52 protein-coding genes and 3 tRNA genes (1 of these 55 cut by a window edge) are annotated in these 56848 nt (G+C 60.8%); 20 read left to right on the top strand and 35 right to left on the bottom strand.

What is annotated here, in order from left to right; all coding sequences use genetic code 11:
- The 4 genes in view from ACUY3D_RS03235 to ACUY3D_RS03220 are tightly spaced (at most 35 nt apart) and all read right to left on the bottom strand, a layout consistent with a single transcriptional unit that may run on beyond the window.
- Positions 1 to 515, bottom strand: partial view of an ATP-dependent DNA helicase RecG gene (locus ACUY3D_RS03235; protein WP_269948217.1) — the start only. It extends 1582 nt beyond the left edge of the window; 515 of the gene's 2097 nt are visible here — the first part of the coding sequence; the start codon lies at positions 513 to 515; its stop codon lies beyond the left edge, outside the window.
- A 3-nt stretch (positions 516 to 518) separates the two neighbouring features.
- Positions 519 to 1904: a DAK2 domain-containing protein gene (locus ACUY3D_RS03230; protein ID WP_448240341.1), complete on the bottom strand. Its 1386-nt coding sequence runs from the start codon at positions 1902 to 1904 to the stop codon at positions 519 to 521.
- 10 nt (positions 1905 to 1914) lie between these two features.
- Positions 1915 to 2523 carry a uracil-DNA glycosylase gene (locus tag ACUY3D_RS03225; RefSeq protein WP_185964728.1) on the bottom strand — a complete coding sequence of 203 codons (609 nt, stop codon included), beginning with the start codon at positions 2521 to 2523 and terminating at the stop codon, positions 1915 to 1917.
- A gap of 35 nt (positions 2524 to 2558) precedes the next feature.
- The gene (locus ACUY3D_RS03220; protein ID WP_448240340.1) at positions 2559 to 3557 is read right to left on the bottom strand and encodes a thiamine-phosphate kinase; all 999 of its coding nucleotides are present in this window, start codon (positions 3555 to 3557) and stop codon (positions 2559 to 2561) included.
- Positions 3558 to 3614: 57 nt separating this feature from the next.
- Here ACUY3D_RS03220 and ACUY3D_RS03215 point away from each other — a divergent pair, with 57 nt between their 5' ends.
- Entirely contained in the window at positions 3615 to 4529 is a 915-nt protein-coding gene (locus tag ACUY3D_RS03215) for a DUF3515 domain-containing protein (protein WP_448240339.1), read from the top strand.
- A gap of 50 nt (positions 4530 to 4579) precedes the next feature.
- Here the strand turns inward: ACUY3D_RS03215 and ACUY3D_RS03210 are convergent, their stop codons facing one another.
- On the bottom strand, positions 4580 to 5650 hold the full coding sequence (locus tag ACUY3D_RS03210; protein WP_448240338.1) for a D-alanine--D-alanine ligase family protein: 1071 nt from the start codon (positions 5648 to 5650) through the stop codon (positions 4580 to 4582).
- A gap of 21 nt (positions 5651 to 5671) precedes the next feature.
- Entirely contained in the window at positions 5672 to 6670 is a 999-nt protein-coding gene (locus ACUY3D_RS03205) for an NAD(P)H-dependent glycerol-3-phosphate dehydrogenase (RefSeq protein ID WP_101736403.1), read from the bottom strand.
- Positions 6671 to 6817: 147 nt separating this feature from the next.
- Here ACUY3D_RS03205 and ACUY3D_RS03200 point away from each other — a divergent pair, with 147 nt between their 5' ends.
- The gene (locus tag ACUY3D_RS03200; protein WP_101736404.1) at positions 6818 to 7816 is read left to right on the top strand and encodes an NUDIX hydrolase; all 999 of its coding nucleotides are present in this window, start codon (positions 6818 to 6820) and stop codon (positions 7814 to 7816) included.
- A gap of 46 nt (positions 7817 to 7862) precedes the next feature.
- Here the strand turns inward: ACUY3D_RS03200 and ACUY3D_RS03195 are convergent, their stop codons facing one another.
- The 3 genes from ACUY3D_RS03195 to leuC form a co-directional block, all read right to left on the bottom strand.
- Positions 7863 to 8795 carry a hypothetical protein gene (locus ACUY3D_RS03195; RefSeq protein ID WP_448240337.1) on the bottom strand — a complete coding sequence of 311 codons (933 nt, stop codon included), beginning with the start codon at positions 8793 to 8795 and terminating at the stop codon, positions 7863 to 7865.
- Positions 8796 to 8870: 75 nt separating this feature from the next.
- The gene (leuD, locus tag ACUY3D_RS03190; protein ID WP_070565355.1) at positions 8871 to 9461 is read right to left on the bottom strand and encodes a 3-isopropylmalate dehydratase small subunit; all 591 of its coding nucleotides are present in this window, start codon (positions 9459 to 9461) and stop codon (positions 8871 to 8873) included.
- A 16-nt stretch (positions 9462 to 9477) separates the two neighbouring features.
- Positions 9478 to 10920, bottom strand: a complete 1443-nt coding sequence (leuC, locus tag ACUY3D_RS03185; RefSeq protein ID WP_448240336.1) for a 3-isopropylmalate dehydratase large subunit — start codon at positions 10918 to 10920, stop codon at positions 9478 to 9480.
- Positions 10921 to 10968: 48 nt separating this feature from the next.
- Between leuC and ACUY3D_RS03180 the strand changes: the two genes are divergently transcribed.
- Complete coding sequence (locus ACUY3D_RS03180; protein ID WP_175972896.1) at positions 10969 to 11682, top strand: IclR family transcriptional regulator; 714 nt, start codon at positions 10969 to 10971, stop codon at positions 11680 to 11682.
- Positions 11683 to 11740: 58 nt separating this feature from the next.
- Here the strand turns inward: ACUY3D_RS03180 and ACUY3D_RS03175 are convergent, their stop codons facing one another.
- Entirely contained in the window at positions 11741 to 12487 is a 747-nt protein-coding gene (locus ACUY3D_RS03175; RefSeq protein WP_254868075.1) for a chymotrypsin family serine protease, read from the bottom strand.
- Between the two features lie 223 nt (positions 12488 to 12710).
- Here ACUY3D_RS03175 and ACUY3D_RS03170 point away from each other — a divergent pair, with 223 nt between their 5' ends.
- A complete protein-coding gene (locus ACUY3D_RS03170) occupies positions 12711 to 12854 on the top strand; it encodes a hypothetical protein (RefSeq protein WP_186312174.1) in 144 nt (47 codons plus the stop codon).
- Between the two features lie 115 nt (positions 12855 to 12969).
- On the top strand, positions 12970 to 13686 hold the full coding sequence (locus ACUY3D_RS03165; protein ID WP_246819462.1) for a hypothetical protein: 717 nt from the start codon (positions 12970 to 12972) through the stop codon (positions 13684 to 13686).
- Positions 13687 to 13743: 57 nt separating this feature from the next.
- Here the strand turns inward: ACUY3D_RS03165 and ACUY3D_RS03160 are convergent.
- Positions 13744 to 13816: transfer RNA gene (locus ACUY3D_RS03160), tRNA-Glu, on the bottom strand.
- Positions 13817 to 14451: 635 nt separating this feature from the next.
- On the opposite strand from ACUY3D_RS03160, the gene ACUY3D_RS03155 reads away from it, so the two are divergent.
- The gene (locus ACUY3D_RS03155) at positions 14452 to 14856 is read left to right on the top strand and encodes a hypothetical protein (protein ID WP_101736406.1); all 405 of its coding nucleotides are present in this window, start codon (positions 14452 to 14454) and stop codon (positions 14854 to 14856) included.
- Complete coding sequence (locus tag ACUY3D_RS03150) at positions 14849 to 15178, top strand: transcriptional regulator (RefSeq protein ID WP_101736407.1); 330 nt, start codon at positions 14849 to 14851, stop codon at positions 15176 to 15178. The genes ACUY3D_RS03155 and ACUY3D_RS03150 overlap by 8 nt, the downstream gene beginning before the upstream one ends.
- Here the strand turns inward: ACUY3D_RS03150 and ACUY3D_RS03145 are convergent.
- The 4 genes from ACUY3D_RS03145 to gltX form a co-directional block, all read right to left on the bottom strand.
- On the bottom strand, positions 15173 to 15736 hold the full coding sequence (locus tag ACUY3D_RS03145; protein ID WP_101736408.1) for an RBBP9/YdeN family alpha/beta hydrolase: 564 nt from the start codon (positions 15734 to 15736) through the stop codon (positions 15173 to 15175). The two genes, ACUY3D_RS03150 and ACUY3D_RS03145, sit on opposite strands and share 6 nt — an antisense overlap.
- Before the next feature lie 55 nt (positions 15737 to 15791).
- Positions 15792 to 15867, bottom strand: a tRNA-Glu gene (locus ACUY3D_RS03140).
- 55 nt (positions 15868 to 15922) lie between these two features.
- Positions 15923 to 15994, bottom strand: a tRNA-Gln gene (locus ACUY3D_RS03135).
- 172 nt (positions 15995 to 16166) lie between these two features.
- Positions 16167 to 17666, bottom strand: coding sequence for a glutamate--tRNA ligase (gene gltX / locus ACUY3D_RS03130; RefSeq protein ID WP_083299251.1), 1500 nt, complete (start codon positions 17664 to 17666; stop codon positions 16167 to 16169).
- A 162-nt stretch (positions 17667 to 17828) separates the two neighbouring features.
- Between gltX and ACUY3D_RS03125 the strand changes: the two genes are divergently transcribed.
- The 8 genes from ACUY3D_RS03125 (at position 17829) to ACUY3D_RS03090 (ending at position 27819) form a co-directional block, all read left to right on the top strand.
- A complete protein-coding gene (locus tag ACUY3D_RS03125; protein WP_448240335.1) occupies positions 17829 to 20171 on the top strand; it encodes a choice-of-anchor M domain-containing protein in 2343 nt (780 codons plus the stop codon).
- Between the two features lie 16 nt (positions 20172 to 20187).
- A complete protein-coding gene (locus tag ACUY3D_RS03120) occupies positions 20188 to 21285 on the top strand; it encodes a choice-of-anchor M domain-containing protein (protein ID WP_232748520.1) in 1098 nt (365 codons plus the stop codon).
- Positions 21285 to 22784: an anchored repeat ABC transporter, substrate-binding protein gene (locus tag ACUY3D_RS03115; protein ID WP_269948211.1), complete on the top strand. Its 1500-nt coding sequence runs from the start codon at positions 21285 to 21287 to the stop codon at positions 22782 to 22784. Before ACUY3D_RS03120 ends, ACUY3D_RS03115 begins: the two co-directional genes overlap by 1 nt.
- Complete coding sequence (locus ACUY3D_RS03110; RefSeq protein ID WP_269948210.1) at positions 22777 to 23676, top strand: choice-of-anchor M domain-containing protein; 900 nt, start codon at positions 22777 to 22779, stop codon at positions 23674 to 23676. The genes ACUY3D_RS03115 and ACUY3D_RS03110 overlap by 8 nt, the downstream gene beginning before the upstream one ends.
- On the top strand, positions 23669 to 24397 hold the full coding sequence (locus ACUY3D_RS03105; protein ID WP_070683074.1) for an anchored repeat-type ABC transporter ATP-binding subunit: 729 nt from the start codon (positions 23669 to 23671) through the stop codon (positions 24395 to 24397). Before ACUY3D_RS03110 ends, ACUY3D_RS03105 begins: the two co-directional genes overlap by 8 nt.
- Positions 24394 to 25290, top strand: a complete 897-nt coding sequence (locus ACUY3D_RS03100; protein WP_167595670.1) for an anchored repeat-type ABC transporter permease subunit — start codon at positions 24394 to 24396, stop codon at positions 25288 to 25290. Before ACUY3D_RS03105 ends, ACUY3D_RS03100 begins: the two co-directional genes overlap by 4 nt.
- Positions 25287 to 26636: a choice-of-anchor M domain-containing protein gene (locus ACUY3D_RS03095; RefSeq protein ID WP_269948209.1), complete on the top strand. Its 1350-nt coding sequence runs from the start codon at positions 25287 to 25289 to the stop codon at positions 26634 to 26636. Before ACUY3D_RS03100 ends, ACUY3D_RS03095 begins: the two co-directional genes overlap by 4 nt.
- Positions 26637 to 26715: 79 nt before the next feature.
- Positions 26716 to 27819, top strand: a complete 1104-nt coding sequence (locus ACUY3D_RS03090; RefSeq protein WP_070524411.1) for an isochorismate synthase — start codon at positions 26716 to 26718, stop codon at positions 27817 to 27819.
- Between the two features lie 8 nt (positions 27820 to 27827).
- Here ACUY3D_RS03090 and ACUY3D_RS03085 read toward each other — a convergent pair whose 3' ends face one another.
- From ACUY3D_RS03085 to ACUY3D_RS03040, 10 genes are all read right to left on the bottom strand, one after another.
- Positions 27828 to 28637: a fumarylacetoacetate hydrolase family protein gene (locus ACUY3D_RS03085; RefSeq protein WP_185963178.1), complete on the bottom strand. Its 810-nt coding sequence runs from the start codon at positions 28635 to 28637 to the stop codon at positions 27828 to 27830.
- Positions 28638 to 28755: 118 nt separating this feature from the next.
- Entirely contained in the window at positions 28756 to 29373 is a 618-nt protein-coding gene (locus ACUY3D_RS03080; protein WP_269948208.1) for a 3'-5' exonuclease, read from the bottom strand.
- Positions 29374 to 31242, bottom strand: coding sequence for a DUF294 nucleotidyltransferase-like domain-containing protein (locus tag ACUY3D_RS03075; RefSeq protein ID WP_101736417.1), 1869 nt, complete (start codon positions 31240 to 31242; stop codon positions 29374 to 29376).
- Positions 31243 to 31259: 17 nt separating this feature from the next.
- Complete coding sequence (locus ACUY3D_RS03070; protein ID WP_269948207.1) at positions 31260 to 32279, bottom strand: 3-isopropylmalate dehydrogenase; 1020 nt, start codon at positions 32277 to 32279, stop codon at positions 31260 to 31262.
- 135 nt (positions 32280 to 32414) lie between these two features.
- Entirely contained in the window at positions 32415 to 34001 is a 1587-nt protein-coding gene (serA, locus tag ACUY3D_RS03065; protein ID WP_269948206.1) for a phosphoglycerate dehydrogenase, read from the bottom strand.
- A 44-nt stretch (positions 34002 to 34045) separates the two neighbouring features.
- A complete protein-coding gene (locus tag ACUY3D_RS03060; RefSeq protein ID WP_118790712.1) occupies positions 34046 to 34930 on the bottom strand; it encodes a hypothetical protein in 885 nt (294 codons plus the stop codon).
- Between the two features lie 28 nt (positions 34931 to 34958).
- A complete protein-coding gene (locus ACUY3D_RS03055) occupies positions 34959 to 36752 on the bottom strand; it encodes a GmrSD restriction endonuclease domain-containing protein (RefSeq protein WP_269948205.1) in 1794 nt (597 codons plus the stop codon).
- Positions 36753 to 36864: 112 nt separating this feature from the next.
- A complete protein-coding gene (gene ilvC / locus ACUY3D_RS03050) occupies positions 36865 to 37878 on the bottom strand; it encodes a ketol-acid reductoisomerase (RefSeq protein ID WP_269948204.1) in 1014 nt (337 codons plus the stop codon).
- A gap of 109 nt (positions 37879 to 37987) precedes the next feature.
- Positions 37988 to 38503 (bottom strand): acetolactate synthase small subunit, encoded by a 516-nt coding sequence (gene ilvN / locus ACUY3D_RS03045; protein ID WP_070528612.1) that lies wholly within the window; start codon positions 38501 to 38503, stop codon positions 37988 to 37990.
- A complete protein-coding gene (locus ACUY3D_RS03040) occupies positions 38496 to 40328 on the bottom strand; it encodes an acetolactate synthase large subunit (protein WP_269948203.1) in 1833 nt (610 codons plus the stop codon). Before ACUY3D_RS03040 ends, ilvN begins: the two co-directional genes overlap by 8 nt.
- A 315-nt stretch (positions 40329 to 40643) precedes the next feature.
- Between ACUY3D_RS03040 and ACUY3D_RS03035 the strand changes: the two genes are divergently transcribed.
- The 3 genes from ACUY3D_RS03035 to ACUY3D_RS03025 are packed head-to-tail and all read left to right on the top strand — an operon-like array spanning position 40644 to position 44313.
- A complete protein-coding gene (locus ACUY3D_RS03035) occupies positions 40644 to 41177 on the top strand; it encodes a PH domain-containing protein (RefSeq protein WP_269948202.1) in 534 nt (177 codons plus the stop codon).
- Positions 41178 to 41179: 2 nt separating this feature from the next.
- On the top strand, positions 41180 to 43033 hold the full coding sequence (gene ilvD, locus ACUY3D_RS03030; protein WP_070708438.1) for a dihydroxy-acid dehydratase: 1854 nt from the start codon (positions 41180 to 41182) through the stop codon (positions 43031 to 43033).
- An 11-nt stretch (positions 43034 to 43044) separates the two neighbouring features.
- Positions 43045 to 44313: a glycosyltransferase 87 family protein gene (locus tag ACUY3D_RS03025; RefSeq protein WP_269948201.1), complete on the top strand. Its 1269-nt coding sequence runs from the start codon at positions 43045 to 43047 to the stop codon at positions 44311 to 44313.
- A gap of 111 nt (positions 44314 to 44424) precedes the next feature.
- On the opposite strand, the gene ACUY3D_RS03020 is transcribed toward ACUY3D_RS03025, so the two are convergent.
- The 4 genes from ACUY3D_RS03020 to ACUY3D_RS03005 all read right to left on the bottom strand — a co-directional run bounded on the left by ACUY3D_RS03020 (position 44425) and on the right by ACUY3D_RS03005 (position 47193).
- Positions 44425 to 44739 carry a transcriptional regulator gene (locus tag ACUY3D_RS03020; RefSeq protein ID WP_143335064.1) on the bottom strand — a complete coding sequence of 105 codons (315 nt, stop codon included), beginning with the start codon at positions 44737 to 44739 and terminating at the stop codon, positions 44425 to 44427.
- On the bottom strand, positions 44736 to 45173 hold the full coding sequence (locus tag ACUY3D_RS03015) for a hypothetical protein (protein WP_143335577.1): 438 nt from the start codon (positions 45171 to 45173) through the stop codon (positions 44736 to 44738). The genes ACUY3D_RS03020 and ACUY3D_RS03015 overlap by 4 nt, the downstream gene beginning before the upstream one ends.
- A 132-nt stretch (positions 45174 to 45305) precedes the next feature.
- Complete coding sequence (locus ACUY3D_RS03010; protein WP_144269108.1) at positions 45306 to 46280, bottom strand: DoxX family protein; 975 nt, start codon at positions 46278 to 46280, stop codon at positions 45306 to 45308.
- A gap of 28 nt (positions 46281 to 46308) precedes the next feature.
- The gene (locus tag ACUY3D_RS03005) at positions 46309 to 47193 is read right to left on the bottom strand and encodes a LysR family transcriptional regulator ArgP (RefSeq protein ID WP_448240334.1); all 885 of its coding nucleotides are present in this window, start codon (positions 47191 to 47193) and stop codon (positions 46309 to 46311) included.
- Between the two features lie 70 nt (positions 47194 to 47263).
- On the opposite strand from ACUY3D_RS03005, the gene ACUY3D_RS03000 reads away from it, so the two are divergent.
- Positions 47264 to 47953, top strand: a complete 690-nt coding sequence (locus ACUY3D_RS03000) for a LysE/ArgO family amino acid transporter (RefSeq protein ID WP_269948200.1) — start codon at positions 47264 to 47266, stop codon at positions 47951 to 47953.
- On the opposite strand, the gene ACUY3D_RS02995 is transcribed toward ACUY3D_RS03000, so the two are convergent.
- The 6 genes from ACUY3D_RS02995 to ACUY3D_RS02970 all read right to left on the bottom strand — a co-directional run bounded on the left by ACUY3D_RS02995 (position 47950) and on the right by ACUY3D_RS02970 (position 56288).
- Positions 47950 to 49374, bottom strand: a complete 1425-nt coding sequence (locus ACUY3D_RS02995; RefSeq protein ID WP_269948199.1) for a YkvI family membrane protein — start codon at positions 49372 to 49374, stop codon at positions 47950 to 47952. The two genes, ACUY3D_RS03000 and ACUY3D_RS02995, sit on opposite strands and share 4 nt — an antisense overlap.
- A 185-nt stretch (positions 49375 to 49559) precedes the next feature.
- Positions 49560 to 50615, bottom strand: coding sequence for an NAD(P)-dependent alcohol dehydrogenase (locus tag ACUY3D_RS02990; RefSeq protein ID WP_448240333.1), 1056 nt, complete (start codon positions 50613 to 50615; stop codon positions 49560 to 49562).
- Between the two features lie 55 nt (positions 50616 to 50670).
- Positions 50671 to 52185: an Asp-tRNA(Asn)/Glu-tRNA(Gln) amidotransferase subunit GatB gene (gatB, locus tag ACUY3D_RS02985; protein WP_196189557.1), complete on the bottom strand. Its 1515-nt coding sequence runs from the start codon at positions 52183 to 52185 to the stop codon at positions 50671 to 50673.
- A gap of 34 nt (positions 52186 to 52219) precedes the next feature.
- Complete coding sequence (locus ACUY3D_RS02980) at positions 52220 to 53818, bottom strand: aspartate:alanine exchanger family transporter (protein ID WP_070564279.1); 1599 nt, start codon at positions 53816 to 53818, stop codon at positions 52220 to 52222.
- Between the two features lie 39 nt (positions 53819 to 53857).
- Entirely contained in the window at positions 53858 to 54889 is a 1032-nt protein-coding gene (locus ACUY3D_RS02975; protein WP_070524457.1) for an ATP-dependent 6-phosphofructokinase, read from the bottom strand.
- 22 nt (positions 54890 to 54911) lie between these two features.
- Complete coding sequence (locus tag ACUY3D_RS02970; RefSeq protein ID WP_269948196.1) at positions 54912 to 56288, bottom strand: MFS transporter; 1377 nt, start codon at positions 56286 to 56288, stop codon at positions 54912 to 54914.
- A gap of 48 nt (positions 56289 to 56336) precedes the next feature.
- Here ACUY3D_RS02970 and ACUY3D_RS02965 point away from each other — a divergent pair, with 48 nt between their 5' ends.
- Positions 56337 to 56660: a hypothetical protein gene (locus tag ACUY3D_RS02965; protein WP_070533064.1), complete on the top strand. Its 324-nt coding sequence runs from the start codon at positions 56337 to 56339 to the stop codon at positions 56658 to 56660.
- Positions 56661 to 56848: the final 188 nt, after the last annotated feature.

Here is a 56848-nt window from a genome sequence, read left to right as displayed (position 1 = left end):
ACGGGGATCCATTCACGTTGCAAGAAGGTGTCTAGTGAACCAAACTGGGAGAGCTTCTTGAGTGAGCCTGTCCCCTGCCCGGTTGCGCTATCCAGTAGGGACTCCTGATAGCGGCCGGGATCAAGGATGAGAAAGTCGGGGTGCTGCAGGCTGGGATATCCGCGAAAGTACTTCAGCTTGCCGGAGAGCATGACGCGCATACCTCGGCCCAGCACGCGCTGGACGTAGTGCGCGTTAAAGAAGGAGGCTTGGACTCCGTTATCCATGTAGAGGATAAACACCATGGCTTTAGAGGTGTGCTTGACGCGGGCCTCCTCAATGACGCCGGTGATGGTGACGTGATCTCCGTCCTCGGCACCGCCGAGGCCCACGTCCTTGTTGTGACGGATATAGTCACGCGGATAATGGCTAAGCAGCTCCCCGCACGTGGTGTAGCCGAAGGCGCGCTTGAACGCCGCGGCATCCTTCTTCTCCAGTACTTCCGTCAGCGCCCGATCGTCTTGCCATCCCAGCATGGTCTACTCCACCCCGATCTCCGTGCGCAATCCGGGAACTCGAAGCACAACGACGTCGACACCAAGAATCTGCGTCAACTCTTCGGCATTGATGTCACAGCCGGTCAACACCGTGACTTGTTCGCCCCCATAGGCCAACTGGGTGCGGCATGCCGCGATGATGCCGTCGAGGCTTTCTGTTTCCGGATGAGCCACCCGCATGGAACGCGCGGCATCGGACATAGCGGCCACTACTTCGGCCGAACGAGAGGGGTTGGGCGAATACACCGATAGCGCAGCGAGCCCGGCCACGATGGAGCCAGTTGGTATGACTGTCGCCCTGCCTGGATCCCCTCCGCACCCGTTGGGCAGGAAAAGATCGCCTACCACAGCGTTCTCTAGATCCTCGCCGGGCCCAATTGCTCGCGCCCCAGCCTTCTCAAATAGCTCCCGCGCGGCCCCTTCGGGCACCGCGGCAAAAATACGCCGCTGCGGGCTCTCGCCCTCGCTGTGCTCCGTGGCGCACGCCCCCGCCTCTGCGGGCGGCAGCGCCTCGAGCCGCAGGTTGCTGACCTTTCCCAGGCCGTAGGCCTTTTCGATCACCGTGCCGGCCTCCGGACTATGGATGTGAACGCTGCCAGAGGTGTCCGTCGCCCGCGCGATGACGAGGCTATTGCCCAGCGAGGCCAATGTTTGTTCAACCTCAGCGAGGTTTCCCTCGAAGAAGAAGACGACTTCGATCTCTGCAAGCTCCTCAGGTTTCTCTGGCACCGAAACGCTCAACGGCTGGTTGGCGGGTTCTTCACCGGTGACCTGTGCAAGGAGGCACTCCAGCAGAATCACGAAGCCGGTACCGCCGGCATCCACGACACCTGCCTCGCGCAGCGCGGGCAGTTGCGACGGAGTCTGCGCCAGGGCCTGCCGTGCGGCGTCTAACGCTGCAACCAGGATGCCGTGTAGCTGGGCACCGGGCTGCCCGGCGGCCTCACTGGCAGCGGCCGCTGCAGCGCGCAAAACGGTGATGATGGTGCCTTCTACTGGGGCGGCAAGCGCGCGATCGACCAACGTGACAGCCAGCGTCAAAGCATCAGCGAGGACCGCACCATCCACGCGCGAGTCCGTTGTGGCATCGGCAACGCCACGCAGCACCTGCGAGAGCACCATCCCCGAGTTGCCGCGGGCACCGCGCACCGAACCGATGGCCAATGCTTCAGCGACGTCCGCCTCACCCTTATCGGCCTCCGCCAAGGCGGACTCCATGGTGTGCGCCATGTTGGATCCCGTGTCCGAATCGGGCACCGGGAAAACGTTGAGGGCATTGATTTCAGCGCGGCGGCGCTGCAGCTCCTCCACGGTTCGTGCGGCCCACTCATGCAGACCACGAGCGTCCAACTCGGCGGGATATGACATGGTGGCTAGTTTACAAGCGCCAGTCCACCGCGGGGACGCCACGGGCCTCTAAGGCCGCGTTTGCGCGGGAGAAAGGGCGCGAGCCGAAGAAGCCACGCCGCGCTGACAGCGGCGAGGGATGCGGGGAAGTAATGCAGTCCGTACCCGGTAGGTAGGCCTGGCAGGACTGGGCGTCGCGGCCCCACAGGATGGCCACGATATCGCGCCCCGCCAGCGCCCTAATGGCTGCCTCGGTAATCGCCTCCCACCCGAGCCGGCGGTGCGAACCCGCCTGGCCCGGGGCCACGGTGAGTACCCGGTTGAGCAGTAGCACGCCCTGGTCAAACCAGGCCCGCAGGTCACCATCGGCGCGGCCGGGGATGCCGAGGTCGTCGCCAAGCTCGGCGTAGATATTCTTCAGCGAACGCGGGGCCGGAACACCCGGCCGCGTGGAAAAGGACAAGCCCATGGCATGCCCCGGTGTGGGATAGGGATCCTGGCCCACGATGAGTACCCGCACGTCCTCGAGGGGCATCGACAGGGCGGCGAAGACGTCCTCGGCCGGCGGCAAGAACTCTGCCCCAATCTCGCGCTCGATGCGTGGGAGGTTGTCCTCCAAGGCCTGCCTGATGTGCGGCATCCACGAATAGTGGATGTGAGAAGTATCGATGCGGCTCACGCAAATCCCTCCCAGCCCTCGCTATAGCGAGGTTCCTCTCCATTGATGGTTACTCCGGTGCCGCGCATCACCCGGCCAATTTCCCGGAACCCGGAGGGGGCAGCCTTAAATGTGGTGGCCAACAGCGTATGGTCCTCGCCGCCAGCCAAGACCCATTCCCAAGGATCAATATCGAGCACCGCGCCGGCAGCCGCCAGCAGCGGATCGGGAGCAATCGCGTCGCGGTCGAGGTCGATGCGCACCCCGGAACGCCCAGCCAGATGTCCTACATCGCGCACGAGGCCATCGGAATTATCCGTCATCGCCGTCGAGCCGGTTGCCCGAGCGATGACGCCGCGTCCGGGTGCGAGGGTGGGCGCGCAGTGGGCGTCGATCAGCGGCCAGAGCTCGTCCAGCTCCGGGGGCAGTGCGCGGCCGTAACGTTGTAAGAGGGCCAAGCCCGCCCCGGAATACCCAATCTTGCCGTGCGCCACTAGCTTCTGTCCCGCTCGTGCGCCATCCAGAGTTAACGGCGCACCGCTTCCGCCCAAAGAGCCCATCGCTGTGACGTTGATGACTAGGCTGTCACTGCGAGTCAGATCACCCCCGACCAGCTCGGCGTTGTACACCGCGCAGCGCTCAGCAATGCCTTGCGCTATTCCACGCACGAAATCCACCGGGGTATCGCCCGGGGCGGCGATCGCCAAAAGCGCTGCAGTGGGCCGAGCCCCCATTGCCTCAATATCGGCAAAGTTGCGCACGATGGCCTTGTGGCCGACTTCCGCGGCGGTGGACCAGTCCCGCCGGAAGTGCCGGCCTTCCACCATCATGTCCGTCGAGGCCACAGTGCGTGAATTAGGCGCCGCCGGATAAAGCACCGCGGCATCATCGCCGTTGAGCGCACTCGGCGCTGCGGTGACGATTTCATGGATAACGTGCCGTTCGCCGGCTTGGTCGAGGGTATGGGATAAACCCACCGTCACGGACTCCTTTTCCTTGCGCAGATGGCGCACCATTCTGGCACGCCTTCAACGTTCGTTCTTCTTGGGTTATCAGCGATAGGATAAGCCCCTATGGATACCCAATTTAACCGCACCGCTATATACATCTCACTCGGGATTGCCATCGCGATGGTCTTCGCGGTGATTTTTGGGGCAAAGTACGTCATCACCAGCGCCGCGCAACAGCCGGTGGCGCTGCCTCCCACTCCGTCTGAAGCAGCGGACTCCCCCGAATGCGCCGCTGTCGTCGACGCTCTGCCGGAAAAGCTCATGGGATACTCACGGGTCGAACTCGTCGACCCAGCCCCGGCGGGTGCCGCAGCCTGGACGAAGAGTGCGGAGGACAAAATAACCCTGCGCTGTGGCGTTGACCTGCCGCATCAGTTTACGGATTATTCCCAGACCATCGAGGCCGACGGCGAATCCTGGCTGCAGGTCATTGACGCCACCCCCGGCTCGAACCTCACGACGTGGTACAGCACCCAGCGCACTCCTGCGGTTGCCGTGACTACGTCTACAGGCGACGCACAGTCCGACGCCCCGCAAGGGCTAACAGAAGCCCTCAACAAACTAGATAAAAAGCCTCAAGACCCCAATCCGGCACCGCTGTCCACACTCAAGGCAGGTCCGGATTCCATGTGCCCGAAGCTGGACAAGGCTCTGCCAGACTCACTCGCGGAGGGCTATACGCGCCGCACGGATGCTGGCGATAAGAACACCTGGATCTACAGCGCGCCGGGCCATGAGGAAATAGTCGTGCGCTGCGGTGTCGCCGCTCCGGAGAACTACCGCGCGGGCGTTCAGCTCCAGCAGGTTAATGACGTCCCTTGGTTCGAGGACACCACGCTGGCGGAAGGCACCACGGCCGGCACGTGGTTCGCGCTCGGCCGCGCGGAGGACCTCGCGCTGTCTGCCCCGCAAGAGTCGGCGAACTCAGCGTTGGTGCGGCTTAGCGACGCCCTCGTTGAAGCCACCCCCGCTCAGTAGGTGTCGCGGCCTCTTTCTTCACCACCTTCCCTTCGCGCACGGCTCAGGGACTAGGAACGCGCGAGAGCGGTCTGGATGAGAGTATCGAGCAGCTCGGCGTAACCCACTCCCACGGCGGCGAAGACCTGCGGGTACATCGAAATCGGCGTGAATCCAGGGAAGGTATTGATCTCGTTGATGCAATAAGAGTCTTCGCTAACGAAGAAATCCACGCGCGACAGCCCCGTTGCGCCCAGCGCCCGGAAAGCCTCGATGGCGCGCTGACGCAGCTCGTCGATGAGCTCCGCGCTCAGCGGCGCAGGAATCGCCGCCGACACTCCCTCATCGATGTACTTGGCATCGAAGTCATAAAAGCCTTCCTCCGACTCGGTGGTCCCCAAAAGCTTGGCCGGAACAGAGGCTTGCAGGCTTCCATCCGGGTGCTCGAGAACGCCCACCTCAACCTCGTCTCCGCGGATCTCAGGCTCGACTAGGACCTTGTCATCGGACTCGTAGGCCAGGGCCAGCGCCGCGTCAAACTCTTCCCACGCGGAAACCTTGGAGACACCGATGGAGGAACCGCCCCGCGCCGGCTTCACGAAGACAGGCAAACCAAGGCGCTCTTTCTGAGCATCATTCAGCGTATCTCCACCACTAAGCACTTCTTGGGGTGCGACGGGAAGACCTTCGGCCACCAGGAGCTTCTTGGTGAACTCCTTGTCCATGCCCACCGCAGAGGCCAGTACGCCCGCGCCGACGTAGGGGATCCCGGAAAGCTCAAAAAGGCCCTGTACCGTGCCATCTTCCCCATAGGGTCCATGGAGAACCGGAACGATGACATCCACCTCTGTGTAGTGCTCGTGGCGGGTGACATTGTGGATGCGCCCGCGTGTTGCGGGGTTGAGGGATAGCGCCAACTCATCGTGGAGTTCCACCTCAGGCAGGCGCCCATCGACGATGGCGAGGCCCGCGCGGTTGCCCTGGGTCCAGGTGCCTTCCCGCGTGATACCGATCGGCACGACCTCATACTTTTCTGGATCTAGGTGCTCCATGATCGCGCCGGCGGAAATGCATGACACCGAGTGCTCGGAGCTGCGGCCGCCGTACACAACGGCTACGCGCACAGGTTTCGCTTCAGTCATACCGAGCAACTTTACTCGGCTTTACTCAGCTTTCTTGGTACGACCCATCAGAGCGACGATCATGTCGTCGACAGTCACGCCACGGTGACACACTCCATAGACCGCCTGGGTAATGGGCATCTCCACGCCCGCGCGCTGCGCCAACCTAAAAATGGAATCGGAAGAGATAACGCCTTCCGCGACCTGCCCGTTAGTGGCCGCGGTAGCTTCCTCCAGAGTCCCGCCCTGGCCAAGGCGGTAGCCAAAGGTACGGTTGCGCGAGAGCGTCGAGCTGCACGTCGCCACAAGGTCACCCATTCCAGCTAGACCAGAGAAGGTAAATGGATCCGCGCCCAGTTTCACACCAAGGCGGGTAATCTCAGCAAGCCCGCGCGTGATAATGGTCGCCATCGTGTTATTGCCCAACCCCTTGCCAGCGGCCATACCACACGCAAGAGCAATAACGTTCTTGCAGGCACCACCAATTTCTGCGCCGATAACATCGGTGTTGGTATAGGGGCGGAAATATGGAGCGGCAGCTGCGTGCTGGACGGCCTCCGCGCGGGCAGCATCGCTGCAGGCAATAACCGTAGCGGCCGGCTGCTCCTGAGCCACCTCCTTGGCCAAGTTGGGCCCTGAGAGCACGGCAATGCGGTCAGCGGATACGCCGGCGGCGTCCGCGATGACCTCGCTCATCAAGTTAAGCGTAGCTTTCTCCACGCCCTTCGAGATTGAGACCAAGGTAGCGTCCTCCGGCAAGAGCGGCGCCCATTTCTCCAGGTTTCCGCGAAGGGTTTGGGAAGGAACGCCGAAGATGACGATGTCTGCAGTTTTCAGAGCAGCGGCGGGTTCGGTGGTTGCCCGGATCGACTCAGGCAGTAAGAGCTCCGGGAGATAGTCCGGGTTTTCGTGGCGCGTGTTGATGGTGTTTGCCAGTTCCTCGCGGCGCGCCCACAAGCGGACGTCATTGCCGGCGTCAGCAAAGACTTTCGCTAGCGTGGTTCCCCACGAACCCGCGCCCATTACTGCCACGTTTGCCATGTGTCACCTCACGATCAATTCCACTGCATCGACTTTTCCCATTAAAGCACGCCCGGCATTGAAATACGTTCGGCGCGTAAAGCTGCATCGTGGCGGCGAGTGGAGGAAGATGGAGAAGGTCACAAGCTACAGGCACAAAGGAGCAGCATGCCCAAGGCAAAGAACATGCATGAGACGGACAAAGATATCCGATCGGAGGTCTTCATCTCTGGTCGCCACCAGGAGATCCCTGTCGATCCGGCGGATGAGTTCAAGCGCACGACGCTTGCCGCTGGTGCGGTTCTCTGGCGTGGGGATCCACACGATCCGGAGGTTGCAATCATCCACCGCCCGCACTACGACGATTGGTCGCTACCTAAGGGCAAGGTCGATCCAGGCGAATCCCTTCCTTTCACCGCCGCGCGCGAGATCTTCGAGGAAACCGGCTACACCGTGCGCCTGGGCAAGCTCATTGGCAAGGTGGCTTATCCCGTTCAAGGACGCACGAAGGTTGTCTACTACTGGCTGGCACGTGTACTCGACGGCGAATACACCACGAATTCGGAGACCGATGAGCTGCGTTGGATGACAATCGACGAGGCCTGCACGCTGCTCTCCTACGACGTTGATACGCAGGTGCTGGCGAAGGCCAAGAAGCGCCTCCGCCTGGCTCCGACGACGCGTGTGCTGTATGTGCGCCATGCACGCGCTCACCAGCGCCGCTCCTGGGAGGGCGATGATGACCTGCGCCCGCTGGATAAGAAAGGCCGCCGCCAAGCAGAGATGCTCGTGCCGATGCTCACGCCTTTTCACCCGACCGCCATTTACAGCGCCCCACCGCAGCGCTGCCAGCACACCGCCGCACCGTTGGCGGATGAGCTCGGCATGGACATCGCTGTGAACAAAGCATTCGGCGATGATGTTTTCACCGAATCGCCTGAAGCCGCCCGCGCGGCCTTCCAGCGCGTTGTTGACGGCGGCGGAGTCCCCGTCATCGTGAGCCAGGGACTAACCATTCCGGGAATTATCGAATCCTACGCGCCGAAGTTCATCACGACTCCCATCGACGAGCTCAAGTTCAAGAAAGCTTCGGTGTGGGTGCTCTCCTTCAACGACGGTGAGCTTACCGGCGCAGACTACCTCGCTAGCCCGCTGCCCGTGCGATAAGCACTACATCGCCACTTCACTAGGTACCTTTCGCCGCCCTGCTGCTCTATTCCCACCGCACAGCAGGGCGGCGCTGCATAGCACGGGTGAACAGGACCATCCCCAAAGCCCAGATCGGGTAGGCGGCAAGGAAGCCAACGATGGGGATAAAAATGACAAAGCTCGTGATGAGGGAACAGACCAGAATAAAGAGCAGGGATTGACCCAGGTTCTCAATGACCAAGTTCAAAGCCTCCCGGAAGCACTCCATGAGAGGCTTATCCGGGGCATCAGCCTTGATTACAGGCGCTGGCCACAGAAGCGCAAAGAGAATCAGTCCGGGGAAGCCGCCCGCAATTGTTCCGAGCATTGCCAAAATAAAGAAGCAAGCATAGACGCCGGCGCAACCATTCAGCTGGGCAAACCTAAAGTAGTCGCGGAAGGTGACCTTCTCCCCATCAGCGATCTTCCGGGAGCCATTAAAGAGGTTCGCCATCAGCCAGAAAAGATAAGCGAAGGCGGCTAGCCCCATGACAACCATGAGAGGGATCCCCACGGTAGTCGCTAAAGGCTCGATGTCCGTGCCATTTCCTTCCATTACTGCGAATACACCGCCTACAACGGTTCCCGGCACAAGAAGAAGAGCAAACGTGATAATGAGATGCACCAGCATGGCTAGCATCCCTGGCACCGGTTGCTTTAAGTAACCCTTGAATGACTGGCCCAGAATATCCATGGCGTCAATGGGCGGCGCTCCTGCCCCGCCGGGTGGGTTGCCAGGCGCGGCGCCGGGCTGGTGGTCCCCGTAGCTTCCCGTCTGCTGGTACCCGTAGCTTCCCGTCTGCTGGTAGCCGTAGCCGTTGGGTTGCTGGTAGCCGTAACTCCCGGATTGTTGATAGTCGTAGCCACCGGGCTGGTGATAGTCGTAGCCACCGTACCCGGTGGTGCCGCCGAATTGATTGCCGTTCTCTCCGCTAAAGCCGTCAAAAGGATTAGTCATGCTGAGGATGTTAACGACGCTATGTGCACTGCGCCACAGGAGGCGGGGAATACTACCCCACCGGTGCCGCCTCCGCTAAGACGCAACGACGCGCGGTTTGAATCCCGGGCGCTTGGATTCAAAGGCATCGATATCGTCCTCGTTACGCAAGGTCAGGCCGATGTCGTCGAGCCCCTCCATAAGGCGCCAACGGGTGTAGTCATCGATATCGAAGGTATAGCTATTGCCGCCCACGGTAACCGTGCGCGCCTCCAAGTCGACGGTGGTTTCGGTCTCCCCGGCTTCTAGCTGCTTCCAGATGAGCTCAATGTCTTCTTGTTCCATGAGTCCCGTCAGCAAGCCTGCTTTACCGGAGTTGCCGCGGAAGATATCTGCGAAGCGCGAGGAGAACACCGCCTTGAAGCCGAATTCCGCAAGCGCCCACACCGCATGCTCACGGGAAGAACCGGTACCAAAGTCCGGGCCCGCGAAGAGCACGGAGCCCTCTTTAAACGGTTCCTGGTTGAGCACGAAGTTCTTATCGCTGCGCCAATTGGAGAACAGGCCGTCGGCAAAGCCGGTGCGCTTCACGGATTTCAGGTAACGCGCGGGAATAATCTGGTCGGTGTCCACATTGGAGACACGCAGCGGAACGCCGACGCCCGTGTGAGTAATAAACTTCTCCATTGTCTTTTTCCTTTCCTTAAGCGCCGGCGACGGCGGAATCGTCGATGTCTGCTGGTGCGGCCAGGCGGCCCAGAACGGCAGTTGCCGCGGCGACGGCCGGGGACACCAGGTGGGTGCGGCCGCCAGGACCCTGACGGCCCTCAAAGTTGCGGTTGCTTGTCGACGCCGACCTCTCCCCCGGCTTCAACTGGTCCGGGTTCATGCCCAGGCACATTGAGCAGCCAGCGGTGCGCCATTCAGCGCCGAAATCGGTGAAGATCTTGTCCAGCCCTTCCTCCTCAGCTTGGGCCTTGACCACGGCCGAAGACGGAACCACCATCATGCGGGTATCAGCCGCGATGCTGCGCCCCTTGACCACTTCGGCGGCCGCGCGCAGATCCTCGATGCGCGCGTTCGTGCACGATCCAAGGAAGACCGTGTCGATCTGGATATCGCGCAGCGGCGTGCCGGGTTTCAGGTCCATGTAGGCCAAGGCCTTCTCGACGGCGGCTTTTTCGCCGTCGTCGCCGCACTCCTCCGGGTCGGGCACCGCAGCGCTCAATGGCAAGCCCTGTCCCGGGTTAGTACCCCAAGTCACGAAAGGCGTCAGCGCGGAGCCGTCGATCTCCACGACGGTGTCGAATTCGGCGCCGTCGTCAGTCGGCAGCGTCTTCCAGTACTCGACGGCCGCGTCCCAATCTTCTCCTTGGGGTGCGAACTCACGGCCCTTGACGTACTCAAAAGTGGTCTCATCCGGAGCCACCATGCCGGCGCGGGCACCGGCCTCGATGGACATATTGCAGATGGTCATGCGGGCTTCCATCGACATCTTGCGAATGGCCTCACCGCGGTACTCGATGATGTGGCCTTGGCCGCCGCCGGTGCCAATCTTGGCAATGATCGCCAAAATCAAATCCTTGGCGGAAACGCCCTCCGCCAGCTCACCGCTGACCTCGATGGCCATTGTCTTAAAAGGCTTAAGCGAAAGTGTCTGGGTGGCCATGACGTGCTCCACCTCAGAGGTACCGATGCCCATGGCAATAGAACCGAAGGCGCCGTGCGTCGACGTGTGCGAGTCACCGCACACGATGGTCATGCCGGGCTGGGTAATGCCCAGCTGAGGACCCACTGTGTGAACGATGCCCTGTTGCGCATCACCCATCGAATGCAGGCGCACGCCGAACTCTTCACAGTTCTTGCGCAGCGTGGACACCTGCGTGCGGGAGACCTCATCCTTGATTTCTAAAAGGTTGCCGGACTTAATACCCACGGTCGGAACGTTATGGTCCTCAGTGGCCAGGTGCAGCTCTGGGTGGCGCATCCTACGACCGGCCAGGCGAAGACCATCGAAAGCCTGCGGGCTGGTAACTTCATGCAAGAGTTGGAAGTCAATATAGAGAAGATCGGGCTCGCCGTTCTCCCCTTTACGCACGACATGGTCGCGCCATACCTTCTCTGCGAGTGTCAGTTTCTCAGTCATGTGCCTCTCCACTTGAAATCTCAATTAATGGGACGTAGATTTCATTATATGGGAGAGTATAGCGCAGTATCAGGAATTAAGGTATTGGATCGCGCAGTAGCCATCATGATGGCCGCGACCAACCAACCTTCTACGCTCAATGAGCTTTGTGAGACCACCGGACTGCCTCGGGCAACGGCACACCGCCTCGCCACAGCGCTCGAGGCGCACCGAATCCTCACCCGCACCCCCGATGGAAAGTGGGGCGCTGGGCCGGCCCTACCCGGCAACCGTGATCGCATAATCGAAACCGCAGGCCCCATTATGGAGGAGCTTCTCGACGCCACCGGTGAGTCCGTCCAGCTTTACGAACTCTCCGGCACCACGCGCACGTGCATCGCCACGCGTGAGCCGGAAATCGGGCTCCACAACGTGGTGCCCGTAGGCCGCCAGCTTCCGCTCACCTCCGGTTCCGCCGCCCGCGTCTTCGCCGCCTTTGCTGATGTCCATGTTCCTGATGCCATCTTTAGCGAGCACGACGTCGAGCTCGCGCGCATCAACGGCTACTCCGAATCCATCGAAGAGCGCGAGTCAGACCTCGCCTCCGTTTCCGCCCCAGTCTTCGACGGCGCCGGAAACTTCATCGCCGTCCTTTCCGTCTCCGGTTCCGCCGAACGCTTCCGTCCTTCCCCGGCGGACAAGTTTGCAGATGTCCTGGTTAGCGCATCCAACCGCCTAAGTGCCGCTCTCTCCAATGGCACGCCACGCGACGGCCACCGCTAAGAACTGGGCACTTAGCGCACTGCAATGCATTGGAGCCTAAAGCCTCGGGGCTGCGTTCCTAAATACTGAGACCGAAATACATCGCAAGGCCGCGCAGCCCTTCAGGTCCCGCGCTACTCGTCGAGGACAATGCCTCACCTTTTTCTTGGGCCACCCGAACTGGATTACCTGGCTCCCGGTTGGGGCGGCGCGGTACCCAACCCTGGTGCGGCAGGCGCGCTAGTTCATCCGCATGAGGCATGCGCGCATAGTTTGAGAAAGTAACTGTCCGGCCACCCCGATTAGCCTGGGTGATCCCCTGATAAATGCCCACAACGCCCGGCTGCCCTGGGACGGACACTGCTCCACCGCTGTCCCCAGGCGCCAGCGACACATCGGCCGCATAGTTCATGCCCGGAAAGACACCCGGCCCCTTCACCGCGGTGCCACACTGACGCGACGCGGCCTGTCCGTAGAAGCACACCGTTGAGCCTTCACCAGGCACCGGTGCCATGCCATCCCCGGTGAGCGGGTTGCCTGCCGAATAGGTTCCGCCGGCGAATTGAATATAGGCCAAGTCATGCCCCGCAGCCCCCGAGGGCGTGAACCAACGCAACGTTCCTAGGTGCTGGCCTGCTTCGTTATACACTTGTTCGCCATTTAAGCCACAGTGCGCCGAGGTCCACGCCCGATTAGCCTCGACGTAACCGACAGTGCACAACGCGCCATCAGAAGCCGCGATCTTTTGCCCTTGCCGAACCGGCACCCCCTCAGCAGCGGTCGCGGGGGCGGCGAGAGCAAAGGCCAGCGAGCATGCGCCAGCCATGAATGCAAAGCCTGGTAAGACACGGGAAAAGCGAAGTTGCGGAGACCTTTTCATCATCACCTCACTCTAGCCTGGGCTACGCCAATTCTCCCTTCACGCCCCGCGTTCAGCTCCGGCGATACCCCCACCCACCCCCACTATTGAAAGTGGATTGAAAACACGCTTTACTAACATTGATAGCTACTGAAAATGTAGTGAAAATCCCCGACCTCCAGGAGGAGCCATGACCCACACCATCCACGACGAGCACACCCACGTCCACGGCGAGGGCTGCGGGCACGTCGCTATTCCCCATGGCGACCACGTGGACTACCTGCATGATGGTCACCGCCACGCGGCACATGACGGCCACTGGGATTGCCACTAAGAGCTACCCCGATTCTGTTTATTGAGCTGCCCAATCTGAGTGCACGTCACTGTGATTGGGCAGCTTTCCCCGTTTTCCCCAGCGCATCGCCACACATCTCGTTAGGGTGGGCTTTATGACTTCCACGCGCGCCCACCGTCCCATCGCAGCTTTTGCAGCCATAATCACCGCCGGTGTTCTAACAGTCGGATGCTCCACGTCATCCGAAATGGCAGCGCCGTCGAGGACGGAAACGGCATCGGGTGAGCCAACGTTTGAAAACACTTACCCGGCATTTCAGCCGCTTAACGATGACGCTGAGCTTCACGTTCCGAACGCTGCCGACGAGGCAGCCCCCGACGGCCCTGAACCAACCTTGCCGGACAACGCTAGCGATCAGCCTGCGGACCAGGCTCAACAACCTGACACACAGGCCCAGAGTGCACAAGGAGCCCAAGCCGCCCAACCAGCCGCAGGCCAACGCCAAACCTCTCAAACGGCACAAACGGCCACGTATAACAGCCTTTCTGAACAACTCCCCGAGGGCGACGCCAACGGCGCATCAGTCAGCGTTTACGGCACGCCCGCCACTGTGTGCCAGATGGGCGACGGCTATAACATCGCTTTCGTCATGGCCGGTGCGAACACCAGTTGCGATTTCGCCCGTTCCACAGCAGGCCGCTTGATGACCTTGGCGCCAGGCTCTAAAGACGACCTCCGGTCCTTCATCCCCGGACAGGTCACCGTCAACAGCCCCATTACCCAACAGAACTATTCACTGGCATGCCAAACCGATGAGCACGAGGTCATTCGCTGCACCGGCGGCAATAACGCTGAGGTCCTCATTGTCTAGTCTTAAGCCCCAAACCCAAAAGGCGGCGAGCATGATGCTCGCCGCCTTTTATTTTTGTACCCCGTACGGGATTTGAACCCGTGTTACCGGCGTGAGAGGCCGGCGTCCTAGGCCGCTAGACGAACGGGGCTCGTTTAGCTGTCCGTTGCGGACTTGCTAAACACTATAGGATCGGCGAAAGAATGCACAAATCGGCAGCTAGCATGGCCTTTTACACAAAGAAAATCCCGAACCTCGTTGCCACTTTCGACTGCGATGAAATCATTGACTCTCAGGGCCCGGGCGCGGATCGAATCAGTGGTTATTCCGCTGGCGTGCCGTTGGCAGCTGGGGCCGGAGCACTCGTTAGTCATCGCTAGAGGTTCGGGAGGACACGTGCGCTAACAGCATGTGGTGCAAGGCTCCTACTTCGCTCGAATGTTGGCTTTAAGAAGTTGTGGATTATGGCGATGCCGCCTCGTATTATCTGCTAGAGTCGCGTCGGCGATAGTGATGATTATCAGCTTCCGCCATCCGCTCTCCTTTCTGTCGGGAATGCCTTATACCTGCAGTGTATGACCGCCAAAGGCATAGCGGAAGAGATTAGACCAATTGGCCACTGGTATACCCCCTGGTAACTTTCCCAAGTCCGCTTGCACTTGGACTTTTAACCCTCCGGTAAGGGGCACAACCACACCACTCCTTGATTACAACAGCCCTCACCCCCTTACTTGCACTTAATGCAAGTGATACACTTGCATCAGATGCAAACAAAGGAGTCAGGCCATGAACGATGAACTCAAGATCATTCAAGACGCCCAACAGCGGACCGCCTGGACACAAAGCTGGTGGGCGGTGGCACTTGTAGCGCTCGGTATCGGTAGCAGTCTTGCGCTATCCAAGGTGTCCTGGTGGTACACACTCGCAATCCTGATACCGACGTTCATTCTCGGTTTCCTCCTCAAGGACAAAATCGCGAACCCTTTTGTTCGCCCCAACCCCAACAAGGGGCCGAGGAACGATCGCGCGACATGGTCACGAGTAGTCCTCCCCGTCGCCATGATCATGTCAACTACACCGACCCCCGACACGTGGCCGTGGATGATCGCTTGCGGAGTCATAGTTACTGGCGCGACAGCCTGGATGCTTTACGAGAACAGCAACGCCGCCATAAAGGGCACCAATGTCTAGGAAAGCATCTCACCAGCCCCCTGAGCTAGACCCAGTCATCCACCCCATCAATCGGCTCAAGATCTGCGCCACGCTCTTCTCCGCCGGCGCCACCGAAGGACGGCAGATGAAGTACGGTCAACTCGCCGAGCTTACGGAACTCCCCGCCGATACGCTCTCCAAGCAACTAAAGCACCTCGGAGACCACGGCTACGTAAGCCGCACGCGGGAGTACGGCTCTACGCGCGCCAAGGACGCCGTGTGGGTCACGCTCACCGAGGCGGGTGCACAGGCTTACGCGCAGCACGTGGAGGCGCTCAAAGCGATGACTGAGGGCCTATAGGCTGCGCAGCCACTGCGTGATGCGATCCCCCAGCTGTGGAAGCTCGGTATAGCCGTCGTCTTCAAGAAAGTGTCCCGCGTCGTGGATGGTGATGGGCGTGGCCGAGAGGGCGTCGGCAAGCTGCTGCGTGAGGGAAGGGTCCACCAGGACATCGTCAGTAGACACGAAGACCTCTGTGTGAGCGATGTGGTGCTTGACAGCCGGCACGTCGACGCGAGCCTGGCCAATAAACTCGTCAAGCTCTGGGATCACACGAAGCTTCTCCACAAACCCAGAGACAATGAAGAGCCCAGGAAGCTCCCACTCACCCTCCAATGCAGTGAGATAGTGCAGCAACGCGGTGCCGCCCAGGCTATGCGTGATGATGCAGGTATTAGCGTTTGGACGCTCAATATCGTTGCGTATCGACTCTACCCACTCATCGAGCTTCGGAGCGTTCGGTTCCGGCAGCGCGATGGTGTGAACGGTGTGGCCATCGGCGGTCAACAGGCGCTCTAGCCACGGGAACCAGTGACTGTCAGGGCTGGCTTGGTATCCATGAATAATGTAGAAGTGCATGGTCGCCAATTATAAAAAAAGAGTGGCAAGCTCATCGCGCTTGCCACTCTTTAAGTGGTACCCCGTACGGGATTTGAACCCGTGTTACCGGCGTGAGAGGCCGGCGTCCTAGGCCGCTAGACGAACGGGGCATAGAACTGTGACCACTGACGCAAAGTGCCGCAGCACTTTACGCAGTTATCACTGCTGGCCTACCAGGACTCGAACCTAGAATGACGGTACCAGAAACCGTTGTGTTGCCAATTACACCATAGGCCACTATCGCGTTGAGCCTGCTTGGGGTTAACCCCTCGCCGCTCGCTGCAACGGTTTATTACTATATCCAGCACCACCGATACACACAAATCGCCAGGCCAGATAGCATTTTCGGGACATTAAGAACGATTCTTAATGCCCCGAAATTACAGGCCTGTGAGACTAGCGCTTGAGACTACTCAGCGCTCCACGGAGTCACGGCCAGAGCTGCCTTAAGGCGAGCCAGCGTGGACTCCTTGCCCAGCAGCTCCATGGACTCGAACAGCGGCGGGGAAACCTGCTGTCCCGAGACCGCGACACGCAGGGCGCCGTAGGCCTTGCGGGGCTTGAGACCGAGGTCGTCGATAAGTGCGCCAGAGAGAACCTTTTCAATCTCTTCGGTCTTCCACTCCCCAAGCTCCTCCAACTTGGCAATGGCGACCTCGAGAGGCTGAACAGCCTCCTCCTTGAGGTTCTTCTTCGCCGCCTTGGCATCGAGCTCCAGCTCAGCGTCCGGCGTGGTCAGGAAGGACATAAGCCCGTAAGCGTCAGACAGCGTCTTAATGCGGGTCTGCACCAGGTCGGCGGCGAAGGCGAACTTGTCTTCCGGGTAATCCGCAGGGAAGTCGGTGTACTCGGTGAGGTAATCCCGCAGGCGCTGGGCAAAGTCAGCCGGCTCAAGCAAACGAATGTGGTCGGCGTTGATGGCTTCCAACTTCTTCTGGTCGAAACGGGCGGGGTTGCCCAGGACGTCGTGCACATCGAAGTTGGCAATGAGCTCATCGACGGAGAAGATGTCCTTGTCCGCGGAAAGGGACCAGCCCAGCAGGGACAGGTAGTTGAGCATTCCCTCCGGGATGATACCCGCATCGCGGTGGTTGAACAGGTTGGACTGCGGATCGCGCTTGGACAGCTTCTTGTTGCCCTCACCCATCACGAACGGCAGGTGGCCGAACTCCGGGGTCTGCTTGGCAATGCCCAACTCAATGAGCGCCTCGTAGAGGGCGAGCTGGCGCGGAGTGGAAGACAGCAGATCTTCGCCGCGCAACACGTGGGTAACCCCCATGAGTGCGTCATCGACGGGGTTAACCAACGTGTAGAGCGGTGCGCCATTGGAGCGGGCCACCACATAATCCGGCTGGGTCTCCGACTTAAAAGTCAGCTCTCCACGCACCAGGTCATTCCACGTCCAGTCCTTGTCCGGCATGCGAAGGCGCCACACCGGCTTGCGGCCTTCCGCCTCGAAGGCATCGATCTGCTCCTGGGTGAGGTCGCGGTCAAAGTTGTCGTAGCCAAGCTGCGGGTCGCGTCCGGCCGCCTTGTGGCGCGCCTGCACTTCTTCATTGGTGGAATAAGCCGGGTAGACATAGCCGCCATCCTTGAGCTTCTGCAGGACATCGGCATAAATATCCATGCGCTGCGACTGACGGTACGGCTCGTCCGGACCACCCACATTGACGCCTTCATCCCAGCCCAAGCCGAGCCAGTTCAGCGAATCAATGATGGCCTGGAAGGACTCCTCGGAGTCACGAGCGGCATCGGTGTCCTCGATGCGGAAGATGAGCTTGCCGCCGGTGTGGCGGGCATAGGCCCAGTTGAACAGCGCCGTGCGGACCATGCCCACGTGGGGCGTTCCTGTGGGCGACGGGCAAAAACGTACGCGGACGTCGGAAGTTGTTTCAGTCATGTCAACCATCGTAGTTCAGCGCTGAGTTACGGCACCGCCCGCCCCACTTGGGGGTAATTGAACCCGGTTTCCACTAAGCGTGAACTGGGTTTTCGATCCAGACTAAACGGAATTGATTTCCATTCCCTATAGTGAAATTCTCTCGACAGAACTGAAGAAAGGTTCCACACTGTGGCTCGAACTCGCTCCGTGGCGCTGCTTACCTGCGCCACACTTCTCTTCTCCCCCGCTACCGCCGTAGCCGGCCCTGACGACGGCAAACACGTCGCCACCCAAACGCACATCGATTCCCCCAAAGCATTCTGGGAAGACGATTCTCTTAACCTCAAGAGCCATTCAGCCGAGTCTGACCACGACCTCGCCGACACCGTCACGTGGGTAGGCAAAGGCTGGGACCAAAACGGCACGAACCAATACCAGTTCACCGTGCCTGAAGACCCTGCGCTCTCCTTCCTGGGGAAGCCGGGCGAAACCTATTACATGGCCCCTGCCAGCGTGCAGGGCAGCCTGGACCCGGTATGGATGGGCTTTGGCGCGGACACTGAGCTGCCTGTCGACAGCTTCCGCGATAACATCGCCTCCCTCGACCTGTTAAGCGTCGATGGGCCGGGCGAAGTAGAGATGTTTGGCTACTACCCCGGCCCTGGCGGGCTTCAACGATTCTTTGGCACGTCGGAGGGCGCACCTCACTCCGCGTGGCTGACTAGTGGCACGCATACCCACAACTTCACTGTCTTTTCCAAACCCGGGCGCTACCAGCTCACCTACCAAACCACCGCGCGAAACAAAGACGGTGAGTTCATTTCCTCCAAGCCGACAACCACGTCCATTCAGGTCGGAGGGCAGCGCCCGTCAGACCACAAGACTCCCTCCCTCAAGGAGCGCTTCGAACAGGCATCCGCAGGGGATGCTAGCCAGAAGGACTATCGCTTGCGCATCGCCCCTGCCAAGTCCCGTGACAAAGATGGAGATGAGCGGCTTTCCTCCATCGACTTCACTGGGGGCAGTAACGGCACGCTCACGCTGCTTATCGACGGCTACTTCCTCACCGATCTAGCCGTGAAAGATGGCAAGGCACACTTCGATGAATTCTTAGGGCCCGAGGCCTCAACAATCCAAGCTGTGTACACCCCGGAGGACGGCAGCCCGCGCTGGGTGAGCGAGGAGCTCGCCTATTCTGAAAACGCTGAGCTTTCTACCTCCTCGAAGACGTCCGCGGAGTCCTGGGAGGAGACGACCAACCCCCGTCAACTCTTCTCCGGAGAAGAGGTTTCGCTATCTGACACGGGACTGTCCGCGCGCGCCGTTCCGGAGGGCGAAGACGCCACCCGCATCATCCTGGAGGCAGCCGATAAAAACCTAGAAGGCTACGTGCACGGTGGCTTCTTTAGTAAGGGAAGCTCGCTTCCGGACATCGATTTCGACGGCACTATCACCCGCGGCCGCGCGGAATTTGTCGTCGGTGCCGATGCAAACTTCAACGGCAATACCGTGCGCCTCGATATTCTTCCGCACCCAAGCATCACGCAAGACTCCGGCAGCATCACGCTGACCGACAATTTCGCTTTCGGAGAAACGTACGAGCGCGTGGGCAAACTCGGCGCTGGGGCTCAGGCTCCTGCGCCAGCCCCAGATAACACTCCTCAGCCCGAACCCGGCGACAACACCGGTGTCTGCGCCGACAAGGCAGTGCTCGACCACGGACACGTCGATATTGCGGTATCCCGTGACGGCGATAAGTTTCTCACCCGCCTCAAGGATGAAACGGCCATCGTGGATAAGAAGACCGTTGAGCGCCCGCTTGACGACGTCGCCCTCGCAGTACACGACAACGCACTGCGCTCCCGCCCCGCCGCGCTCAACGGCAAGGAATTCGACTACCTGGGCAAGGAGAAATTCTTCCTCCTCCCCCAGACTCAAGAGCAGAGCATCATCTGGCCGGGATATAACACCCAAGCTCTCAACTACAAGGACTACAAAGACGGCAAGGTCATGCTCAATATCAAGCCCGTCGAGAAGCCTGAAGGCGCAGAAATTGGGCTCTTCACCACTGAAGGATTAGGCAAAGGTTTTACCCCGCTGATCAACTCAGCCGCAGGAGACTTGTCCATCGAGACCACTTTTGCCTCGCATACCCACAGCAATTGGGTGTTTACCAAGCCGGGAATCTACAAGCTCGAAGTCAGCTATACGGCCACCACCGCCGATGGCAAAGAGATTTCTTCCGAACCCCAGGTGCTCACCGTCGCGGCTGGCGACGCCGCAATCAAGGACTGCGCAAGCTCCAAGGAAGGAAGCGAAGGCGAAGGCACCAACACACCCGGCGGTAAGAAGCCAGGAAACACGAAACCCAGTGGAGATAAGGGGATGACGTCCTCTAAGCCCAAGCTCGACAGCCTGTGGGGATTAGTGCTTCCGGCCGTCGTGGCCCTCATTTTCCAACGCCTCTTCAATTTCTACAACGACCACAGAGCCCAGATTGAGGCCCGCTTCAACGGTCTGCTTCACCGCTAGAAAGGACACACTTCGATTGCATTCCGCACCGCTGAAAACATTCAATGCCGCCGTGTGCGCCATCGCCGTGGCACTTCTCGTGTCCGTCCTTGGCCTTCCAGCGACTGCCCGCGCCGAAGACGAGCTTATAGATTCTGGGCACGTGGATGCCTTCTATGTCTCCGCGCCGGGTGGTCAGCTGACGTTGTCGATGAAGGAAGACGTCACTGGTAGTGGCGTCATCAGGCCCGGTAACGATGTCACCCTCAAGGTGGCTGAGGAGGCATGGAGCGAGGCGACCGAGCGCATCGATGGCATCGGCACACCGACGTACTACCTCCCCCAGACCCAGGACAGCTCACTCCTGTGGCCGGGTTGGGATACGCAAGCGGCCCAATCTGCTGGATATAAGGACGTGAACTTCGAATTTGTTGAGGTCACCGGGCCCGGTGACATCTTCATCTTCGAAACCGCAGGCTTTGGCGATATTCAACCGGTCACGAACGCCGGCGAGCTCGACTTGGTATCCGGTGACGTCATCAATCAGGCTTACCCGGCGCACCGACACGTCAATTGGGCGTTTAGCGAACCGGGTACGTACACCATGACTGTTCAGGCTGAATCCAACGGCGACACGAGTAATCAGGTCACCTATACCTGGGACGTCGGCGACGGCGAAGCCGCTCCCCAGGATTCCGGGGACGAGGAATCCAGCGTCGATGATGGCACTGACGGTGCCGACGATGACCACGAGGCAGCGCAAGGTGCCGCCTCCCCTGAGCAACCTGCTTCCTCCAACTCCGGCTCACGCTCTCACGCTGGAAGCACCGGAGCCGGAAGCCATGGAGGCGCTGCCCGCGGTTCGGCCCCCGCTGCCGGTGCCAAAAACACCAAACAACAGGCCCACAACAAGGAGCGTAAAGACCGCACAGCTCGCGGGGAAAGGAAGGAGCGCAAGCCTTCTCACCGATCCGCCGAAACTGCGGACGGGGAGAATGTGGACACGGTGGCTGCGGCCGGCTACTACGACAGTGGGCAAAACCTGTTGCCGTGGGGCATCGGCATCCTCGGCCTGGGAATGCTTGTGCTGGGCCTGGCGCTAGCGCGCCTCGCGCTGCTGAAGGGCCGCGACTGATGCCTCGGAAAGTACGCACTCGGATGGCGTGCACCGCGATTCTTTCCGCCATCTCTCTCGGCGCCTCAGCGCTGAGTGGCTGCGCGAGCACTGCCAGCGGAGACGATGCAAAGGTGAAGGTGGTGGCGACGACACCGATACTGGGGGACGTCGCCAAGCATGTGGCCGGACATGACGCCACGGTGACGACCCTGATCCCCGCGGGAAAGGATCCCCATACCTTTGAACCGAGCCTGCGCTCGGTGCGGGACATCGCAAACGCAGACGTACTGCTGTCCAACGGGTTTCTTCTCGAGCCACAGAATCTGCTGAAGTCCATGAAGGAGTCGTCGGATGTGCCCGTCACCGAAGTGGCGGATCAGGCCTCCACGCGTGGAGCGAAGCTGGTCCCGCTGGTGGAGAACATCGCGCTCGACGCCGTGTGGCTGGGGTTGCGCGTGCGCAACGCGCCCCCGGGGACCTCAAGCGTCGACCTGCGCCTGATCGACGCAGAAGGCCCGGGCGATGCCGCCGCCTACGTGGTCTCTACATTCGGTACGCCAGAGGTCCTTTTTAACACCGCCGATGGGATAGATCCGCGCGAGGATTCCACGACGCTGCCAGCCAACGCCCACACGCACGTGTCCTGGGCTTTTAGCAGGCCCGGTATCTACAGGATGAGTTTTGGCGCTCACGATGGCTCCCCGCAAGAATTCACAGTGGCCGTCGGCGTTAGCGCACCTGAGGGGATGCACGAGCTCGATGCGGGCCACGTGGATATCACCGCTGACATGGCTACAGGAAAACTCGACTTGGAGGACCAAGGCGAGCGTTTTGATCCGAAGACCACGGTGTTGCGCGTCCCTAACTCCGCGCTGCAGGAGATCCCGCCGGATCCCTCCTACCGTTTCTTAGGCCGTCCAGGCGATGAAACCTATCTCCTGCCGCAGGCGGTGTTAGGAAAGCACATTCACGGTGAGGTGGACCCGCACCTGTGGCATAACGCCGCTAACGTTGTCAGTTTTACCGAGGTCATCGCTGAACAGCTTGCCCAGGCGGACCCCTCGCACGGCGCGGATTACCGCGCCCGCGCACAGGACTACATCACGCAGTTGCGGGAAACCGATGCCGAAGTAAGACGGCTCATCTCCTCCATCCCGGAGCGCAACCGCCACCTGGTTACGCCGCATCACGGTTATGCCTACTTGGAGCAAGGCTACGGCATTGATATTGCGGGCTTCGTTACTCCGAACCCGGCCATCGAGCCCTCGCCGCGCGATGTCATCGCTCTGCGCCGCACCTTGGAGAACCTCCAGCTTCCCGCCGTATTCGTAGAACCAACGCAACAAGCCAGCGCGGATGTCATCCGGGAAGCCGCCGATTCCCTCGGGGTGGCTGTATGCCCGATTTACGGCGACACGCTTGATGACGCCGTTCCGACGTATCTCGACCTCGTGCGCTTCAACGCGCACTCACTCAACCGCTGTCTCAGCAACACAACAAAGGAATCTCATGTCTAAACTCACCATCCGAACCGTCACTATGCCGCTTGCGACAGCACTTACCGCCGCGGCCTTGGCTTTCGCACCGGCAGCTGCCTTCGCCGGCGATCTCGCCCAGGTGGTCAGCTCTAACGAAGAGGTAGCCGCGCCTGGAACGGCTGCCACCATCGATCACGGGCACGTCGACCTAGGGCTCCTGCTCTCCGAAGGAAAAGCAGAGTTCCTCGCTCGCGATGATTCGGCTGAAACACCCGTGTGGCGCCAGCCCGAGGATGTGGTCTTTCAGGTGGGTGACAACGCCCTGTTGACTCTGCCGGAGGACAAGGCATTCTCCTTCGTTGGCGCAGAACCTGGCTCGCAGGTGTGGGTCGTACCGCAAACGGAGCAGGCTGACGTTCCGTGGTTGGGCTGGAATACCCAAGCTCCCTCATTGGCAGACAATGTTGAGCGAGGAGTGACCATGGAGTTCCTCGGGCACCAAGGCCCGGGTGAGTTCTCCCTCTTCCTGCAAAACGGCGGCTTCGAAGAACCTCAGCTGCTGTGGTCTACAGCAACCGGGGACTCAGAAGGCTTCTGGGTGGACTTGGGCACTCATACCCACGCCAATTGGGTGTTCACCGAGCCCGGCATTCACCAGATCCGGGTCCGCATGAGCGGCGAGGGCGCAGGAGAAAGCGCCGGAAAAGAGGTTGCTGCCGAAGCCACCTTGACCTTCGCTGTGGGCGATGACGCCGACGTTGCGCAAGCACAGGCCGTGGAATGGGACCCGAATGCCGAGTCCTCCGCCACGTCCGGCTCTATGTCGGCATCGGTGCCGACGTGGATCTTGGTGCTCGCGGGCGTAGGCGTCCTTGTGCTCATCGGTGCCATCATCGCGGTCGTGCGCGCGAAGGGTGGGCGGCGTGGCTAATCCCTTCATTACGGTAAATGATCTGTCCGTATCGCTGTCCGGCCGCCGCGTCATCGACGGGGCAAGCTTTTCTGTTAACCCTGGCGAGTTTATCGGCCTCCTCGGCCCGAACGGCGCTGGCAAAACCACGCTCATGCGCGCTGTCTTAGGCCTCGTGCCCTTTACCGGGACCATCGACGTGACCACCTCGCTTGGCTATGTCCCGCAGCGCCACGACGTGGAATGGGACTTCCCCATCAGCGTGGCCAAGGCGGTGCTGAGTGGGCGCACTGGACTAGTGGGGTGGTTCCGGCGCCCAGGGCGCCTCGATAAGGAGGCCGCACGGCGCGCCATCGAGCTGACCAACCTGGAAGAATTCGCACGGCGTCCTATAGCCCAACTTTCCGGCGGGCAACGCCAGCGCGTCCTCATCGCCCGCGCCTTAGCCTGCGAACCAGAGGTGCTGCTTCTCGACGAACCTTTCACCGGACTCGACGCCCCCAATACCGAAGAGCTCTTGCTTCTCTTTGACAAGCTCACTACGGATGGCACCAGCGTTGTCATGTCCACGCACAACCTCTCAGAGGCCGTGCATTCCTGCTCACGGCTTGTGCTCTTCAACCGGGGCATCATCGCTGACGGCCCGGCGGAAACCTTGCGCTTAACCCCGCAGCCCTGGAGCACCACCTTCGGGGTCTCAGCCTCCTCGCCCCTGCTCTCCGCGATTGGGGTGGCGGCATGATCGACATCTCGCTAGTTGAGTTCTTCCAAGACCTCACCAACCCGCACTTGGACTTCCTCGCCCGCGCAGTAGGGATCTCCCTTCTCGCCGCAATCGTGTGCGGCGTGGTGGGGTGCTACGTCGTGCTGCGTGGAATGGCCTTCATCGGCGATGCAGTGTCCCACGCAGTGTTCCCGGGACTGGCCATCGCCTTCGCACTTCACGGGTCAGTACTGCTGGGCGGCGCCGTGGCGGGTTGCGCGGTGGCCGTGCTCATCGCGTGCTTCTCCCAGCGGCGAACTGTGCGCGAAGATTCCGTCATCGGCATCTTCTTTGCCGCTTCCTTTGCGCTCGGCATGGTGATCATCTCGCGCGTGGAGGGTTACACGGCCTCGCTCACCAGCTTTCTTTTCGGCTCGCTGACGGGTGTCTCCCACGCTGATCTCTACACCGCGTTCACCGTCTCGGTGCTTATCGTGGCCACAGTATTGCTCCTCGGCCCCCAGCTCACAGCCACCTGCCTAGACAAAGAGACTGCCCGTGCCATGGGGCTTCCCGTCTTTGTTCTAGACATCGTGCTTTACCTTTGCGTCACGGGCGCGGTGGTTATCTCCGTGGGAACCATCGGCAACGTCCTCGTCCTGGCCCTCCTCATCACCCCAGCCGCGACCGCCAGGCTGCTCTGTGACTCGCTGGGGTCAATGATGGTCGCCTCCGCGGTGATCGGTTCGCTGGGCAGCTTCTTCGGAATCTACCTTGCATGGGCCATCGATCTTCCCGCCGGCGCAACCATCGTTCTGCTGCTCACCGCCTTCTTCCTTGTGGCGTGGGCACTCTCCCCTCTACTGCATTCCCGCCGCGACGCGGCATCCACCTCGCAATCACACACCTCGAAGGAGACCTTGTCCGCATGAACTCTTTTCATATGACACGTATGAGCTTCCGCCCGCTTACCCTGACCGCTGTCGCTGCACTAGCTCTCAGCACACCGCCGTTGGTGGCCGCTGCACCGCCAGCCCTCGCCGAAGAGCACGCGAGCGAGGCCTCCTGCGATGCCGACTCCCTGCACGCCTTTACCCGTGGACACCAAGACCTAGCATTGGTCGGAGATTCCGGAAACCTCTCCTTCTTGGCCCGCGATGACGAGTCAGGCAAGGACTACACCTCCGGCGAGTTTTACGTGGAGGTGGGCAGCAACGCCGCCTTTGAAGAATCCGCAGGCAACGACATCCCATCGAAAGGCTGGCAGATTCCCCAAACCCAGAACCCGGATATCCCGTGGGTTGGATTCAACACCAGCTACCTCGACGAGGCTGCGGCAGCCGACGCCACCCTTTCCTTAACGCTGCACGCCGCGCCGGACGGCGGGCGCATGGTGGGTTTCCAGAACTCTGTGGGTGCTGAACCCACCGTGCTCTTTGATTCAGATAACCCGGATATCACTTGGGACTACCCCGATCACTTCCACAGCCACACCGGGATAATCTTCACCGAACCGGGAGCATACGCCGCTACCTTCACGTTCACGCTCAACGATGGCTCCGAGCACTCCATCGACGTACCGTTCTTGGTCGGCGACGCCGATGCCTCCGACATCTGCGAATTGGAGTGGGACTCCAGCGAAGGCGACAATGCTGGCTCGGGCAGCCCGAAGAACCGGCCGCAGCAACTGGCCAAGGACATCAATGACACCTCCAAGTCCATCGCACAGTTGGATAAGACTATGGACAAAACACTCAAGGAGGCAGATACCCTCCTCAACGGTGGAAAGCCCTCCGAAACAAGTCGGGCTCAGGATTCGCGGCACTCCACGCGTCCGAGTGCACGCAGTAAAGCACAACCGGGAACATCACCAACGTCTAAAGAGCCCAGTACTGAACGCCCAGCTGATGGCCAGCGCTCAGTGTCGCAGTCCCAGAACTCGGCACAGAACGGTGTAGCCCACACAGCGCAAGGACAGAGAGATTCGGCACACCGTGGGGCGTCGCAAAGCACTGCTTCCCCGGGAGAAAAAGGCTCCACGCGCAACACCGCTGCCAACCGGGAACGCGGCGCAAAGCAGGAAGCACAGCAACAGCACTCTGCGTCCGACTCCAACGAAGACTATGCTGACGCCGAAAACATCCAGGCCATGAGCTATGGAGCCCCGATGGTCGGCTTCTGGGCAGGCTTCCTCGCAGGCATGGGCTCCCTGGCCCTGCTACTTGGTATCGGGCTGTTTGTTGCCGTGCAGTTCTTCCGCCCGCGCAATCGCGACTAGCACCTCGATACCGGTCATATCACAAAAGCAAGGGATCTGGTTTCGGCGCTAGCAGCGGAAGGAACTAGAGTTATTCCTTATGTGTGAAAACAGACCCTCTACCGCCCCCGACTTCCTCCTGTCCCGCGCGACGGGGTCTGTGCGTACCCAAGGTTCAACCACCACCTTTAGCGCTGTCGATGATGCAGTGTCCGCACTACGTGCCGGCAGCGCGCCCATGGTCGTCGGCGCACTTCCCTTTCACAAGGGTGATCCAGCTGCGCTCACCGTGCCGCGCAGCATCATTCGTGAGGACGGGCCTCTTGAGCCCCATGCCTACTACCGCAGCGGCAAGCTCAATGCGCGCGTGACCGGTTTTGATCCGGAGCCGGAAGAGCACCTGCGCCGCATTGAGGCCGCCATCGCTACGATCGAAGCCTCCAAACTGGACAAGGTGGTTCTTGCTCGCGCCGTTGACATTGAGTTCAATGCTCCGGTGGATCCGCTTCTCGTGGCCGCGCGGTTGATCGATCTATCCTCGCACCGCGATGGCTTCATCGCCGACCTGTCACCGGCGGGACGCCCAGGATCTATGCTCGTGGGCTCCTCCCCGGAAGTGTTGATTAAGAAGCAAGGCTCAACGGTTACGGCCTTCCCCCTAGCTGGCTCGGCGCCCCGCCAGACCGATAAAGCACGCGATATCAAGGCCGGTCAAGACCTCCAAAACTCAGGCAAGGATCTGCGCGAGCATGCCTTCGTCGTGGACCACATCCGCCGGATCTTGCAGCCGCTGTGCAGTACTCTCGACGCCCCCACCACCCCGCAGCTGACCTCCACGAACGAGATGTGGCATCTGGGGACCCCGATTGCGGGAACACTGAAGGATTCGAATTTCACGGCACTCGAACTGGCCGAGCTGGTCTACCCCACCCCCGCTATCTGCGGTACCCCCACGGAAGCCGCGCAAGCGCTGATCGAAACCGCCGAAGCCGACCGCGGCTTCTACGCCGGTGCAGTGGGCTGGTGCGATGACTCCGGCGATGGCGAGTACATGGTGGCCATCCGCTGCGCCGAAGTAGCCGGCGATGGACTCTCCGCCCGCGCGTGGGCGGGCGGCGGAATCGTCGTGGATTCCGACCCGACGGCCGAGCTTCAGGAAACCACGGCGAAGTTGCGTACCATTCTCAAAGCACTCGGCCTCTAAAGCGGCCTTTAGGCGCGCTCAATCGGGTTGGTCAGGCTGCCCACGCCGGGGATCTCAATTTCGATGGTATCGCCCGGCACCATCGGCGCCGTACCAGCCGGGGAACCTGTGGTGATGACATCGCCGGGCAGAAGCGTGTACGACTGCGAGATCTCCGCGATGATGCCGCCCATCTTCACGATCATCTGGTCGGTGTTGGAATCCTGCTTTTGCTCGCGCTTGCCATCGTGGGTCAGGTAAGCGTTGATCTTCTGGTCATCAAGGTCGATGCAGTCCAGGTCCGTCTCAATCCACGGGCCCAGCGGGCAGAAGGTGTCAATGCCCTTCGCACGTGCCCACTGGCCATCCTGGAACTGCAGGTCGCGCGAAGAAACGTCGTTGCAGATGGTGTAGCCAACGACGTGATCCCGCCACTTCTCCGGATCAATATTCTTCGAGACCTTTGAGATCACCACCGCGAGCTCTCCCTCGAACTCCACGTTGGTGGCGAACTCCGGGATCTTGATGGGGGCACCAGGGCCAATGACCGCGGTGGAGGGCTTAATAAAGATCGTCGGCGGCAGGTGCTCCGCGGATTCCTTGAAGACCTCAGCCACGTGGTCGGCGTAGTTTCGGCCAAGCGCCACGACCTTGGTGGGCAGGGTCGGCGCCAGCAAGCGCACCTCGCTCAGCGGCCACTCGCGGCCAGTTGGCTCCGGCGGGGTAAACGGGGTGCCGGAGATTTCCTTGGCCACCAGCTGGTCAAGCGGGGCGTCGGCGGGGCCATCAATGATGGCGAAACAAATACCTTCGGTGTGAGCAATTCGTCCTAAACGCATGACGGCCATACTACTCGCAAGGGTTTTTCACTCGCGTTCAGGGGCTAGGTGTAAAGCTTGCAAAGAACGCGATGATACTGCAGGCGTCCAACTTGTGGTACAACGCCCGCTCGGCCGCCTAGCGCTTGGCGACGTCCCCCAAGGTCACCGCCCGCGTGCTCCCCCGCAGTGCTAGATATAGCTCAGCGCAGGCCAAAGCATCACTCAGCGCATTGTGATTGCCATAGCGTGGCAAACCGTATCTCGCGCGAACTCGGGGAAGCCGCAGGTCCTCGCCGCGCGGATAAGTGCCCATGCGTTCCATGTGGCGCCGCTCGATAGCAAAGGTATCAACCACGCTCAGCCGAGGGACCTGACCAAATATCTCTTTGGAAGCCGCTTCTATGAAGCCCACCTCCACAGGCGCGAAGTGAGCGAGTAGCGCTCGGCCGTTCAGGGCCTTTCGCAACTGCTTCATCGCCACTTCGCGTTCCTCGCCGGCATCGACTTTGTCTTGGGTGAGCAAATGGACATGTGCATCTTCGGCCACCTTCGCGCCGCGCACCACGGTATAGCCGGCGCCAGATAAGTCGATAACACCGCCGTTCACCGGTACCCACCCGATAGAAACAATCTTTCCTGTGCGCGGATCAAGACTCGTGGTCTCCATATCTACGGCGAGTAGCCCTAGCTCTTCGAGCGGGGTACTTCGTGCGGGCGCGCCCCAATCCGCGCGGCGGCTCCACCGGCTCCACATCTAGATACTCCTCACCGGGTACTTGGTGGCAAGCGCGTTCTGCATGGATTTGATCGCACGGAAAGCATCGCGCAGGTGCTCGCGATCCATCCGCCCCAAGCTCTTGGGGTCAATGTGGTAATCCGGCTTGTGCCCTTCCCGCAACTGTCGGGCCTGGTGCTCGAAGGAAAGGGATCGGAGGTAGTCGAAGGCGTCGAGAAGCTCCTGTGCACCGCGGCGGCTCACCGCGTTCCCGGCGGCTTCGCTTAGGCGCTGGCGGGTGTCCACAACCGTGGAGCCGGATGCTAAGGCAAAGAGCCGGGCCATCTGGACAATACCCGCGGTACCTCCCTTTTTGATGTCGAGGGTATGTGCATAGTCGCCATCGCGCTCCACCACGAGTCCGCGGAAGAGCGTCAGTGGCGGCTCGCGGCGCGCGGCCAGGCTAGCCAGGTGGGCGTGCAGGCGCGTCGCACCCTTGCCCATCTCCACGGCGGCAGTGTGGACCTCGAGGGCCAGCTCCTCGCTTCCGTAGAGTACGCGGAAGTCGAAGAAAATCTGGGCGTTGAGCAGCGCCTCCGGTTGGGGGTCCCGGATCCATTTGCGGAAGGTGTCGATCCATTGGGAGCGCGTCATCCGCCACTCGGCGTTCATGGCCATCATGTCACCTGGGCACAGAGCCTGACCGGCGGCGGCAAGGCCCTGGCACACGAAGGTACTAAACCGTGCGAAATACTCGCCGTGCGCGTTGGCATCATAATCATCCGCGAGGACGAGCGCATTATCTTGATCTGAGGCCAGCGCCATCTCGCGCCGCCCCTGCGAACCCACGGCCACGAAGGCATACTCCACTGGCGGAGGACCCAGTTCTTCCTCGGCGAGGGTGCACAGACGGCGCGCTACCGCATCGGCGGCCAGCGTGACCAGGCTGGACGCTTCCGCCGGCGTAGAGCCGCGTTCCACGAAACGCCCGGCAAGAAGCGTGGCTTCGCTGAAGGCTTCACTAAGCTCAGCGGCATTGGCGCGCCGCGAGAGATCTGCTGCGAGGTAGACCGGATCATTGTAGAGCAGCCGCGTGATGTCCGATTGCGTGACTATTCCCTGTAGGCTGCCTTCTTTAACCACCGGCAGGTGGTGGATTCCGCGCTCGGCCATGTGCAAGAGTGCTTCCATGGCCGGGGCATCCGCCGACACCGTGAGGGGCTGAGGCGTCATGATCTCCCCCACCGATTCAGCAGGGTCGCGCTCCGCGGCGAGCACGCGGGTGCGCAGATCACGGTCGGTCACAATGCCGGCAAGATGCTTGGCTGAATCTGAACCCGGTGTAACAACGAGCAGTGAGGACACACCGCGGTCCGTCATCAGCATCGCGGCTTCACGGATGGTAGTGGCAGCCGGCGCAGTCAGTATGTCGGCGCGAATGAGCTCTCGCAGCGGCGTGCGTAAAACGTCGGTCGAAGTGGATTCAGAAAGCTCGCGCGCTGCGGCGCGGATCTGGCGCGATTGCGCTGAAAAGAATCGCCCAATGTCGGGGTTCCGGCGGGACAACTCGCTGAAGTCCTCCTGCGCCAGGGTGAAGACGAGGCTGTCCTCCACCGCGACCATCTCATAAGCGGAGTGAGGCTCCCCCTGCAGCGTGGAATAGCCAAAGGTGAGGCCGGATTCGCGGCGGTCTAGCAGCATGCCGTCCTCCCCCAGCACATCAATCGCGCCGGTGCGGATGATGTGCAGGTTGGCATTTTCTTGCCCCAGCTTGATGGGGATATCCCCTCGGCGCAGGTAGATCATGCTCAACTGTGAGGACAGCGCGTTAAGCTCTTCCTCCGGCAAGTGGGAGAAAGGCTCATTCTTGGCCAGGAAGCTGGTGACCTCGTCTATTTCGACGCTCATGCGCCAACCATACAGGGCTAGGCGCTGAGCGCGGAGGCGATTCGATCACCAATTTCGGTGGTGCGCGCTTGTGCGTCGCCGCGAGAGGAGACGTCGGCAGCCACGGCCTCTTCGATGCGCACGGCGTTCTCCTCATCCCCGAGGTGGCGCAACAGCATGGCCGCCGACAGGATAGCCGCGGTGGGATCCGCGATGCCCTTGCCTGCGATATCCGGCGCGGAGCCGTGGACCGGCTCGAACATGGAGGGGTTAGCGCCGGAGGCATCGATGTTGCCGGAGGCAGCCAGACCAATACCGCCGGTGACTGCTCCCGCCAAGTCGGTCAGGATGTCGCCGAAGAGGTTGTCGGTCACGATGACGTCATAGCGCGCTGGGTCGGTGACCATGTAGATCGTTGCGGCATCGATGTGGTTGTAATCTACGGTGACCTCGGGGAATTCCTTCGCAACCTCGTCCACCGTGCGCTGCCAGAGGCCACCGGCGTTAACAAGGACATTGGTCTTGTGCACCAAAGTCACGTGCTTGCGGCGGCCCAGCGCACGCTGAAAGGCATTACGCACCACGCGTTCAACGCCGAAGCGCGTGTTCTGGGAGACCTCCGAGGCCACCTCGTGTTCAGTACCTTCGCGCAGCGTGCCGCCGTTTCCACAGTACAGACCTTCGGTGCCCTCACGGACAACGACGAAGTCGATATCGCCTGGGTTTGCCAGCGGAGAGGTGGACGTCGGGTACAGCTTGGAGGGGCGCAGGTTGACGTGATGGTCCAGGGCGAAACGCATCTTCAGCAGCAAGCCGCGCTCGAGCACTCCGGGCGGAACCTCACCGGGCGCACCAATGGCGCCGAGCAGGATGGCGTCGTGTTCGCGCAGGGAGGCCAGGTCGGCGTCGGTAAGCAGCTCCCCGTTGCGCAGGTAGCGTCGTGCACCAAGGTCATAGTCCGTAACCTCAACGTCCTGGCGTACCGCGCGCAGGACCTTGAGTGCTTCCGCGGTTACCTCGGGACCGATTCCATCGCCGCCAATCACTGCCAGTTTCATTTTGTGGGATTCCTTTCTCACATATTGGATACTTGCGAGAGTACCACTCTCTCTGCCTTGAGGGCGGCGAAACCCCCGCAAAGAACCGTTCTCGGTCCTTCACGGGGGCTGGGATGAAAGGTTTAGCTGTCCAGACTAGGCATCCAAATCAAGCTGGCGGCAGGTAGCACCCAGCGCCGCGTTGATTTCCTCGACAAGCTCTTCCGGTACCTCGCGCTCAACTCGCAAGATAAGGACTGCATCGGAGACATCCTTGCCCTGGGTCAATGCAGCCGCCACGATATTGATGCCGGCAGCGCCAAGCTTCGTACCCACAGTGCCCAAGGCACCCGGGGCATCCTTGTAGGAGAAGAAGAGGTTGCGGCCCGTAGCGCGCATATCGACGCCACGGCCATTGATGCGGATGATCTTTTCGACGCCGTCGATGCCAGTCAGGGCACCAGTGAGCTGCGATACCAAGCCGTCGGGGCCGATGACCTTAACCCTCACGGAGGAGCGGTGCCCCTTCGATTCCACATTGGTCTTGACGTCCACGCTCACGCCGCGGCTTTCGGCAATCTGCATTGCGTTCACAAAAGTAACGGTCTCCGAGACCACGCCAGAAAACAGCCCGCGAACAGCGGACAAACCAAGAGCCGAAACATCCTCGTTGGCCAGCTCGCCGCAAGCCTCAACCTCGACGGCAACCGGCGCAGCGTCCAACAGGTTGCCTGCGACGAGGCCCAGCTTGCGCGTCAGATCCAACCAGCCGGCAACCTCTTCGCCGACCCGGCCGCCTTCGACGTTGACGGCATCGGCGACGAATTCGCCGGCCAGTGCCTTGAGCACGGAGGCGGCCACATCGGTACCCGCGCGGTCCTGAGCCTCGACCGTAGACGCGCCAAGGTGCGGGGATACGGTAACTTGCGGAAGCTCGAAGAGCGGGGAATCCGTGCACGGCTCGGAGGCATAAACATCGAAGCCGGCGCCGCGGTGGTGACCGGATTTGATCGAAACAGCCAAGGCTGCCTCATCGACCAAGCCGCCGCGGGCGGCGTTAATGATGATCTGCCCCTTCTTGGCCTTCGCTAGGAGCTCGGCGTCAAACATGCCGGCGGTCTCCGGGGTCTTGGGCAGGTGAATGGTCACGAAGTCAGCGCGAGACATGAGTTCCTCAAGGGGCACCAATTCCACGCCCAGTGCTGCCGCACGGGCCGGGTTGGCATAAGGGTCGTGCGCGATGACAGTGGTCTCAAATGCCAGCAGGCGCTGGGCAAAGAGCTGGCCGATGTGACCGAAACCCACGATGCCGATGGTCTTGCCGTATACCTCAACACCCTTGAAGGAGGAGCGCTTCCACTCACCTTGGCGCAGGGACTGATCCGCCGCCGGAACCTGGCGTGCGGTGGCGAGAAGCAGCGCGATCGCCTGCTCGCAGGCGGAGTGGATGTTGGAGGTCGGCGCGTTGACAACCATGACGCCACGCTCGGTGGCAGCGGGGATATCAACGTTGTCCAAGCCGACGCCGGCACGCCCCACAATCTTCAGGTTCTTCGCTGCGGTCAACACCTCCGCGTCCACGGTCGTAGCGGAGCGGACGAGGAGGGCGTCTGCCTCCGGCACCGCGGCAAGCAGCTCCGCGCGGTTGGGGCCGTCAACCCAGCGGACCTCAACTGTGTCCCCGAGAGCATCGACGGTGGATTCTGCAAGCTTATCGGCGATAAGTACGACCGGCTTCGACATAACTTCCTTCACTAGTCTGAAATGTGGATGCCGAGAAGTGTAGTTTATTCTTTCCAGCCCTGAGCGATTTTATGCGTGAATTCTGTCACTGAACCGAATTCCGGTCCGAGGGCCACGATCGGGCCATCCGCCAACCCCGCAGTAATCGCCGCGCCGGCTTTCGTCGCCGTCGGATCCGGTTGCGCCATCACGAACACCGTACCGCCATACGCGGTGGCGTTCACCACGTTTGCTAAAGGGCTGTCCTTCGTCGCCACGATCACAGGCGCCATCTGCGCATCACGGCGCGCCTGGGCAGGAATCGCTGGCATCTTTTCCTTAGTAAGGTGCTGCGGCAGGGGTTCCCACGCGGCCTTCAACTCCGTCTTGGTCGAAGAATCTAGGCGCGTGATGCTGTCCACCATGCGTTCGCGATTCACCACCACCTTGGATTCAAAGCGGAATGCGGTGTACTCCCCCAGCGCCTTGGTGTTTCCCGGATCGTGCACCACTTCGCGTTCGCCATTGTGGCTAGCCCATGGGACATCCCCGATGACGAGGATCTGGTCAACGTCAAGGTCGGTAAGCAGCTGCGAGATTTGCGGGCGAATCGATGAATCGTAGGTCACCATTGGCACGCGCTGCGATACGCTCAGCGTCGCGGCCCGCAGGGCAGCGGCATCTGAGTCTTCGGCCAAGATCAGCGTATTGCTTTCCTTGAAGAACAAGCGCGCGGAGTCAATTCCCCAGCGGTCCTCAACCACCGTAACCTCGTTGGCGAATTGCGGGTCAATAAGCCGCAGACGGTTTTCTTCGCTCGCGCGGGCTAGGTCAATCTCCGCCTCAGGGCGGGCGGTAATGTCCTGCGTCAGGATTGGCTCACCGCGCCCAAGCGAGGAACAGCCCACGGCCGCAAGCGCGCTCATGCCCAGCAGCAGCGCTACAGGCACGGCCCGCAGCGCGCCCGACGACGACACCTTAACGTGCAAAGGCCTGCGGGCCCTCTTCGCCGCCGGAAAGGTTCGCCTCATCCACGTCGCGCACAACCTTCTTGTTGAGCGCGTATTCAACGATGCCCACGAAACGCTCGCGGCGATCGGCGAAGAACTGATGCGCAGTCTTCGCGGTCAGCAGCTCCGGCTCCAGGTCGTGGGAGGCCAGCACGCTGTCGAACTCGGCGTCTTCCATGATTGACTTCGACTGCACGCGCGGCAGGTAGCGTTCCGGCGAGTGCCCGTCGAGGACAACTTCTGTGCGCTTGCCCATCGGCGTGCGGTTGAGCACGGAGTTGGCCAGCACACCGCTGACGCCGTGGCGCTCACACCAACGAAGCGGGAAGACCGGGAAGAAGCCTGGTTGCAGCTCCTCGAAGCTGTGGCGGTTGAACGGGCGGCCGGTCCGCCAGTCCTTCGCGCCGCGTGCCATAAGCAAAGCATAGAGGCCGTGCCACACCCCGTCGTGCTCCCCCACAGACAACAAGCGGGACTCGCGGAAGGAGGCATCGCGCACAGTCTTCGGAACATCCTCGGTCTCACCCGCGACCCACGCGGTGACCTCATCGACATCACGCGCAGCGCGCAGCCTCACTGCAGAAGAGCCATAAAGCTCACCAAAGACGCCGCTCCAGAACCACTGGTTGAGGCGGTCCCATGCGTCCTGGCTGGACAGCACGCCCTTCTTTTCTGCCAGGCGCGCAAGGATGACAGCCAGCGGAATGATCTGCTCGGAATAAGGCACCTGCTCAAGGGAGAGAATGCAGCGCTCGGCCAAGAACTCAGCGACCTCACGGAAAGTAATCACCAGGGTTTGCGAGGCCTTGCGGTACTCATTCAGTGACAGCTGCAAGATATCTTCGCGCTGGCCGCCAGCGTTCCCCTTCTCCCCGGACACCAGCAGCGATACTGCCGAAAGGAACTCATTGCGGCCGATGCCGTCGAGCGCGGGGAAGGCACGCAGCTGCTTCTCGACGCCTGCCCAGTCCTCCGCAAGGTGAAAGTCCGGATCTTCAGAAGCAAAGACAGCCGTCAGGAGATCGAAGACGTCCATCTGCAAACCGGCCGAGTTAGCCTGAGCGAAAATGGAGCCAATTCCCGAGCTCGCCGTCTCGCGCGAGAGGCGAATCATCGGTACCGTGTAGCCGGACAGGGGCCGTAGAATCCGGTTATTGAAGGCAGCGACGACGTCACGGGTGGCGCCATCGTTAGCACCAGCAAGCTCGAAGAGCATGCTGGTGCCTTCCTCACTCAGCAACGCCGAAACCGGGATGCAGCACGCCTGTACTGCGGCCTCGCGACTATCCAAGGTGCCCTCGATGTCCGGCGCGAAGTGGGAGCGCAGTTCGCCGTGCTGGTTGATGGCGAAGACAGCTTCATCCGGCATGATGTCCTCGGAGGTAGCTTTGCGCAGGTCCACGAAGTACTTGCGGGAGACTTTCTTGGAGCGGAAATCGGTGGTATCCACAAAGCCTTCACCGCGGAAGCAGTGATACAGGGTGGTGAGCCTCTGTTGCCCATCGAGCAGGAGCAGGCCGGGGTTCACCCCCGTGTTAGGCGCGCCCGCGAGAGGCCGTGGCCGAAAGCGCATGGCTTCATTGCGGGTATCCAAGGCCATGAATGCACCGAGCGGGTAGCCGCGAAGGACGGTGACGATCAGCGATCGAATTCGGTCTTCATCCCAGGCATAGGAGCGCTGGAAATCGGGCAGCTGAATATCACCACGATCGATGCGAGCGAAAAGGTCATTAAGGTCATAGCTTGGCGTAGAGAAACCCATGGCCCCGAGCCTACAACTAAATGTGGGAATATGCCCGTTTATGTGCGCACATCACATCAAAAGGAAATCCCGCTGACCAGTGGTCAACGGGATTCTGTAGTCGAAGCGCAGTTTAGGCAGTTGCATCCAGCGGATTCTTGACCCAGCTCATGAGGTCACGCAGCTGGGAGCCGGTCTGCTCAATCGGGTGGGAGTTCACCTTGGCACGCAGCTCCTCCAGCTCCTTATTGCCGCCCTCTACGTTGGCGACGAGGCGCTTGACGAAGGTGCCGTCCTGAATATCAGTGAGGACATCCTTCATGCGTTCCTTCACGGAAGCGTCGATGACGCGCGGGCCGGAGAGGTAGCCACCGAACTCAGCGGTGTCGGAACAGGAGTAGTTCATGTTCTTGATGCCGCCCTCAACGATAAGGTCAACGATGAGCTTCAGCTCGTGGCAGACCTCGAAATAAGCCATCTCAGGCTCATAGCCAGCTTCAGTCAGGACCTCGAAGCCGTTCATGATCAGGTACTCCACGCCACCGCACAGGACCGCCTGCTCACCGAAGAGGTCGGTCTCAGTCTCATCCTTGAAGGTGGTTGGGATAACGCCGGCGCGGGCACCGCCGATGGCCGCAGCGTAGGACAGGGTCAGCTCGCGCCCCTCGCCCTTCGGATCCTGCTCGGTGGCGATCAGGCAGGGAACGCCCTTGCCGTCGACGAACTGGCGGCGAACCAGGTGGCCCGGGCCCTTCGGGGCAACCATGCCGATAGTGATGTTCTCCGCCGGCTTGATCAGGCCAAAGTGGATGTTGAGGCCGTGACCGAAGAGCAGCGCGTTGCCGTCCTCCAGGTTCGGTTCGATATCCTCTGTAAAGATCGCCGCCTGGGAGGTATCCGGTGCCAGCAGCATGATGACATCAGCCCACTTGGCGGCCTCAGCGTTGCTGAAAACCTTGAAGCCAGCCTCTTCAGCCTTCTCGCGGGACTTCGAGCCCTCGCGCAGGCCGATGGCGACCTCAACGCCGGAATCACGCAGGTTCATAGCGTGGGCGTGGCCCTGGGAGCCATAGCCGATGATGGCGACCTTGCGGCCCTGGATGATGGTCAGGTCTGCATCAGATTCGTACAGAGTCTCAATAGCCATGTTTGATGTTCCTTTTCTTTTTGGGTTCGTTCGCACTACGCATCCAGTAGTGTCTCGGTCTATTGAATTTGTATCACACTTTGAGACAGTTTGCCCACAATGTGAGATTTTATTTCGTCGGTGCCATTGCCTTCGGGCCGCGCCCCAGTGCGACGTTGCCAGATTGCACCAGTTCGCGGATACCGAAGGGCTCGAGGACGTCGAGAAGCGCCTGCAGCTTGCCCGGGGTACCGGTGGCCTCAACCACCACGGACTCCGGCGATACATCCACGATGCGTGCACGGAAGATGTTCACTGCATCGACCACCTGAGGACGGTTAGAGTTATCCGCGGCTACCTTCACCAGCATGATGGAGCGGGCAATCGTGTTTTCCTCCTCCAGCTCCACCACCTTGAGCACCGGGACGATTTTGTTGAGCTGCTTCGTCACCTGCTCGATGATGACCTCGGAGGCATCCACGACGATGGTCAGGCGGTTAATGCCCTCCGTCTCGGTCCGAGCGGACACCAGCGAGATGAGGTTATAGCCACGGCGGGTGAACATGCCGGTCACACGGGAGATGATGCCCTCAATATCCTGAACTCGAACGGAGAGGATGTGTCGGGTGATGTCGTCTTTAGCCATTGTTTTCGGCCTCCTCGAGAGATTCGTGGATGTCGGCCGGTTCCTCGGCCGCGGACTCATTGTCATCAAACAGCGGGCGCAGGCCCAGGGCGTACTGGATTTCCTCGTTAGAAGCCCCGCCGCCAATCATCGGCCACACCTGGGCATCCTGGCCCACGATGAAGTCAATGACCACTGGACGGTCATTAATTGAGCGCGCACGTTCAATCGCCGGGCCAATCTCTTCCGCCGTGGTGACGCGAATTGACTCGCAGCCCAAGGCTTCGCTGAGCTTGACAAAGTCCGGCACATACTCGTCGTGCTCGCGCAGCTTGGTATGGGAGTACTTGTTGTCATAGAAGAGCGTCTGCCACTGGCGCACCATGCCCAGGTTGCCGTTATTGATCACGGCAACCTTGATGGGAAAGCCTTCCACGGCCGCGGTGGTCAGCTCCTGGTTCGTCATCTGGAAGCAGCCATCGCCATCGATAGCCCAGACCTCTCGCTCCGGGCAGGCAGCCTTAGCCCCCAGCGCCGCGGGCACGGCGTAGCCCATCGTGCCGGCGCCACCGGAGTTGATCCAGCTGCGGGGGTGCTCGAAGTCGAGGAACTGCGCCGACCACATCTGGTGCTGGCCCACGCCCGCACAGTAGATAGCCTCCGGGCCAACGATGGAGCTGAGTTTTTGGATAACCTCTTGCGGGTTGAGCAGGCCATCTGACGTCGGCTCAAAGCCGCGCGGGAAGCGGCGCTGCATGTTCCCCAAATACTCCATCCACGGACCAATTCGCGGGGCATCCAACTCCGCATCATTGGCATAAGCCTTGGTCAGTCGCAAAAGCACCTCGCGGGCATCGCCCACGATGGGAACAGCCACCTCGCGGATTTTGCCGATCTCCGCCGGGTCAATGTCGGCATGGATCACCTCGGCGTGGGGAGCAAAGGTGTCCGTATCACCGGTCACGCGGTCGTCGAAGCGTGCGCCCACGGCGATGATAAGGTCCGCCCGCTGCAGGGCCGCGACCGCCGGCACCGTGCCGTGCATGCCGGGCATACCCATGTGCTGCGGGTGATTATCCGGGAAGGCACCGAGAGCCATAAGCGTGGTCACCACAGGGATTCCGGTCAGCTCCGCGAACTCGCGCAGCTCGCGGGAGGCCTCGGCCTTGATGACGCCGCCGCCAACGTAGAGCACCGGACGCTCGGCGCGCGCAATGCGCTGAACAGCCTGGGCAATCTGGCGCGGGTGCGGAGTAGTCGTGGGCTTGTACCCCGGTAGTTCCGGCATCTTTGGGCCCGAATATTCCATAAAAGCGTTCTGCACGTCCTTCGGAATATCCACGAGCACAGGCCCTGGGCGCCCAGTGGCGGCGAGGTGGAAGGCGGCCGCGATCGCCCCGGGGATATCTTCTGCCTTGGTGACGATGAAGTTGTGTTTCGTAATCGGCATCGTCACGCCGCGGATATCGGCTTCCTGGAAGGCATCGGTGCCCAGCAGGGAGCTGCCCACCTGGCCCGTGATTGCCACGACGGGAATCGAGTCCAGGTTGGCGTCTGCCAGCGGGGTCACCAGGTTGGTCGCCCCCGGGCCGGAGGTAGCAATCATGACGCCGACCTTTCCGGATGCTTGGGCGTAGCCTTCGGCTGCATGGCCGGCCCCCTGCTCGTGGCGGGTGAGCACGTGGCGCAGCTTCGTGGATTCAAAGAGGGCGTCGTACAGCGGAAGCACGGCGCCACCCGGAATGCCGAAGACAAGCTCGGTGCCGAGATCTTCGAGGGTGCGGACAATGGCGTGTGCGCCCGTGATGCGCTCGGGCGCCCGCTGTGGCGGTGTGGAAGCTGTCACGGTTGATGTGCTCCTTCAGTGGGGGTGGGTGGTGAAGAGATCATCCAACGACTAACGCCCCCGTCTTTCCTTCCTGGGTGTGAAGGTAACGGGGGCGCTTGCTGGTCGACGTCACTTGTGGACTCGCTACGGCTCGCGCCGCCCGGGTACTACTACGAGGTGAAGTCGAATAATGATCATGGGCTAAACTGTACACTGATAGAAACACCACCGCTGGCATTTACCCCCATTTTTGGGATCTTTTTCTCATTTTGCGAGATTGCACAGGTGGGGCGGTTCGCCACCGCGCCGCACAGTCAATTACGATGGCCCACTATGACGTCCTCACACCCGCAGAACGCATCAACTCGTGTCGAACACCCCACGGCCGAAACGTTCAAACCCACCCGCGAACATCTCCTCGGCATTGGCATCCTCGCCGCCATTGCTTTTCTCAGCATTGGCTGGGCCCCGAAGTACCTCTTCTGGGTCCTCATCTTCCCGGTGCTGGCCATCTGGTGGGTTCTACGCGCACGCACCACCGTTGACGGCAAGGGCATCCACATCACCTATGGCTTCCGCAGCCCCAAGAACATCGCGTGGGGCGACTTCAAGGGAATCGGCTTCCAGCGCTCGCGGGCCTACGCCCGCACCACAAGCGGCAACAACTTCAACCTGCCGGGAGTAACTTTCAACTCCCTCCCCCGCCTTGCCGCCGCTTCCAATGGACGCATCCCCGACGCACTGACTGCAGGCCGCGACGCCGCCGACGACAAGGTCATCATCGTCCACCGCGATGGCCAGCAAGTCCTCCTCACCAAGGAGGAATACGCCGAGTACCTCAAGAAACACCCCGAACTTAAGGACTAACCATGTACCCGCTCCGCTCCAAAGTCACGACTGTTGGCCGCCAGGCATCCGGTGCGCGCGCACTATGGCGCGCTACCGGCTCCAAGGAGAGTGACTTTGGCAAGCCAATCGTCGCTATTGCCAACTCCTTTACCCAGTTCGTCCCCGGCCACGTCCACCTCAAGAACGTCGGTGACATCGTGGCCGATGCCGTGCGCGAAGCCGGCGGTGTGCCCAAGGAATTCAATACCATTGCCGTCGACGATGGCATCGCCATGGGCCACAGCGGCATGCTGTACTCCCTGCCTTCGCGTGAGATCATCTCCGATTCCATCGAGTACATGGTCAACGCCCACACTGCCGACGCCCTAGTGTGCATCTCCAACTGCGACAAGATCACCCCGGGTATGTTGAACGCCGCGCTGCGCCTCAACATCCCCACCATCTTCGTCTCCGGCGGCCCGATGGAGGCCGGCAAGGCCGTTGTTGTCGATGGCGTGGCGCACGCGCCGACGGATCTGATTACGGCGATCACGGCGTCGGCCAGCGATGCCGTCTCCGACGAGGGCCTGGCTCAGGTAGAGGAATCCGCCTGCCCCACCTGTGGCTCCTGCTCCGGCATGTTCACCGCCAACTCCATGAACTGCCTCACCGAGGCGCTCGGACTCGCGCTGCCAGGCAACGGCACCACGCTGGCCACCCACAGCGCTCGCCGCGATCTCTTTGAGAAGGCCGGCCGCACCATCGTCGAGATGTGCCAGCGCTACTACGGCGAAGAGGATGACGCTGTCCTCCCCCGCTCGATAGCCACTAAGGACGCTTTCACCAATGCTATGGCCTTGGATATGGCCATGGGTGGTTCGACCAACACCATCCTCCACACGCTGGCCGCCGCGCAGGAGGGCGAGGTGGACTTCACGCTGGAGGATATCAACGAGATTTCCTACCGCGTGCCTTGCCTGTCCAAGGTGGCGCCCAACGGCACCTACCACATCGAGGACGTGCACCGCGCCGGCGGCATCCCCGCCATTCTGGGCGAGCTGCGTCGCGCCGGCCACTTGAACCTCAAGGTCCATACCGCGCTCTACGACAACGCCGAGGAGTGGCTCGACGAGTGGGATATCCGCGGTGGCAAGGCTACCGACGCTGCCCGCGAGCTCTTCTTCGCCGCACCTGGCGGCGTGCGCACCACCGAGCCTTTCAGCCAATCCAATCGCTGGGATGAGCTCGACACGGACGCTACCAATGGCTGCATCCACGACGCCGAGCATGCCTTCTCCTCCGACGGCGGCCTCGTTGTCCTGCGCGGCAACCTTGCCCCCAACGGAGCCATCGTCAAGGCCGCCGGTGTTGAAGAGGAACTGTGGACCTTTACCGGCCCAGCTCGCGTGGTGGAATCCCAGGAAGAAGCTGTCTCCATCATCCTCAAGAAGGAAGTCCAGCCTGGCGATGTCATCGTCATCCGCTACGAGGGTCCCGCGGGCGGTCCCGGCATGCAGGAGATGCTGCACCCGACTTCCTTCCTCAAGGGCTCCGGCTTGGGCAAGGCCTGCGCCTTGATTACCGATGGCCGCTTCTCCGGCGGCACCTCCGGCCTGTCCATCGGCCACATCTCCCCCGAGGCTGCCCACGGCGGCCTCATCGGCCTAGTGGAAAACGGGGATCCCATCACCATCAACATCCGCGAGCGCCAGCTCACCCTCGACGTGGAGGACGACGTCTTGGAGCGCCGCCGCGCCACCGAGGAGCAGCGCGAGAAGCCCTGGAGGCCGAAGGACCGTAATCGCCCGGTCACCAAGGCACTGCGCGCCTACGCCAACATGGCCACGTCCGCTGACCGTGGTGCGGTGCGCATGGTGGATGGCTACGTCAATTAGAGTATGGGGCGATGAATTTCGCCACTAACGCCGCAAGGCGCACACTGCTGACCGCCGCCGGGCTCATCATTGGCCTGGTGGGCGTCATCCGCCATGTTCTCCACACGGACTACCCTGTGGACATGATCATTTACCGTGAGGGCGTCCGCGCCTTCATGGAGGGCCGCTCTGTCTATTCTGAGCCCATGTACGCCGGGGATTTGGCGCTCCCCTTTATCTACCCGCCCTTCGGGGCACTGGTCATGGTGCCGCTGACAGCCTTTGACTGGATGAGTGACGCCCTGGCGGGCGATATCATGATCGTCCTCTCGGACGCCCTGGTCTTTGCGTGCCTCTACGCGATCTTCCGCGCACTCAAGGTGCCGCACCTGTGGCCCACCGTGGCGATCGCGTGGGCCGCGGCGATGTTCTTTGAGCCCATCCGCCTCAACAACGGTTTTGCGCAAATCAACATCGTCATCATGGCGTTGGTCATCTTCGATCTCGTCCCCCGCAAACGCAAACTTCCGCAGGGCTGGCTGATAGGCCTCGCGGCAGCCATCAAGATCACCCCGTTGGCCATGCTGCTCTACTTCCTGCTGCGCCGCGAGTGGAAGCCGATCCTCACAGCCTTCGCCTCCGCTGTCGTGGCAACGCTGTTGGCCGCGGCCTACCGCTGGGAGGCTTTTGTCGAATTCTTCAGTTCAAAGCTTCTCGATATGGGCAAGGGCGCAGACTTCGGCGTGGCCACGGACTATCAGTCCAATTCCTCGCTCAAGGGTGTCATCCAGCGACTCTTCACATCCCAGGAAGCCATGGAAAACCACGGCATGCTCATCAACGTGCTGTGGCTCGTGGCTGCGCTCACGGTCATCGGCCTCGGCTCCGCACTCTTCCTGGCACAAATGCGGCGCGGCTTGCTTGTCGACGCCCACCTCACCACCGCCACCATCATGTTGCTCATCTCCCCCGTCTCGTGGTCACACCACTGGGTGTGGCTGTCCCTCATCGTCCCGCTTCTGGTCTACCGCGCATGGTCCTGGCGCAATTCCACCTGGGTCGCTGGCAGCTTGCTGGCTGTTCTCGCGGCTTGGGCAGGCATGCTGCTGACCGTTCCGCCGAAGTGGTGGTTTGGTGACAACATCGATGTCCACGCGATGCCGCTGTATCAGAAGTTCTTGGTCGATGATTTCGTGTGGCTGGCACTCCTGAGCTGGATTCTCTACGCCATCTGCCTCAAAGCTCGAGGCGCTCAATCCGACAAGCCACATACCGAGCTCGCTGCGGCCCAAACCAACTAAGCCCCGAAACGCAAAACTGCCCGTTCTGCCAAAGTTATTCGCCGCGCCTGCGGCGGGCGCGAAAACTTTGGCAACATTGGCACCTCAGCGACGCCATACTATGCGCCCAACTCAGCCCTCAGCTAAATCCTTGAGTGCTGCCAAGTGACCGTCGAAGGCGGTCTTGCCTTGCTCAGTCAAGGCGACCCACACCGAGTCCTTAGCGCGGCTGGTGCCGTATTCGCGGAAGCGAGTCACGTAGCCGGCTTGTTCTAGCGCTCCGAGCTGCTTGGACAGGGAGGCATCGGAAAGCTCCGTGCGGTCGCGCAACACGGCGAATTTCATCTCACGGTTGACGTCTCCTCCCTGCGTGGCACCGAAGGCATTGAGCGTGGCGCAAATTTTAAAGCGGTTGAGCGGGTGGATTATCGGATCGAGCCCACTCATCGCGGCATCCTATTCAGCGCACCGGTGTGCAGCGTCCAAAAGACCGACAGACTGCACAGCACACCCGCGATGCACGAGGCAATAACGTGCCCTTCAACAAAGGGATTGAACAGTGCCGGCAGAAACATAAACCCCAATCCTGCGTAGAAGCGCCAGGTCACATTCCTGGAGGCGTGCGGATCAACCTTCTGACGCATCGAATCCCGCACCCCCGTGCGGTAAAAGACGGCAAGACTCACCAAGAGCGCGAGTACAAGAAGCAGTCCACCAACAAGGACGAGAGGATGGACGTCATCCTTGATCCACATGTAGGCAAACCACGCGCCGTATGCAGCTGATGCGAACAGACTCAGCCAGACGGGCGGTCGCTTCGCTGCGGCCACCTGCTGTTGCTCCTCAAATGCGAGTGCGTCTCGAACATCCTGATCAGACAAAACTAAAGCTCCTCTCCTGCGGCACCAAAGTAATTGTTTTCCATCACGGAAACCAACTTACTTTACGCAATGGAAAACAACAATAGTTGGTGTATAACTGCAGGCTGGGAGCTTAAGTCGGCGCTAAAACTCTTAGCTCAACGGGTTAACGCCAGCGCCAAACCACCAGATAGCCACGAGCGCGGCAACGCCGATGACGATGAAGACCCACGAGGTTGCCAGTGGGCGACGGGTCCAGGAGCGATTGAAGTCAAGGGAGATGAATCCCGGACCGGTGAACTGCAGGGCCACTGCGATAACAAAGAGCACCAGACCCAGCCAGACACTCTCATTCCAGGCAAAGACATCCAACCCGGCACCGGAGGCGTTGAGGCCGTGAATAGCGGAGAAGCCTGTGACGATGAGGCCGAACATAGCGGCCAACGGGGTGACCAGGCCCAGAAGCAGGAAGGCGCCGGCAATGAGCTGGACGGTCGGCACGCCGATGGCCAAGGCCGCCGCCATGGTGTACTCACTGAACTCGTTCTCCAAGCCTGACAGTCCCTCGTTGCCGCCGAGCTTAAAGAAGGTCGAAGCACCCCCCACGAGCAGGTAAACACTGAGCGCTAGGCGCACGAAAAGCAGACCAAAGTCAATGGTGCCGCGGCGGGCCGACGGGTGCTTTTCTTCTACAGCCTCCGCCTCGGTTGCGGTGACTGGCTCAGCCGCAGGGTCAGCCACGGCAACGGCGCTGGGCTCTTCATCAGCCTCAGCCGCCGGCATTGCAGTCGTTTCCGTATCGGTTCCTGCCGTCACCTCCGCGCGTGGGAAAGCAGTAGTTTCAGTTTCAGCATCTGCGGCAGCGCTATCGAAAGACAGGGATTCCTTGGAGGCGCTATCAAAGGTTTCGGTCTTCGCCTCGGGTTCGGCCTCGACGGCGGGCTCTTCAGCCTTCTTTGGCTTGATCACCTGCGGCTCGGCGCGCCCCGGGCGCTGGAAGAGGCTGCTCTTCTTCGGCTTTTCGGCCGCAGCTTCCGCGGGGGTGCTGTCCTTCACGGAGTCTTTGCCCGTGTAGGTCGGGATATCGTCATCAAAGTTGGTGGCTTTATCAGGAGTTTTATCGCTCATACCTCCAACTTAAGGCAGCACAGGACCCTTATGGTGCATCTTTACCGGCGCGGCGCGAAGCTAAAACCGCATGGCCAGCGTTTAAGACGTCTTCGGTGAGATCGGCAAGCAATTCCGACTCCAGCCGCCAGCGTTGCCAGTAGAGGTCGATGTCGAGCGGGAAGTCGTCGAGAAGCACCAGCTCCCCGGACTCCAGCAATGGCTGGGCCTGCAGGCGCGGCACCAAACCCCAGCCCAGCCCGTAGCGCACGGCCTCCACATAGGACTCCGAGGAGGGAATCTGAGATACCCGTGCGCGCAGGACGTGCGAGTCGAGGAAGCGCTCACGCATGGCGTCATCCAACGTGGCGTCGTTCGGCCCGAAACCCACGATCGGCAGCGTCTCCCAGTCCTCGAAGGTCTCCGCCAGCTCCGGCGCGGCGACGGCAAAATAGCGCATGGTACCGAGGTATGTGGATTCGCAGCCAGAGACTGGCGTTTGCTCGCGAGTCACAGCTCCCAGAACGTCGCCACGGCGCAGCATCGCGAGCGTACGGGCCTCATCTTCGATGCGGATGCGCAGCGCCGCCGCACCGCGCTCGGCGGTGCGCTGGATTACGGGACGAAACCACGTGGCCAGGGAATCCGAGTTGATGGCAACGGTCAGTGGCACGCGGGACAACCGTTCAGTAAGCCGCGCATCTGCTTCCGCCTGGACCAGCGCCATGCGCCGCGCGGCTTGGGCGACGATCTCCCCCGCCTCAGTCACGGTGACAGGGGTCCCGCGGCGCAGGAGTATGCGGCCCGTCGATACCTCCAGTGCCTTGATGCGCTGGCTCACGGCCGAGGGAGTGATTCCCAACACAGCCGCGGCACCCTCGAAGGAGCCTTCATCGATGATGGCCAGCAGTGTTTCGGTATGCAGCGGGTTCATGAAGCAATATTAAACCAGATGTAGAACATTTAACTGGACTTCATATGTCGATATACGCACACTAGAAGCCATGTCAGTATTGCTCGCAGGATTTGCGCTGGGCCTGTCCCTCATCATCGCCATCGGACCGCAGAATGCCTACATCATCAAGATGGGTATTAAACGCGACCATGTCGGCCCCATCCTGTTGGCATGCTTGCTTTCCGACGTCATCTTGATCACCGGCGGCACCGCCGGCGTCGGCGTCCTTGTGGAGCGCTTCCCCACCGCGCTCGTCGTGGTGAAGTACCTCGGCGCGGCCTACCTCATCTACTTCGGCTTCACGTGCTTCCGCGATGCCTTCAAGAAGGAACAGGAAGCGCTTGTCATTGAGGAAACCGCACCGGTGGCCCAAGTGGTTGATGAGAATTCGGGTTCCTCTGGGACACCGGGGAACTCGGTGCTCACCAAAATTCGCCCCCGCGTGCGCTCGAAATCCTGGGTCAGGCCCGTCCTCGGCGCATTGGCGCTGACGTGGCTCAACCCCTTGGCCTACGTCGACGCGCTGGTCATGCTGGGCTCCATTGCAAACCAGTATGGCGACCAGCGCTGGGTGTTCGCAGCCGGCGCCATCATGGCCAGCGCAGTGTGGTTCCCCTCCTTGGGCTTTGGCGCCTACAAGCTCTCCCACGTGCTGGCCAAGCCGACGACGTGGCGCGTCGTCAACATCATCATCGGCTGCGTCATGTTTGCGCTAACAGCGAAGCTGTTGCTCCACTAATTTTTCTGTGAGTCCTCGGGGAGGTCCTCATCCTCGGCGGGGTCTCCCACCGCGCCGGTTTCTTCCACCCACGCCTTGATCTCTTCGTCGCTGCGGTCCTGCTCCACGGCGTCGCGCTCGGTGTAGTAGGAGTGATCGTTACGGTTTTCTTCCCACTCTTCCTTGTCGAAGTCGAGCTCCTCGTCCGAATCCAGCTCATCGACCACATCGGAGACGAGATCCTCAAAGAGGGCTTCATCATCCATGTTGGAATCGGCGATCTGCTGACCAATCTCATCGTCGTAACGCGCTGCATCGTACTCCTCATCGGGGTGCAGCTTCAGGTGAAGCAGGGCGCGGATGCGCTCGCGGCGCAAGCCTTCATCCTTGATCTTGCCCAGGGAGCGCAGCCACCCAACCACTAGGATAACGACGAGGACGATGCCCATGTAGCCCAGAACCGGGTACACGTACTGCATGAGCGCCTTGAAGCCGGCGAAGGAAACCGCGAAACCTGCAAGGCAGCCGGCGATAAAGATAATGCGGTACTTGGACTCGTTGCCGGAGGACAAACGCTTACCCAGCGCATAGAACATGCCGATGGCCGTGTTGAAGATCATCAGGTAGATGATGACTGCCATGATGACGCCAAGGACTGGGTGAACGTTGTCCACCAGGGTCAGCATCGGAATATCTGAATCTCCCACATTCTCCGCGTTCATCAGCAAGGAGAAACCAGCGATACCCATGAGCACCGCGTAGACCGCGCCGCCTACGATGCCACCAACGCCGGCCTCGCGCGGGCTGATGTTATCGCCACCGATCACCAAGGACATCGATACAGCCAGAATGAGGGCGAGGCCGTTGTAGTTCAGCGCGGAGACCAACCAATTCGGGATCGGGGACTCAATCGCTTCAGAGGCGCTAATCGCCGCATCAACGCTCTCCGGCATGTGCAGCAAGGTATAGGTGCCCACGAAGAGAACGGCGATGATGATGGTCGGGGTCAAAAGGCCGATAACTTGGGAGACCTTGTCCACGTCGAACATACCCGTAACCATGACAAGCACGAGCATGAGCAACGAACCTACCCACGCAGGCCAACCGAACTGCTGCTCCATGTTGGAGCCAGCACCTGCCAGCATGACAAAGCCCACCGCAAACAGCGTGAGAATCACCGCAACATCAAGAATGCGCGAGATGATCGGGTGGGTAATGTTGCGGAAGACTTGGTTGTGTTCGCTGGCGTGGAAGTAGCTTCCTAGTTGGAGGAAGACTGTACCGGCAAGGGTCATGACCAAACCGGCAACCAGGATTCCCCACATGCCGGGAATACCGAAGGACGTAAAGTACTGGACAACTTCCTGTCCCGTGGCAAAGCCCGCACCCACGAGCAAGCCAATGAAGGACAAAGCGATGCCTACGACGTTTTTATAAGACACGTTTTCCTATCTGTTTTCTAGTTTCTTCTCTTTATGCTTAATGGCTAGCGCATAAAAACGCGCCATACCTTTGATGGAGTACGGCGGCACACTACTACCACGGTACTCCATCATGAAAGGAAAACAGGTGTGCGGCCGTAGAGAGCTTGCTCCAATGGCCGCTAAAGCATGAGGCGGCTCACCTCTTAATGCTCGGCAAACGTAGCGGTATCAATGACGAATCGGAACTTCACATCACCCGCAACGACGCGCTCATAGGCGGCATCGACGTCATCGACGCCGACCTTCTCAATGACCGCTCCCAGGCCGTGCTCGGCACAAAAGTCCAGCATTTCCTGGGTTTCGGCGATCCCGCCAATGTTGTTGCCGGTGAGCACCTTGCCGCCGCCTACCAGGCGGTTGAGGCGCAATGGCAGGGCCTCCGGCGGCAGCCCCACGACAGACATGATGCCGCGCGGCTTGAGCATCCGCAGGTAGTCCTCGAGGTTGTACTCGGCGGAAATCGTGGAGAGGATGAAGTCGAACTCCCCGCGGTGGTTTTTGAAAAAGTCCTCTTCTTCGGTGGTGGCGAGCGTACGGTTCGCGCCCAGCTTCGCGGCCTCCTCAGCCTTGCGCGAGGTGCGTGAGATGACAGTGACATCCGCCCCCTTGGCAGCGGCAATCTGTACGCCCATGTGCCCCAAACCGCCGAGGCCCACGACGGCCACCTTCTGCCCTTCCTTGACGTCCCAGCGAGCCAGCGGAGAGTAGGTGGTAATTCCGGCACACAGCAAGGGCGCGGCGACATCGAAGTCAAGGGCATCCGGAATACGCAGGACGAAATCCTGGTTCACCACGACCTTCTCCGCATAACCACCTTGGGTAATCGTTCCGTCGACGTCGGTGGAATTATAGGTGCCCACACCACCATTAAGGCAGTTCTGCTCCATTCCAGCTTGGCACTGCTCGCACTCGCCGCAAGAATTCACCAGGCAGCCCACGCCGACGCGGTCCCCCACCTGGAACTTGGTGACGTCCTCCCCTACGGCGGACACCACGCCGGCGATCTCATGGCCCACGGTCAGCGGGAAGTACGCCTCACCCCACTCATTGCGGATGGTGTGGATGTCCGAGTGGCAGATGCCCGCGGCCTTGATGTCGATGACGACGTCATCGGCGCGCGGGTCACGGCGCTGGATGGTCACAACCTTAAAAGGTTCGTTTGGGCCTGTCTTTTGGAGTGCTTTAGTAGAAATAGTCATGGCGACCACGGTACCCCGCAGCCGCCTGACCTCGCCTAATGGAAATTTATACCAATTAAGAGAGCTTCTTCGCAATCAGCTTGTTAACCTGCCCCGGGTCAGCCTTACCCTGGGTGGCCTTCATGACCGCACCAACGATGGCGCCGGTGACCTTCTTGTTGCCGGCCTTGTACTTCTCCACGATGTCCGGGTTGGCTGCCAGGGCATCATCAACGGCCTTCTCGATTGCGCCGTCATCGCGCACGACCTCGAGCCCGCGCTTGGCGACGACCTCGTCGACATCCCCCTCGCCTTCGAGGACACCGTCGACCGCCTTACGAGCAAGCTTGGTGGTCAGCTTGCCTTCCTTGACCAGTTCGACCACGCGCGCGACCTGAGCCGGGGTGATATCGAGGGCGCTCAGCTCAACGCCCGCCTCATTAGCCTTACCGGTCAGGTAAGAAACCCACCAAGAGCGGGCCTCATCCGGGCTGGTGCCGGCATCCACGGTTTCGATAATGAGATCGAGCGCGCCAGCGTTGACCAGATCGCGCATCTCCTCGTCCTTCAGGCCCCATTCCTCTTGGATGCGGGCGCGGCGAATCCACGGCATCTCCGGCAGGGTTTGGCGGATCTCCTCAACCCACTCGCGGGAGACAATCACCGGCGGCAGATCCGGGTCGTTGAAGTAGCGGTAGTCCTCCGCGGTCTCCTTCGGGCGGCCCTTCGAGGTCGAGCCATCCGTTTCCTGGTAGTGGCGGGTTTCCTGGACGATCTCGCCACCGTCGACAAGCACCTGCGCCTGGCGCTGCATCTCAAAACGCACCGCCTGCTCGACCGAGCGCAGGGAGTTGATGTTCTTGGTTTCGGTACGCGTGCCGAACTCTTCCTGGCCCACCGGGCGCAGTGACACGTTGGAATCCACGCGCATCGAACCCTGATCCATGCGGGCATCGGAGACCCCCAGCGCCGCGACGAGCTCGCGCAGTGCGGACACATAGGCGCGGGCAACCTCGGGGGCACGCTCACCGGCGCCAATAATCGGCTTGGTCACAATCTCGATGAGCGGAATGCCCGCGCGGTTGCAATCCACCAGCGAGGAGGTCGCGCCATGGATGCGGCCGTCCGCGCCACCCAAGTGGGTGAGCTTTCCGGTGTCCTCTTCCATGTGGGCGCGCTCAATCTCTACGCGCCACTCGGTGCCGTCATCGAGAACGACGTCAAGGTAGCCGTCGTATGCAATCGGCTCATCATACTGAGAGATCTGATAGTTCTTCGGCTGATCCGGGTAGAAGTAATTCTTGCGAGCAAAGCGCGACGATTCCGCAATCTTGCAGTTCAGCGCCAGACCGATCTTGATGGCGCCTTCCACGCCCTTTGAATTCACCACCGGCAATGCTCCGGGCAGACCCAGCGAAACCGGGTCCACGTTGGAATTGGGGGCTGCGTTGAAGTTCGTGGGAGAGGTGGAGAACATCTTGGTTTCCGTATTGAGCTCCACGTGAACTTCCATGCCCATTACGGGTTCGAACTTTTCCAGGACCTCGTCGTAGTCCATCAGGTCATACATCGCAGCAGTCATGCGTGCCATCTTAGTATGTTAACGCGACACCGTGCGCAACCGCCTAACCCAACAAGGTGATGCCGTGCGTAATAAGGATTTTGGCAATCATGGCCGCTGGATACACCATGGCATAGCCCAAGGACACACGCTGATCAGTGCTCGTCCGATTATTCACAAAAGCGAGAACTGCCGGTTGAGTCTGAGCTCCGGCCATAGCACCCGCCGTCTTTGTAGCGCCGACGCGCAGGAATCGGCGCATCACAAAGGCAAACCCGAATGCGACCAGCGTTGTGATGATGATGCCAAGGAGAAGAATCTTCCACCACGCGCCGCCTGTAAAGGCACCGGCGATCTCCCCGCCCGCATTCGTTCCGGCTTGGGCCAAGAAGAGCAACAGTCCGAGCTCGGAAAGAATCGTATTGGCTGAGTGCGGCAATGCGGTCACTGTATTGCCGATTCGCCCAATCCGCGCCATGACCAACGCGACGATGAGAACGCCGGCGGCAGCACCGAGGTTGAAGGAAGATCCGCCCGGAAGCGGGATATCGATATGCCCTACAAAGATGCCAAGGGCCAAGCCGAGGCCGAGGGATACGGGGTTGATATCGGTTAGGCCTTGCGAAGAATCCCCAAGAAAGTTTGAGATCTCGCGCAGCGACTTCTTTGAGCCCACGACGCGCACGCGATCTCCCAGCTCCACGATGTGTTCGGGGATAGCAACCTGATCGTTGTCCGCACGGCGAACGCGCGAAATGCGCGCGCCCCACCGGTCAGACAGCTGGTTGTTCAGCTCCGCAATAGTCAGGCCAGCCAAGCTGTGCTCGGAGATAGTAATGCGACGAAAGTCTAGCTCGTGGCGGTCATCGTTGAGGATCTGCGGGGATTCACGGCCAGCGCGCTCAATGATATTGTCCAGATCTTCCGGGGCACCGACGAGCGTGACCACATCACCTGGGTGCAACACATCGAAAAACTTCGGCAGAACGATGTCATTGCTGCCGACGCGCCGCAGGCGGGTCACTTGCACTTCCCCGTTGCCGATGTCTGCAATCTCTGCCACCGCGATTTCTCTCAAAATCTGCATGTGCTGGCGCGTGACGGGTGACAGGGTGTCGTCGTCATTCCCGGCGTCGCGAAGCACGAGCACCGTGGCCGCGAGCATGCCGATGACGCCGAATAAGTAAGAAACCGCGTAGCCCACGGTTGCTGCGCCGGGATCACCCGTAGCTTCCGACGCCGCCGCCAACGCGGGGGTATTCGTCACAGCGCCGGCAAAAGTACCCGCGATGGTGGCATTCGATAGCCCAAAGACATAAGTGCCCAACCCCCACGCGGCAAGCGCCGCGACGATGAAGACTCCGATCATCGACAGCACTGGGCCCGTCGCGGTTTTCAGCGACTTAAAGAAGGACACCCCAGAATTATTGCCAATGCCAAAGGCAAAGAGCACCAACCCGAGCATTCCCAGAATGGGAGGTACGGAGGCCTCCACACCAACGGCGGAGGCGGCGGCCGAAAAAGCAATACCAAGGAAGAGAACGGCGGCCGCCCCTAAGCTAATTCCCCGGGTTTTGATGCCGCCGAGCGCCATGCCGATGCCAATCAGCAAAAACACCAACAGGACCGGCTGCTCAGCAAGGAAAGCTAATACGCTTGTCATCGAAACCTTTATTAACTATGGGCGGCCTTGTCGCGGCGTTTAACCGAAGAGGGCTTGCGCGTTGGCATAGCGCTTTGCCGGAACCACCTTCAGCTTGCCCACGGCATCCTCGAGCGGGACGAGGTCGATGTTTTCACCGTGGAGGGCGACGCACATTCCGGACTGACCATTGTGCGCGGCACGGGCGGCGTGGGTGCCGTAACGGGTTGCCAGGACGCGGTCATACGCCGTCGGCGTGCCGCCGCGCTGGATGTGGCCGAGGACCGTCGTGCGCACGTCGTAACCGGTGCGCTTCTTGATCTCATCACCGATGACCTGGCCAATTCCGTTGAAGGTCTGGTGACCAAACTGATCGACACCGCCCGCTTCGAAGTCCATGGTGCCTTCCTTGGGAAGTGCGCCTTCGGCGACGCAGATGATGCCATACTTCTCACCCATCTGGAAGCGGCGTTCCATCGCCTTGGTGATATCTGCGATATCGAATGGGACCTCGGGGATCACCGTGTAGTGCGCGCCGCCGGCCATGCCTGCATGCAGCGCAATCCACCCAACGTGGCGGCCCATGACCTCCACGATGAGGATGCGGTTGTGGGACTCAGCAGTGGTGTGAAGGCGGTCAATCGCATCGGTGGCCACGGACACGGCCGTGTCGAAACCGAAGGTGTAGTCCGTTGCATTGACGTCGTTATCGATGGTCTTTGGAACGCCGACAACTGGGATACCGTTGTCAGAAAGCCACTTAGCACCCTTGAGAGTTCCCTCGCCACCAATGGCGACGAGCGCATCAACCTCAGCATCGGCCATATTGGCCTTGATGGTGTCCAGCCCAGCCTTGAACTTATCTGGGTGGAGGCGGCCAGTACCAAGGATGGTTCCGCCGCGAAGGAGGATGCGGTCAATTTCAGCGTCGTCATAAAGGTCACGGCGTCGGTCTTCCATCAGACCAACCCAGCCGTCCTCGTAGCCGACGACCGTATCGCCGAACTCGTTGGATGCGGTGCGAACGACCGCGCGGATAACAGCATTCAGACCGGGGCAATCACCACCGGATGTCAGTACAGCAAGACGCATGACATCCAATCTACTCGCTTCCCTATTGGCTCGCAGTCTCCACACCAGCGTGCAGGGTATCCCGGAAGAAGAGCGAAGCAATACACCCGACGAAAAGGATCGCAGCGATAGCGACCAGCGAGTCCGCCGCGCCGGCGACCTGCATGACTGCTGATACACCGGCCACACCAATCACCGAGCCCACCTGTCGCGATGTGTTATAGACACCGGAAGCAGCTCCCATGAGATGTGCATCAATATCGCGCATCGTCGTCGCGGCATTGGATCCCCAAATAAAGGACTGTCCCGCCCCCAAGGCCGCACATGGCAGGCTCAGCCACCACCCCGAAACACCCGCGTGCATGAGGAACCACAGCACGGCGAAAGTGGCAATCAACATGCCGAAGCCCGTGAGCGCTAATAGTCGTGGATGCAGCCTATCTGCCAAAATGCCCGCTAGCGGTGACACGCACAAAGAAACCAGAGCCATCGGCGTGACGATCATTCCGGCATCTCCCGCCGATAAACCCTGCTCGACCTGCAACCACATCATGATCGGAATCATCATCGACGCAGCCATAAAGCCCATGGACACGATGGCCACCGTGCCCACGGAGTAGTTACGGTCCTTAAACAACCCAAGCGGAACGAGCGCTGCCGCCCCACGGGATGATTGCAGGCGCACGAAGATAGCCATGCCGACAATTCCGGCGACGAGGAGGGCCCAAATCCACCACGGCCAGCCAGTCTCTGGCCCTTGTTGCACCGCAAAGACGAAGCAGGTCAACGCGACAAACGACGCCCCTACCGACACGAAATCAATCCTTCCGGTCGCCGTCGGCAAGGCAGGCACCCACAGGCCGGAAAGAACAATCGCTGCAATGACAATGGGAATGTGGATCCAAAAGACCGCCTGCCACCCAAACGCGGCTACGACGAAGCCTCCCACTAGCGGTCCAGCAAGAGTGGCCAGCGAACCCACCACGCCCCAGGCACCCAGCGCACGGCCGCGCCGCTCACGAGGGAAAACACGGTTGATCACCGCCATGGTCTGCGGCATCTGAATGGAGGCACCTAGGCCTTGTAGCGACCGTGCGGCGATGAGAAACTCTACGGATGGCGCCAGCGCACAAAGCAGTGCACCAAGGCCAAAGAGTCCGTTGCCGAGCTGAAACATTCGCTTCTGCCCGTAGATATCCCCTAGCCTTCCAGTAAACAGAAGAGGCACAACCACGGCGAGCAAATAGATGGCGGAGACCCACAGCACCTGATTGACGTCGGCGTTGAACTCACGACGGACGTCGGGAAGCGCAACGGCAATCATGGATTGGTCGAGCAACGACATGAAGAAGCCGAGTGACAGCGCCGCCATGGCGAGCCAAGCTTGCTTTTCTGACGTGGGCGTTGCTACGTGGTTCATGGAGGGAAGTCTAGCCACCGTCCATGCAGGCGGCCTAAACTGAAGCGCATGGGAATGATTGACATCAAGAAACCACAAGACGTATCGACGGCCGCGACCGTCTCTCTGGGCCTGATTGGCGGATGGCTCACAGCTCGGGAAACTGGAATCCGCCCGCTAGGCGGCGTAGTGCTCGCCGCCGCTGGCGTCTGGGCCGGACGCAGCTGGTGGGCTAAGACGAACCCCGCCACTACGGCTGGCCTGGCTGCCCTATACACCGGCGCGTTTGGCCTCTCTCACCCGCTGGCTAAGAAGATTGGCTCCTGGCCGGCAGTCCTGACCGTCACCGCCGCAAGCGCTGGCGCTGCCTACGCGCTTTCCGACGCCCAGTAGATCCCCACGCCCCACGTGCCGCCAACAACGCACGTGGGGTTTTGATTGTTTTCTCCTCTTAGGCGGATTCTAGTGGTCGTGGAAACACGGTTTTAGATTTCGGTGGCATAGCCTAGCAGTTCGGCCATTTTTTCGGCTGGTTTGGCAAAGCCTAGGGTTGCGCGTGGTCTGTCGTTGAGTTGCATGGC

It is taken from the genome of Corynebacterium guaraldiae (genome assembly GCF_053480195.1).
The sequence above is the reverse complement of the archived record's forward strand: the minus strand, read 5'-3'. Positions and strand labels throughout refer to the sequence as shown.

Excerpts from the sequence above, each read along its gene's own strand:
- ACUY3D_RS03230 (WP_448240341.1), bottom strand. The coding sequence starts at position 1,904 with ATGTCATATCCCGCCGAGTTGGACGCTCGTGGTCTGCATGAGTGGGCC.
- ACUY3D_RS03225 (WP_185964728.1), bottom strand. The coding sequence starts at position 2,523 with ATGCCGCACATCAGGCAGGCCTTGGAGGACAACCTCCCACGCATCGAG.
- ACUY3D_RS03220 (WP_448240340.1), bottom strand. The coding sequence starts at position 3,557 with ATGGTGCGCCATCTGCGCAAGGAAAAGGAGTCCGTGACGGTGGGTTTA.
- ACUY3D_RS03215 (WP_448240339.1), top strand. The coding sequence starts at position 3,615 with ATGGATACCCAATTTAACCGCACCGCTATATACATCTCACTCGGGATT.
- ACUY3D_RS03210 (WP_448240338.1), bottom strand. The coding sequence starts at position 5,650 with ATGACTGAAGCGAAACCTGTGCGCGTAGCCGTTGTGTACGGCGGCCGC.
- ACUY3D_RS03205 (WP_101736403.1), bottom strand. The coding sequence starts at position 6,670 with ATGGCAAACGTGGCAGTAATGGGCGCGGGTTCGTGGGGAACCACGCTA.
- ACUY3D_RS03200 (WP_101736404.1), top strand. The coding sequence starts at position 6,818 with ATGCCCAAGGCAAAGAACATGCATGAGACGGACAAAGATATCCGATCG.
- ACUY3D_RS03195 (WP_448240337.1), bottom strand. The coding sequence starts at position 8,795 with ATGACTAATCCTTTTGACGGCTTTAGCGGAGAGAACGGCAATCAATTC.
- leuD (WP_070565355.1), bottom strand. The coding sequence starts at position 9,461 with ATGGAGAAGTTTATTACTCACACGGGCGTCGGCGTTCCGCTGCGTGTC.
- leuC (WP_448240336.1), bottom strand. The coding sequence starts at position 10,920 with ATGACTGAGAAACTGACACTCGCAGAGAAGGTATGGCGCGACCATGTC.
- ACUY3D_RS03180 (WP_175972896.1), top strand. The coding sequence starts at position 10,969 with ATGGGAGAGTATAGCGCAGTATCAGGAATTAAGGTATTGGATCGCGCA.
- ACUY3D_RS03175 (WP_254868075.1), bottom strand. The coding sequence starts at position 12,487 with ATGGCTGGCGCATGCTCGCTGGCCTTTGCTCTCGCCGCCCCCGCGACC.
- ACUY3D_RS03170 (WP_186312174.1), top strand. The coding sequence starts at position 12,711 with ATGACCCACACCATCCACGACGAGCACACCCACGTCCACGGCGAGGGC.
- ACUY3D_RS03165 (WP_246819462.1), top strand. The coding sequence starts at position 12,970 with ATGACTTCCACGCGCGCCCACCGTCCCATCGCAGCTTTTGCAGCCATA.
- ACUY3D_RS03155 (WP_101736406.1), top strand. The coding sequence starts at position 14,452 with ATGAACGATGAACTCAAGATCATTCAAGACGCCCAACAGCGGACCGCC.
- ACUY3D_RS03150 (WP_101736407.1), top strand. The coding sequence starts at position 14,849 with ATGTCTAGGAAAGCATCTCACCAGCCCCCTGAGCTAGACCCAGTCATC.
- ACUY3D_RS03145 (WP_101736408.1), bottom strand. The coding sequence starts at position 15,736 with ATGCACTTCTACATTATTCATGGATACCAAGCCAGCCCTGACAGTCAC.
- gltX (WP_083299251.1), bottom strand. The coding sequence starts at position 17,666 with ATGGTTGACATGACTGAAACAACTTCCGACGTCCGCGTACGTTTTTGC.
- ACUY3D_RS03115 (WP_269948211.1), top strand. The coding sequence starts at position 21,285 with ATGCCTCGGAAAGTACGCACTCGGATGGCGTGCACCGCGATTCTTTCC.
- ACUY3D_RS03110 (WP_269948210.1), top strand. The coding sequence starts at position 22,777 with ATGTCTAAACTCACCATCCGAACCGTCACTATGCCGCTTGCGACAGCA.
- ACUY3D_RS03100 (WP_167595670.1), top strand. The coding sequence starts at position 24,394 with ATGATCGACATCTCGCTAGTTGAGTTCTTCCAAGACCTCACCAACCCG.
- ACUY3D_RS03095 (WP_269948209.1), top strand. The coding sequence starts at position 25,287 with ATGAACTCTTTTCATATGACACGTATGAGCTTCCGCCCGCTTACCCTG.
- ACUY3D_RS03090 (WP_070524411.1), top strand. The coding sequence starts at position 26,716 with ATGTGTGAAAACAGACCCTCTACCGCCCCCGACTTCCTCCTGTCCCGC.
- ACUY3D_RS03085 (WP_185963178.1), bottom strand. The coding sequence starts at position 28,637 with ATGCGTTTAGGACGAATTGCTCACACCGAAGGTATTTGTTTCGCCATC.
- ACUY3D_RS03080 (WP_269948208.1), bottom strand. The coding sequence starts at position 29,373 with ATGTGGAGCCGGTGGAGCCGCCGCGCGGATTGGGGCGCGCCCGCACGA.
- ACUY3D_RS03075 (WP_101736417.1), bottom strand. The coding sequence starts at position 31,242 with ATGAGCGTCGAAATAGACGAGGTCACCAGCTTCCTGGCCAAGAATGAG.
- ACUY3D_RS03070 (WP_269948207.1), bottom strand. The coding sequence starts at position 32,279 with ATGAAACTGGCAGTGATTGGCGGCGATGGAATCGGTCCCGAGGTAACC.
- serA (WP_269948206.1), bottom strand. The coding sequence starts at position 34,001 with ATGTCGAAGCCGGTCGTACTTATCGCCGATAAGCTTGCAGAATCCACC.
- ACUY3D_RS03055 (WP_269948205.1), bottom strand. The coding sequence starts at position 36,752 with ATGGGTTTCTCTACGCCAAGCTATGACCTTAATGACCTTTTCGCTCGC.
- ilvC (WP_269948204.1), bottom strand. The coding sequence starts at position 37,878 with ATGGCTATTGAGACTCTGTACGAATCTGATGCAGACCTGACCATCATC.
- ilvN (WP_070528612.1), bottom strand. The coding sequence starts at position 38,503 with ATGGCTAAAGACGACATCACCCGACACATCCTCTCCGTTCGAGTTCAG.
- ACUY3D_RS03035 (WP_269948202.1), top strand. The coding sequence starts at position 40,644 with ATGACGTCCTCACACCCGCAGAACGCATCAACTCGTGTCGAACACCCC.
- ilvD (WP_070708438.1), top strand. The coding sequence starts at position 41,180 with ATGTACCCGCTCCGCTCCAAAGTCACGACTGTTGGCCGCCAGGCATCC.
- ACUY3D_RS03025 (WP_269948201.1), top strand. The coding sequence starts at position 43,045 with ATGAATTTCGCCACTAACGCCGCAAGGCGCACACTGCTGACCGCCGCC.
- ACUY3D_RS03020 (WP_143335064.1), bottom strand. The coding sequence starts at position 44,739 with ATGAGTGGGCTCGATCCGATAATCCACCCGCTCAACCGCTTTAAAATT.
- ACUY3D_RS03010 (WP_144269108.1), bottom strand. The coding sequence starts at position 46,280 with ATGAGCGATAAAACTCCTGATAAAGCCACCAACTTTGATGACGATATC.
- ACUY3D_RS03005 (WP_448240334.1), bottom strand. The coding sequence starts at position 47,193 with ATGAACCCGCTGCATACCGAAACACTGCTGGCCATCATCGATGAAGGC.
- ACUY3D_RS03000 (WP_269948200.1), top strand. The coding sequence starts at position 47,264 with ATGTCAGTATTGCTCGCAGGATTTGCGCTGGGCCTGTCCCTCATCATC.
- ACUY3D_RS02990 (WP_448240333.1), bottom strand. The coding sequence starts at position 50,615 with ATGACTATTTCTACTAAAGCACTCCAAAAGACAGGCCCAAACGAACCT.
- gatB (WP_196189557.1), bottom strand. The coding sequence starts at position 52,185 with ATGGCACGCATGACTGCTGCGATGTATGACCTGATGGACTACGACGAG.
- ACUY3D_RS02980 (WP_070564279.1), bottom strand. The coding sequence starts at position 53,818 with ATGACAAGCGTATTAGCTTTCCTTGCTGAGCAGCCGGTCCTGTTGGTG.
- ACUY3D_RS02975 (WP_070524457.1), bottom strand. The coding sequence starts at position 54,889 with ATGCGTCTTGCTGTACTGACATCCGGTGGTGATTGCCCCGGTCTGAAT.
- ACUY3D_RS02970 (WP_269948196.1), bottom strand. The coding sequence starts at position 56,288 with ATGAACCACGTAGCAACGCCCACGTCAGAAAAGCAAGCTTGGCTCGCC.
- ACUY3D_RS02965 (WP_070533064.1), top strand. The coding sequence starts at position 56,337 with ATGGGAATGATTGACATCAAGAAACCACAAGACGTATCGACGGCCGCG.